The following is a 53,870-nucleotide window of genomic DNA, read 5'->3' as shown; positions in this document are numbered from 1 at the left end:
CCGGCATGGATATCGCCGACTACAGCGCCGACGACGTCGGTATCACGGTCGATCTGGATAGTGGCGCACCAGGTATTGGCGGCTTGGCGGCCGGTGATACCTACCTCGACATGGAGGGCGTGATAGGCGGCAGCGGCGACGATCTGCTGACTGGCGACGCTCAGGACAACTACCTGGATGGCGGGCTGGGCGACGACATCCTCTCCGGTGGTGGCGGTGACGACGTCCTGATCGGCGGGTTGGGTGACGACAGCATGACGGGCGGTGCGGGTCGCGACACGTTCGTCTGGCGAGCAGGCGACAATGGTAGCGATACCATCAGCGACTTCCATATCGATCCGACCGGTGCGGCCTCGGACGTGCTCGATCTGTCGGAGCTGCTGTCCGGGGTGGATGCCGACAGCGCGACGCTGGACAATTACCTGACGTTCGCCTTCGGTAACGACACGGTCATCTCGGTCAGCGTCACGCCGGGCGGTGCGCCGGTGCAGGACATTACCCTGGCCGGCGTGGATCTGGCGGATCTGTACGGCACCACCAACGAGGCGACGGTGATCGATAGCCTGCTTGCCGATAACATCCTGAAGGTCGATAACACCTGAGGGCACTCAAGCCCACCGTTCTCAGGAACGGTGGGCTTGTCTTTGCTGGAGAAACTGAATGCTCTATATCGAGCGAGGACCGGACGGGCAGCTTCGGCGGGTCGAGGCCAAGCCGTTCGACGAGATGACCGGAACGATCCCCGCGGGTTGCGATGAAGCGTTGAGCTGGTTCGCAAACAGTGAGGATGAACACATGCAGCGGGTCGGCTTGCAGGCATCCGACCTGGAAATGGTACGGGTCCTGGAAGACCTGATCGGCGTGTTGATCGATCGCGGCGTGATTCGTTTTACCGACCTGCCGGAAGCGGCCCAGCGCAAACTGCGCGCCCGTCAGCAGACCCGTGCGCGACTGGGTGGGCTGAGCGCTCTGTTGAGCGACGATGAGGAACCGCGGTTGCCTTAACCGGCGTTTCGTTTCGTTCGCTGAAACCGCAACTGACCCCGATTTTCCCTTCCCTCGTGACGCCGACTGGTCGTCGCGACCAGCCGTTCTCTTTCCTTAATGCCACGGGTGAGGCGTGCCAACCGCGTGGCCCATGACGCCATGCACGCCGAGCGCAGCCAGCGTCGTGCGTTCGCCTTCGGTCTCCACCATCTCGGCGATCAGCGGCAGATCGATGCTGTGTGTCGTGCGGTAAAGCGCCTCGATGAAGTCGCGCTTGTCGTCGTCCTGGTCGATATTGCGGATGTAGGTCCCGTCGATTTTCAGATAGACCAATGCCATTCTCAGCAAGCTGCCGAGCTTGCTGAAATCGCCGCCGAAATGCTGCAGACCGACCTGCGCGCCAGTGTCGCACAGCGCCTGGCTGCAGTGTTGCAGCGTGGCGCTCGCCGGCAGGTGGCGGGCGTCCAGTTCCAGGCAGAGCAGGCGGGTTTGCTCAGGGTGGTCACGCAGCAGTTGGATAATCGGTTCCAGACCGTCAGGGTCGCGCAGCGTGGCGCTGGAAAGGCTGACGGCCAGCGGAGTGGGGGCCTGCCGCAGCCGTTCGATGGCCAGTTCGAGCATCAGCCGGTCGAAGCGCGCCGTCCAGCCCAGCCGTTCCAGCCACGGCAGAAAGCTGCCGGCAGTGAGGACGGCGCCATCGGCGATCGGCAGGCGCGCCAGCAACTTCTGATGCACGAGCTGCTGCGGATTGTCGGCCAGCACCACCGGTTGCACGAAGACGGCCAGATCACGCCGCTCCAGCGCCTCGTCGAGCGCGCGATACCACTCGTGTTCGCTGTGCAGAAGCGCCGTCGCATGGCTGCATTCCTGCCATGCACTGTCGCTACCGAGTGCCTGCGCCAGCGCATGGTCGGCCCGCTCCAGTACCGCCGCGGGCGAATCGCCGATGTGAAAGGCGGTATAGCCGATGTGAGCCAGCGGCCCTTCGTCGTGCGTGCCGAGCGGGCGCAGCGCTTGCAGATCGGCGCTCAGTGTTTCGGCGAGACGGGCGGCATGTGCTTCGTGCAGCCCGGGTGCCAGCAGGACGAAGTCACCGCCACGGCTGCGCGCAGCCAGCCAGTGCGGCTGGCCTTGTTCGTCCGGTATGCGCCCGAGCCGTGCACCGACTGCGGCGACGAGTTGATCGGTCTGCTGGCTGCCGAGCTGCTGGTTGAGCCGGTTCAACTCGTGGATGCGGATCAGCATCAGATAGCCGCCGCCGTGATGCTCGGCCGGCGTCAGCTGGATCGCCAGGCGCTGATCCAGCAGGCGCCGGTTGGCCAGCCCGGTCAGCTCGTCGCGGAAGGCCTGCTGATGGAGCCGCTCGCTGCGCGCCGCCTCCTCGGCGAAGAGGGCTTGCAGCTTGGCGACCATCTGGTTCATCGCTTGCACCACACGCCGTAGCTCCGGCGTGCGCGGCAGCTCGGGCAGCGTGACGAATTCGCGTCGGGTGATGGCCTGCGCTTGCTCCACCATGCGATCGAGCGGGCGCAACTGGCTGCGCAGCAACCAGCCGCCGAGCAGGGCGCTGACCAGGCCGCAGCCCAGCAGCCAGTAGAGCGTGGCCACCGTGCTGTCCCAGACCTTTGCCAGGGCGAAGGCGGGGTGGCTGATTACCTCCACGCGCGCCGCCTGTTCCCAGCCGCGCATGATCAGCGCGTCGCCGCCCTGTGCCGGCAGATTCACCAGCGCGGCGAACCAGTTCGGCACCTGCTCGGTGACGATGTTGCTGGTGCGTTCGACGATCGGTTGGCCATCGGCGATCGAGACGATGCGGATGCTGCTGAAATAGCCGCTGTCGAAGATCGAATTGACCAGCAATTCGAGCATGACCGGATCATCGACATGCGGCGTCATCGACAGCGCCAGTGCGGTGGCGGCGTCCTGGGCATGGGAGCGAAGCTGGCTGATCGACTGTTCGCGCGAATGCTCGACACTGGCGAAGAAGCTCCCGGCGAACGCCACGACGAGGAACAGGCAAATGGCGAGAAACAGCTGCTTGAGTAATGACATACTTCCCTCCTGAAACTGCTCTCGACTAGCCCTCGCCGACCGTAAATCCTTCGGCGTGCATCTTTCGCAGAACGTCCTGCCAGCGTGACAGCCTTTTGCCATCTCCGCTACGTTTACCACCGCCCGCGCTGGGGAGATAGAGCCCTTCAGCGTTGAAGGCATACACCGGCAACAGGTCGCTGCGCTGCGAGGCGGGGCGGATGACGCCGTCGATGTTGTCCAGCACCAGCGGATCGGCCCCGGGCGTCGCGTAGTAGGTGAGCACCATGTGCGCCTGATTCAGCCGCAGTGCCTTGACGTAGGTGATGCGCAGCTTCTCGCTGGGCACGCCCAGGCGGCGCAGGGTGAAGTATTTGGCGAGGGCATAGTCCTCGCAGTCACCGGCACCGCGGATCAGCGATTCGACGGGGGTGGCCCAGTAATCGTCCTGCTCCCAGACCCAGATGTCGTCGCTGAACTGAATGTTTCGGTTGAAGAAGCGGTTGACCTCGGCAAGCTGCTCCCGCTCGGGCAGTGCGCCGCTGTCTCGCAGAAGGTCCTGCCAGGCTGCTATCCGTGGCAGCGCATCTTCCGCCGCCCCGTAGCGCTTTTTCAGAACGGGGTAGATGCGCTCGAAATCCCACTGCTGCCAGTTGGCCGAGCGCGCGAGATTCCATAGCGGTGCGCTGAGCAGGGCGAGCGCAAGAAGCAGCACCAGCGGGCGGCGACGGCTTGCACGACCAGACTGCAAAGACTGCATGGGCTGCTCTCCATAGCGAATCCTGCCGGTGGGCGGATTCGTGCTCACTGGCGTGGTTTGGCTTCGACCGTGTGCAGGGTTTTCTGTTTAACGATGTACAGCGTGACCAGCGCAGCGCTGAGCAGCATGGCGATGCGTGCCCAGACGAGCGGCACCAGCCAGCAGGAAATTCCGATACTCACCCACATGGTGAGGATGGTGTAGGCCTTGCCCTTGAGTGGAATGCCGTTGCCTTCCAGATAGTCGCGAAACCAGGGGCCGAGGCGCGGGTGCTCGACGAGCCAGACGTAGAAGCGCTCCGAGCTGCGCACGAAGCAGGCAGCTGCCAGCAGCATGAAGGGTGTGGTTGGCAGCACCGGCAGGAAGATACCTACCACGCCGAGCGCCACCGCGAGCCAACCGACCGTCAGCAGCGCATAGCGCACCACGGCGTTGCGCTGCTGAGGAATATCGCGGTGCGCCATGGCGGCTACCCGGTCATCAGTGGCGGCGCGGTTTGAGCAGCGCCGGCTTTTCCTCGGGGGCGTGGCAGAGCAGGTACAGCGCGGTCAGGATTTCCGGAATCTGCGCCACCATCTCGTCTACCAGCTCGGGGCTCTCGGCGATCTCGGCGAACTCCGGCTGCTCGTCGAACAGGCCCGAGCCGACCATGATCGGCAACAGCAATTCGCTGACTTCCTCCTCGGAGTCCTCGAACCAGACCTCCTCGCGCATGAACACGCCCTCCATGAAGCCGATGCACCAACCGCGCAGATCGGACTCGTCCGGTTCCTCGCCGAGGTCCAGCTCGCAGGGCAGCTCCATGTCTTCGTCGCTGGCCAGCTGACGGGCGATATGCGCCTTGAGCTGGACCAGCGTTGCCTCGATGGCGTCGCGTTCGGTGTCGTCCTTGTACTGCGGTGGCTCGGAGAACAGCGCATCAATCCATTCGCGCTCCGGTACCGCTTCGGAGCAGATGCTCAGAGCCGTCAGGTAGCCGTGGGCGGCGATGTAATCCAGCGCCTCTTCATGCAGGTCGTCGGCATCGAGGAAAACCTGCAGGCGGGTGAGTTGCTCGGCGAAAGACATCGGGAACTACCTTGGGGTGGGAAGACAAGCGGGATTCTAGACGAGGCGCGGGATGCAGGCTACTTCGATGGCCGTTGCGCCCGCGCGGCCGACCACCGCGCCTGAACTCCGGCAGGTGCTCGCGTATACTGCGCGCCTTGTTTCGGAGACCGGCATGCTCGACCAGGCACAGCGCATCCTCAAAGACGTATTCGGCTACGACGCCTTTCGCGGCAACCAGGGCGCGATCATCGAGCAGGTCGCCGGCGGCGGCGATGCGCTGGTACTGATGCCCACCGGCGGCGGCAAGTCGCTGTGCTATCAGGTGCCGGCGCTGCTGCGCGACGGGCTGGCGGTGGTGGTGTCGCCGCTGATCGCGCTGATGGACGATCAGGTCGCCACGCTCGACGAGCTGGGTGTGGCGGCAGTGGCGCTCAATTCCACGCTGAGCGCCGACGAGCAGCGCGAGATCGCCGAACGCATTCGTCGCAACGAGATCAAGCTGCTCTATCTCGCGCCGGAGCGCCTGGTGCAACCGCGAATGCTGGCGTTCCTGCAGCGGCTGCAGATCGCGCTGTTCGCCATCGACGAGGCGCATTGCGTGTCGCAGTGGGGCCACGATTTCCGTCCCGAGTATCTGCAGCTCGGCCAGCTCGCCGAGCTGTTCCCCGGCGTGCCGCGCATTGCCCTGACCGCCACGGCGGACATGCGCACCCGCGAGGAGATCGTCCAGCGCCTGCATCTGGAGCATGCCGAGCGGTTCCTCTCCAGCTTCGACCGGCCGAACATCTTCTATCGCATCGTGCCCAAGGAGCAGCCGCGCAAACAGCTGCTGGGCTTCCTCGCCGAGCGGCGGGGCGATGCCGGCATCGTCTACTGCATGTCGCGCAAGAAGGTCGACGATCTGGCGGCGTTTCTCACCGAGCAGGGTTTTCCGGCGCTGCCGTATCACGCCGGGCTGCCCAACGAACTGCGCGCCTATCACCAGAAGCGCTTCCTCAACGAAGAGGGGCTGATCATGGTGGCGACCATCGCCTTCGGCATGGGCATCGACAAGCCTAACGTGCGCTTCGTCGCTCACCTGGACCTGCCAAAGTCGCTCGAGGCCTATTACCAGGAAACCGGACGGGCAGGGCGCGACGGCCTGCCGGCCGATGCCTGGATGGCCTACGGCCTGCAGGACGTGATCTTCCTCAAGCAGATGCTCAACAACTCCGAGGGCGACGAGCGCCACAAGCGCATCGAGCAGCACAAGCTCGATGCCATGCTCGCGCTGTGCGAGGAGACGCGCTGCCGGCGCCAGGTGCTGCTGGCCTATTTCGACGAAGACCTGCCGCAGCCGTGCGGACACTGCGACAACTGCGTAGACGATGTGCAGACCTGGGATGCCACCGAGCCGGCGCGCCAGGCGCTGTCGGCGATCTACCGCAGCGGACAGCGCTACGGCGTCGGACATCTGGTGGACATCCTGCTGGGGCGCGACAACGACAAGGTGCTCGGCCTCGGCCATCAGCATCTTTCCGTGTTCGGAGTCGGCAAGAGCCTCGCCGAGGGCGACTGGCGCTCGCTGTTCCGCCAGCTGGTGGCACGCGGGCTGGTGGATGTCGATCTGGAAGGCTTCGGCGGCCTGCGCTTGAGCGACAGTTGCCGACCGTTGCTGCGTGGCGAGGTAAGCCTGGCGCTGCGCCGCGATCTCAAGCCGCAGCAGGCGGCCAAGGGGCAGAAGAGCGCTGCCAGCCAGCTGGTGCGAATCGAGGAGCGCGATACCTGGGAAGCGTTGCGCGCGCTGCGCCGGCGCCTGGCCGAGGAGCACGGCGTGCCGCCCTATGTAATCTTCCCCGACGCCACGTTGCTGGAAATGCTGCGCAGCCAGCCGGCTTCGCTGGCGGATATGGCGCGCGTCAGCGGTGTTGGCGCGCGCAAGCTGGAGCGCTACGGCGCGGCGTTCCTCGAAGTGCTGCAGGGTACGTCGGAACCCGCCAGGTCGCCGATCGATCTGCGTCACGAACTGGTCACGCTGGCGCGTGCGGGCATGACACCGGCGCAGATCGCGCGTCAGCTCGATTGCAGTGAGAAGAACGTCTACGCCCTGCTGGCCGAGGCGATCGGCCAGCAGCAGTTGAGTCTGGAGCAGGCGCTCGACCTGCCCGAAGACCTGCTCGGCGAGATTCAGGAAGCTTTCCTCGACGGCGAAGGCGAGCTGCCGCCGGTGGCCGAGATCGCCCCGCAATTCGCCACGCGGGTGCCGGAAGCGGTGCTGTACTGCGTGCGCGCGGCCTTGCAGGCCGAGTTCGAGTTGTAACCGGCTGCGTCACCGCCGCGCGCACGCCGGCGCGGCGCAATCCCGCGTCCTGGCGGGGCGGCCGAGTGTTTCCGCGTACCGAAGGAGGGTGGTGACTGGCCGTTGGTAGGCTTGCCTGCATATCGAAGCTGTGATTAGCTCGCTAATAATTGTTTTTGCAGGAATGCAAGCTTCATGTACGCCGAGCAACATCGCTTCGCCATGCAGTTGGCGCAACTCTCGCGAGGCTGGCGCGCGGAACTGGATCGGCGTCTCGCCGATCTGGGACTGTCGCAGGCCCGCTGGCTGGTGCTTCTGCACCTGGCCCGTTTCGACCATTCACCCACGCAGCGCGAGCTGGCGCAAAGCGTCGCCGTCGAAGGGCCGACGCTGGCCCGTCTGCTGGACGGCCTTGAGGCGCAGGGGTTGATTCATCGTCAAGCTTCGCTCGAGGACCGCCGCGCCAAGCTCATCCTGCTCGGCGCGCCGGCGCGTCCGCTGATCGAACGCATCGAGGCGATTTCGACGCAGGTCCGCGAGGAGCTGTTCGACGGCATTCCCGAGGAAGACCTGCGCAAGTGCCAGCAGGTGCATGCGCGCATCCTCGCCAATCTGAACAAGACCCGGGCGCTCTAGAAACTGCGGCCGAGGTTCAGATAGAGCGCCTGCTCGTCTTCGTCGTTGGCACCGTAGCCGAGGTTCAGCGGCCCCAGCGGGGTGTCGTAGCCGATGAATACGCTAGCGGCGTTGATGTAGCCACTGTCGAATTCGTTGTCGTTGTTCCAGGCGCGGCCGCGTTCCAGCGAGCCGCCAAGGTACAGCGGGAAATCCAGCGGCAGGAATCCGCGTGGCGTCATGCGTCGGTAATACACCACCCGGCCGAGGCTGATGTTCTGCCCCGACAGCGCGTCCTGGCGAAAACCTGACAATTGGCGGGCGCCGCCGAGCAGGAAGCTGGAGGTCACCACCTCGGTGTCGTCGAGCGTGCGTCCGTAGCGGCCGCCCAGCAGCCAGGTGTGCGGTCCATAGCCGAGCGCCTTGTCTAGGCGGAGGTGCCATTGCCGGTAGCGTTCATCCGAGCCCAGCCCGGGTGTGTACTGGCGCAGCGTCAGACTGATGTCCTCGCCCTCGTGCGGGAAATCCACGTCATCGAGCGTATCGAACGAGTACTGCAAGGCGTAGTAACCCTCGCTGAAACTGAAATCCGGCAGGTCGCGCTCGCCGACGCGCACATTCGCCTCGCCCCACGCCTGGCCGACGCCGAAGCGGATCTCGCCGTTGTTGGCGATCTGCCGGCCGAGGTTCAGCCCGTAGCCGTAGCGGCGCAGGCGGTATTCAGCGATCGGGTCGTGCTCCAGCGTCGCCTCGACGTTCTGTGCTTCGAGGAACGCGTTCGGCGCGACGAACCAGCGCGAACCGGCATCCAGCGGCTGGTAGAACTCGCTGAACAGCTCCTGGCGATCGCCCAGTTGCGCCCGCGTCAGCCACTCGGCGCCCAGCTCGTTGATGCCGTTCATGCGGTAGCTGGCACCGATGTTGAAGGCGCTGTCGCCCTGGAAATCGTCGGACAGGCTCAACCCGAGGCGCAGGTAGTCGGTGCCGGAGCGCTTCTCGCGCGTGCGGATCACCAGCGTGTTGCCCAGCTTGCCGTGGGCGACGCGGTATTCGACGCGGTCGAAATAGTCCAGGCCATACAGCGTGCCCATGTCCTTCTGCAGGTCGGCGAGATCGAGCGGCTCGCCGAGACGCTGGCGGATGTGGCGGCGGATTACCGCATCGCCGACTTTCGAGTCGTTTTCGATGCGCACTGCGGTGATCACCGGCGTGCGAGGATCGTTCGAGCGCGCCAGACTCAGCGCCGGGTTGCCGCCGCTGGGCGGTGCGAAGCCGGCCAGACGCCCTTCGAGCGCGCGGGTGGCGCGGTAGCCGGCGTCGATCAGCTGCGCCGCGCTGCCGAAATCGGTCGAGCCGTAGGCCGCCAGAGGCGGCTCGATCAACAGGTCTTCGGCGCGCAGGGTGGCCAGCTGCTCCTCGGAGTTGCGCCGCGTCATCATGGTGGTGGTCTGGTTGAGCACGTCGAACACGGTGAGCAGGTCTTCGCGGCGCATCAGCGGCGTGCCGATGTCGACCACGATCAGCCGGTCGACGCCCATGTCGCGCGCCACGTCCATCGGAATGTTGTCGACCATGCCGCCGTCCACCAGCAGGCGGCCGTCGAGCTCGACCGGCGCGAACACCGCCGGGATCGACATGCTGGCGCGAATGACTTGCGGCAGGTGGCCGCTGCGGAACACCACCTTCTCGTCGTTGGCGATGTCGGTCGCCACCGCGCGGAAGGGGATCGGCAGCTGGTCGAAGTCACGCGTATCGCTGGCGTGCACCAGCAGGCGTTCGAGCAGCAGGGCGAGGTTCTGCCCCTGGATCACGCCCAGCGGCAGGCCGAGGCTGCCATCGTCGCGGAAACTGAGCTTGCGTTTGACCAGGAAGTCACGATCGTCCTGCTTGCGCCGGAATGGCACGTCCTGGCGGGCCGGATCGTCGGACAGCACTTGCTGCCAGTCCAGCGTCATCGCCAGTTTCTCCAGTTCGTCGACGGTGTAGCCAGCGGCGTACAACCCACCGATCACCGCGCCCATGCTGGTGCCGGCCACCGCGTCGATGCGCACGCCTTGTTCTTCCAGCGCTTTGAGTACGCCGATATGCGCCAGCCCGCGCGCCGCGCCACCGGAAAGCACCAGCCCAGTCTTCGGCGCCGCGGTGTCGGCGAGGCCGCTCAGGGGCAGGCAGAACAACAGGACAAGCAGCAGGCGACGCATGACGGATTCCGGGTGCGAAAGAAAAGGCCGCTATTATAGGCCGCTCCCATTACCAGCCAGGGTCGCGCGCATGTCCAACGGCAAAGCGGAAATCGTCATCGTTTATTGCACCCAGTGCCAGTGGCTGCTGCGCGCGGCCTGGCTCGCCCAAGAGCTGCTGTCGACCTTCACCGACGATCTCGCCCGGGTCGCGCTGGAGCCCGGCACCGGCGGGGTGTTTCGCATCACCTGCGACGGTGAGCAGATCTGGGAGCGCACGCTCGATGGCGGCTTCCCGGAAGCCAAGGAACTCAAGCGGCGGGTACGCGACCGTATCGACCCGCAGCGTTCGCTGGGCCACAACGATCGCTGAGGTTCAGGATGCCGGCGGACTCTTCAGGCGACTGGTGATGACGCTGGCGAGAATGATCAGCGCGCCGCCGCCGATCATGCGCAGGGTCGGCTGTTCATCGAACAGCCACCAGGCGAAGGCGATGCCGTAGACCGGCTCGAGGGCGAAGATCACCGAGGTGGTGCGTGCCTTGAGCACCCGCAAACTGGCGACGAACAGGCTGTGCGCCAGGCCGGTGCAGAGTACGCCGAGCAGCGCCAGCCAGAGCCAGTCCTGCGCCGGGATGGCGGGCACACCCGCCCAGGCGAACGGCAGCAGGCCGAGCAGGATCGCCAGGTTCTGCCACAGCGCGGCCTGCACGGCATCGATGCCGCGGGTGACTGCGCGGTTGAGCAGCGACAGCAAGGCGAACAGCAGGCCCGACAGCACGCCATAGAGCAGTCCGCCGGTCGCCGCGCTGGACACGTCGAAGCTCGGCGTGACCAGCAGGAGGCCCAGGCAGACCAGCCCGACCATCGCATATTCGATCGCCCGGGTGCGTTCGCGAAACAGCAGCCCCTCCAGCAGCACGGTGAACGCCGGAAAGCTGGCGAAGCCGAGGGTGGCAATGCCGACGCCGGCAACCTTCACCGCGACGAAGAAGGTCAGCCAGTGCGCGCCCAACAGCACACCGCCGAGCATCAGGCCGCAGCGGCGATTCCAGTCGGGGCGCGCGCCGTTGCGCGGTAGCAGCATGGCCACTGCCAGCAACGCGAGGACGGCGAACAGGGCGCGGCCGAAGGTGATCATCAGCGGCTGGCTCTCGGCGAGTTTGCCGAGCACGCCAGACAGGCCGAACATCAGCGCGCCGAGGTGAATCGCCAGCAGGGCACGGCGTGGGGTCATGTGTCGATACCGCGGGTCAGCGGTGGGTACGAAGGGAGCATGCGGTTACCGCGACGGAGATGGCAGGGCGATCATGCTAGGACAGTCGCGTACGCGCGTCTGTCGCGTCAGCCGGCGGTTTTGTCGCGCAACTCTCGCGGCGTGCAGCCGTGTGCGCGAACCAGTGCCGCGGTGAAGGCGCTCTGCGAGGCGTAGCCGACCTGTGCGGCAATCTCGCCAACCGACAGTCGGGTGCCGCGCAGTAACGCCTCGCCTTGCTGCAGACGCCGCTGGCGCACGTAGTTCATGGGCGTCTGTCCGGTTTCGTCGAGAAAGCGCGCATGCAGGCGCGCCACGGACAGCCCGGCGACTCGCGCCAGGTCCGCTACCTGCAACGGATGGGCGAGGTGCCGGTCGATGTAGGTGGTGAGCGCCGCAAGCGACAGCGGCGGCCGTTTGCCGAGCGGCGCGCATCCGCTCGCCAGCGTTGCCAGCAGCAATACCGTGCCTTGTTCGGCGATCAGTGGATCGTTCAGCGGGCTGGCGGCCAGCCACTCCACCAGGCGCTGCTGCGCGGCGGTCAGGCGCAGTGAGTCGGGGCGTTCGAGCAGCCGCAGGCTGGATGCGCTATGCGGGCCGAGGCGCTCGCGAATCCAGTCCGGGTGCGCAATGTCGAGCACCAGACAGTGGCTGCCGCGCGCGCTGCCGCAGGCATGATGGGTGGACGCGGGCACGACTGCCAGGCATTGCTGGCCGATGCGACTGCCGCGCCCGGCGATCTCGAATTCCAGCTGGCCGCGCAGGCCGAAGACCAGTTGCGCATGTTCGTGGCTGTGAGCGATCTGGTCCTGGTTGTAATGCCGAAGGGTCAGCATCTGCATCGTGGCCTCGCTATGGCATCCGCTCAGAGGATGACCTTGTCGCGCAGTTTCTCCGCGGCCTCCTGGAGCGCCTGGATCACGCGTTCCTTGTCGAAGTTCTGCACGCCGTTGGTGTCCAGATACATGGAGAAGCCCGGCAGCTCGGCCTCGACGAAACTGCAGGTGGCACCGAGGTCGCGGCGGAAATCGACGACCTGGTAGATCTGCACCGGCCGGGTGAAACCCTTGACGCCGATCTGCCCCTTGTCGCGGCACATGATCACGTCCTTCACCAGCGAATAGGTTTCGTGGGAGATGAGGATCTCGCTGGTTTCGGCGGCGTTTTCCAGGCGGCTGGCGAGGTTCACCTCGCGCCCGATAATGGTGTAGTCCATCCGGGTGTCGGCGCCGAAGTTGCCCACCGTGCAATAGCCGGTGTTGATCCCCATGCGGATCTCCATCGGCCGGGTGATGCCCTGTGCGCGCCATTGCTGGCGCAGTACCTTCATGTGCTTGCGCATGGCGATGGCCATCGACACGGCGGCCACGGCGTCCTTCTTCGCGCCCTGGCTGGTCGGGTCGCCGAAGAACACCATCACGCAGTCGCCGACGAACTTGTCGATGGTGCCGCCGTACTTCAGCGCGATCTTCGACATTTCGTTCAGGTAGTTGTTGAGCAGGTCGGTCAGCGCCTCGGCTTCCAGCTCCTCGGACAGTTCGGTGAACCCCTTGATGTCGGAGAAGAACACCGAAAGCTTCTTGCGCTGGGTCTCCAGACGCACGCTGCGCTTGCCGGAGAAGATCGATTCCCACACCTGCGGCGACAGGTACTTGGCCAGATTGCGCGCCAGGCGCGCGGCCTTGGTCTGCTCGGCCTCGATGTCGCGCCGTGCCTGGGCCAGGCGCAGGCCCTGCAGGTGCACGAAGTAGGCCGTGGCGCAGATGTACAGCGAAGCGAACAGGATGCTCACCAGCGAGACCAGCTGTGGCGTGGTGCCGCGCAGCTCGAGCGGTACCAGCACGCTGCCCAGGCCGATGCCGCCGGCTACGCCGAGCACCGCCAGCAGCAGGTACTGCAGGCTGCCGGTGACCAGCGCGGTAAAACACAGTGTCAGCAGGAACATCAGGCTGGGCACGATGGGTGCGCCCAGCAGGATGATGGCGATGCCGGTGTTGAGTGCATCCAGGCACAGCAATACTTGCGAGGTGCGCTGCGGATGATCGCGCTTGAAGCGATAACCGAGGTGATAGGCCAGATGCGGATAGAGCAGCGCATAAGGCACCATCCACAACAGGTCGATGGAAAAGAACTGCGTATAGGTTCCGGCTGCGAGCGTGGCGGCGCCGGCCAGGTAGGCGAACACACGGGAGTAATACTCGCGCAGCGTGCGATTGGCGAGACCGTTGCGGCGCTCTGCCGTGGCGGAAGTCATGTACTTACGTTCCCTTGTAAAATCGACGCCTTTTCCAAGCGCCTTGCTGACTGAAGCGCCCTGCGCCGAACGCTTGGAAGGGGCCTTGCCGGTGGCGGTGCATTGCGCTGTTCTGCCGTGGCGCACGCCGAGCCGATGGATCATAACCAAGCCGCGTCGCGCAGCCAAACGCAGTCGACAAAAGCCATGCGGTGTTGGGGCGCGGCCAATGGCAGGTACGGCCTCGGCGGAACCCGCCGAGACGAAAGCGCCCTAAACTACAGCGGCGCCGCGCGCGCCTCTTTCTTCCCTCTACGAACAGGATTTCCCTTTGGCTACCAGCTTGCTTGCCTTGCTCGACGATATTGCGACAGTTCTGGATGACGTATCCGTGATGACCAAGGTCGCTGCCAAGAAAACCGCCGGCGTACTGGGCGACGACCTGGCGCTCAATGCCCAGCAGGTCAGTGGCGTCAAGGCCGACCGTGAGTTGCCGGTGGTCTGGGCGGTCTGCCGGGGTTCGCTGAAGAACAAGCTGATTCTGGTGCCGGCGGCGCTGCTGATCAGCGCCTTCGCGCCTTGGGCGATCACGCCGCTGCTGATGCTCGGCGGCGCGTTTCTTTGCTACGAGGGGTTCGAGAAACTGGCGCATCGCTTCCTGCATGACGATACCGTCGAGCACGCCGAAACCGCCAAGGCGCTGGCCGATCCGGCAGTCGATATGGTGGCTTTCGAGAAGGACAAGATTCGCGGCGCGATCCGCACCGACTTCATCCTGTCCGCCGAGATCATCGCCATCACCCTGGGCACGGTGGCCAATGCCAGTTTCACCCAGCAGGTCATGGTGCTGGCCGGCATCGCCGTGGTGATGACCATCGGCGTCTACGGGCTGGTTGCCGGTATCGTCAAGCTCGACGACCTGGGCCTGGCGTTGAGCAAGGCGGCGAGCGGAGCGGTGCAAGCCGTTGGTCGCGGCATCCTGTGGCTGGCGCCCTGGCTGATGAAAACGCTGTCGGTCGTCGGCACCGCGGCGATGTTCATGGTCGGTGGCGGCATCCTCACCCACGGCATCGGCGTGGTGCATCACTGGATCGCCAACAGCGCCGAGCAGACGCAGCACCTGCCGTACATCGGCGCGGTGCTCGGCGGGCTGCTGCCGACGCTGCTTGACGCCGCGTTCGGTATCGTCGCCGGCGGCGTGATCCTGGCCGTGCTGACGCTGGGTAGCCGCCTGTTCGGCAAGCGCGACGCGGCGTCCTGATCAGTGGCGCCAGAACGCGGGGGTCAGCACCACCAGCACGGTGATGATCTCTAGCCGACCCAGCAGCATGCCGAGCGCCAGCAGCCATTTGGCCGCATCCGGCAGCGGGCCGAAGTTGCCGGCCGGGCCGATGATGGCGCCGAGCCCCGGTCCGACGTTGCACACCGCCGACGCTGCGCCGGTCAGCGCGGTGATCAGATCCAGCCCGAGCAGCGCCAGGCATAGCGCGAGCGCGCCGATGGTGATGGTGATGAAGAAGGAAAAGGTCAGGATCGACCGGACGATATCCTCATCCAGGGTGTGACCGTTGTACTGCTGGCGAATGACTGCGCGCGGATGGATCAGCTGCTTGAGGTTGGCCCGCAGCAGCGCATAGGCGACCTGGAAACGGAAGATCTTCAAACCGCCGGTCGTGGAGCCGGAGCAGCCGCCGATGAAGGTCAGGTAGAAGAACACCATCATCGCGAAGCCACCCCACTGGGTGTAGTCGCCCGAGGCGTAGCCGGTGGTGGTGACCACCGAAACCACGTTGAAGGTCACGATGCGCAGCGCGTACAGCCAGTCGGCATCGTGGGTGAGCCAGTACCAGCCGCTGAACAGCACGCTGCTGACCACCAGCAGGACCAGAAAGCCGCGTACCTGCTGATCGCGGATCAGCGCCTTGCGGTGGCCGCGCAGCGTGGCGACGTACAGGGTGAAGGGCAGACTGCCGAGCACCATGAAGAACACCGCCACCCAGTGCGCCGACGGGCTGAACTTGCCCATCGAGGCGTCGGAGGTGGAAAAGCCGCCGGTGGATACCGTGGACATCGCATGGTTGATCGCATCGAACAGGCTCATGTCCGCCAGCCAGAAGGCCGCGACGGCCGCCAGCGTCATTCCCACGTAGATGGCGATCAGGTATTGCCCTGCGATGTGCGAGCGCGGCACTACCTTTTCCGACCAGTCCGACGATTCCGTCTGGAACAGGCGCATACCACCGATTCGCAACAGCGGCAGGATCGCCACGGCCATGCCGATGAAGCCGATGCCGCCCAGCCAGTGCAGCATCGAGCGCCACATCAGCAGGCCGGGCGAGGCGTCGTCGAGGCCGGTGAGGATGGTGGAGCCGGTGGTGGTGATGCCCGACATGGTTTCGAAGAACGCGTCGGTGTAGCTGATGTGCCGGCTCAGCATCATCGGCAGCGCGGCGAAGCAGCAGACCACCAGCCAGCTGGCGGTCGTCAGGAAGTACATGTCGCGCGGCCGCAGCTTGGCGTTGGCCGGACGCCCCGGCGCGACCAGGGCGACACCGCAGCCGCCGGTGATTGCGCTGGCCCAGATGAATGCCTGCAGGTCGTCGGTACGCTCGAACGCCAGCAGCGTCAGCATCGGTACGACCATGCCGATCGCTAGGGTGATGAGGAAAATGCCGAGGAGAAAACCGATGATGCGCAGCGTCGGTAAGGCCATTGGGTGCAACTCGGCGCCAGAAATGAGGGCCGCCATTCTACCTGTGTCGGCCCGCCAGTAAACCGCCTGCAGCTTGCCGACAGGCGTGTGCCTGGGGCCTCTTCCCAAGCGCATGGCGATGCATAGAATAGCGGCCCGGCGCCGGCCGGTTCCGGCATCTGCGCGTGTTACCTCCATGTCCGTCGACAATCCCTGTCTCACCTGCGGCGCCTGCTGCGCCTATTTCCGCGTGTCCTTCTTCTGGGGCGAATGCACGTCGTCCGGCGGTACCGTGCCCGATCAGCTGGTGGTGCAGGTCAGCCCCTACCACGTAGCGATGCAGGGCACCGAGGCCAAGCCGGCCCGCTGCGTCGGCCTGCTGGGTGAAGTCGGTTGCGGCGTGCGCTGCACGCTGTACGAGCAGCGCTCGAGCACCTGCCGCGAGTTCGAGGCCGCGTGGAGCAATGGCGAGCCCAATCCGCATTGCGATGCGGCGCGCGCGGCGCATGGCTTGCCACCGCTGGTGCCGCCGCTGCAGCCGCATCTGTCGCCCGATCGCGTCGCCTGAGACCCACGCCAGCGCAAGACTTGCCCTGGCGCCGCCATCGGCCTCTAGAATGTCCGCTTCGCTCTGGAGGTAATGGATGGACGCTCTCGACCTGTTGCTCAACCGTGTTTCGGTCACCCGGCTGTGCGATCCGGCCCCCGATGCCGCGCAGCTCGACCTGCTGTTTCGCGCCGCGCTGCGCGCGCCGGATCATGCCCAGCTGCGGCCGTGGCGTTTTCTGACCATCGCCGGGCCAGCCCGCGACCAGTTGGGCGAGCTGTTCGCCACGGCATTGCAGGCACGCGACCCGCACTGCGCGCAAGAGGCCCTGCACAAGGCACGCAGCATGCCGTTGCGCGCGCCGCTGCTGGTGGTGGTGATTGCGCACCTGCAGGCGCATCCGAAGGTGCCCGAAGGCGAGCAGCTGCTCGCCGCCGGCTGCGCGGCGCACGGATTGCTGCTCGCCGCTCACGCTCAGGGCATTGGTGCGGTGTGGCGTACCGGTGATTTCGCCTATGACGCGCAGGTCGCCGCCGGCCTCGGTCTGGCGGCGAACGAACGCGTGCTGGGTTTCCTCTATCTGGGCGCGCCGGAAGGGCGGGTACGTGCGGCGCCGGTGCTCGATCCGGCCGATTTCGTCAGCGCCTGGCCGTCGCGCTGATTAAGCGAGCGGCAGACGCAGGCTGGCGATGAACCCGCCGGCCGGGTGGTTGCTCAGTTGCAGCTGACCGCCGTGGCGCTCCGCCGCGCGACGGGCGATGGCCAGGCCCAGGCCATGCCCGGCGGCAGTCTGCCCCGGCGCGCGGAAGAACGGCTCGCTCAGCTGCGACAGATGCGCGGCATCCACGCCCGGACCGTGGTCGCGCACGCTGAGCGTCAGCCAATCGCCATCCAGGTGCGCCTGCAGTTCGATGGGCTGGTCGGCCGGGTTGAACCGCAAGGCGTTACGCAGCAGGTTGTCGAGGGCGCGTTCGAGCATGTCCGGCCAACCGCGCAGCGTGCTGCCGGGGTCGATGTGGCTGTCGATGCGCTGATCCGGCGCGACGATGCGCGCGTTGTCCTGCAGTTGCTCGAAGAGCATCGGCAGGTCGATGCTCTGCGCCGCGCCGGGCTCGGCATCCATCCGGGCCAGTTCCAGCACCTCGCCGATCAGCGCTTCCAGGCGATCGCACTCCTTGGTCAGGCGCGGCCAGAGCGCCTCGCGTTCGGCCGGCGTGGCGCGCTCGGCCAGCGCCAGGGCGATGCGCAGGCGCGCCAGCGGCGAGCGCAGTTCATGGGACACGTCGCGCAGCAGTTGGCGCTGGCTGCCGATCAGCGTCTGCAGGCGGGCGCCCATGCGGTTGAAGTCGCCGGCCAGCACGCCCAGTTCATCGCGTCGCCTGGCCAGGCGCGCCAGCGAGTTCTGCTGATAGGTGGTCTGGCCAAGATCGTGGACGGCGCTGCGCAGGCGATCGAGCGGCCGCGTGATGGACAGCGTCAGCAGCAGGCTGAAGCCGCTCAGCACCACTAGCGCGATCGCTAGCGCGCTGAGCGGCCAGAACAGACTGCCGCGGTGCCAGGCCCGTAGCTCGGGATGCGGAATACGGTAGATGAACAGGTAGGTATCGCCGCTGGCTGGGCTGGTGTAGTCCTCGGTCAGCCGGCGCCAGGGCAGCGAGTGATCGCGGTCGCGTTGACGTGCCTCGAACGCTGCGGCGCGTGGCGGGAAGGTGCCGCGAATGACCGGCTGGCCGTTCTCGCCCAGCACTTGCACGTCGATGTGCGCGCGATGCCGGTGCTGCTCCAGCAGGCGCTGGGCCGCAACTGCACCCTGTTGCTCGTAGACCCGGGTCCAGGTCTCCGCGAGGCCGCTGACAGCGGGGTGGCGGCTGAGAATCCAGGCATCCTGGTTCAGCGCATGCCCGAGCAGCAGTGCCAGGCCGGCGACCAGTGCAATGGCGAGCCAGAAGGTTGCGAGAATGCGCCAGAACAGTGATCGCACGGCTGTCTCCACGGCGAAGCCCGGCCGGAGCGTGCGCACCGGCCGGGCGGTTGGTAAGTGCGACGATCAGTTCTGCTGATCGCGCTCGGCTTTCCACTTGAGGAACTCGGCGCGTTCGGCGCGCCTCTCTGCCATCTTCTTCAGGCTTTCGTCGAAGGCCTTCTGCTGCTCGGGCTTGAGCAGCGCGCGCATCTGCTTGTGAATGTCATCGCGGCTCATTTGGATCTCGTCCTGCATGGCCTTGCGTTCGGCTTCCGGCAGCTTGTCCAGGTAGCGCTGGGTGACGGCTCGACGCTGTTGCATCTGCTCGCCCATCAGCTTGTGCATTTCGCGTTGCTGTTCGCGGGTCAGGTCCAGTTCCTGAAACATCCGCGGGCCCTGTTTGCCGCCCATTGGGCACTGGCCGCCGTCCCGCATGGCGCCGGGCATGGCCATGACGGCAGTGGGAATAGCGGTGACGAACAGCAGGGCGATGAGGGATTTGCGCATCTTGGTTACTCCTGTGATGAAAGCCGGTTCGCGGACTCTGCGCCGGGTTTTTCGGGCGGCGGCTGGTCTGTGACCGGATGAGTTCAGTCTAGGGAGGGCAAGGTCAAGCGCGGTCAGCGTCGGGTAAAGGCTCGGTAAAGACGCTCAGCCGGCGTACAGGTAGCCGCGTCCGCGCAGCGCGACGATGCGCGGGCTGCCGTCGGCATGCGGACCGAGCTTGCGCCGCAGGTTGCTGACATGCATGTCGAGGCTGCGGTCGTAGAGGGTCAGTTTGCGTCCCAGGGCATGCTGGGCGAGGGCCTGCTTGTCCAGCGGTTCGCCGGGCTGGGCGAGCAGCGCTTCGAGGATGCGGCCTTCGGAGAGCGTCAGGCTGACGTCGTGTCCGCCGATGCTGGCGACGCCGCGCGCCGGGCTGTAGCACAGGTCGCCACGTTCCAGCTGGCTGGGCGTGGCCGGCGGCAGGCTGCGGCGCAGCACGGCACGCAGGCGCGCCGTGAGTTCGCGTGGGTCGCAGGGCTTGGCCAGGTAGTCGTCGGCACCAAGCTCCAGACCGAGGATGCGGTCCAGCGGTTCGCCGCGTCCGGAGAGCATCAGTACCGGCAGACCGGGATGTTCGCTGCGCAGCTGCTTGAGCAGCTCCAGGCCGCTGCCGTCGGGCAGCATCACGTCGAGTACCACGGCGGCCGGCTGGAATTCGGCCAGCGCGGCGCGGGCGCTCTGACCGTCGTGACAGGCGTGGGCGACGAAGCCTTCCTGCGCCAGCCAGCTGATCAGCAGCTCGCACAGTTCGTGGTCGTCATCGATCAGCAGCAGTTCGTTCATGAATGATTCAGTTCAGCCATTGGCGACGCCGGCGCCCGCGGGTCACCAGCAGGCCGAGCAGGAAGCTCGCGACGCCGACGCTGCCGCCGACGGCGAACCATTTCTGTTCCTCGCTGAGCAAGGGCAGCGGGGCCTGGCTCTGCGCTTCCTGCAGCTGCAGGCGTAGGCGCTGGTTCTCCTGCCGCAGGCGCTGCAGGGCCAAAGTGTCGATTGCCGGCGCATTATCGGTCGCTGCCGGGGCGGCGTCTTCGCTCGTCTGCTCCTCCACATCCGCTGCGGGGGCTTCCTGGGCGTGAACGGTCGGTGCGAGCAGGCTCACGGCCAGCAGCAGGGGAAACAGGGCACGATGCATCTGACTACCTTCTCCTTGGTGCTGGCCACGGTGAATCCGCAGCCAGGCTGATCCTTGTGTTTCGGTCAGGGCAGCACTTTCTTGAACGGCTTGACCAGCACATCGCTGTAGACGCCGGCGGCCTTGTAGGGATCGGCTTCGGCCCATTCCTGCGCGGCTTGCAGCGAGTCGAACTCGGCCACCACCAGGCTGCCGGTGAAGCCGGCCGCGCCCGGATCGTTGCTGTCGATTGCCGGATGCGGTCCGGCGAGTACCAGTCGGCCTGCTTCCTTGAGCGCTTCCAGGCGGGCGAGATGGGCCGGGCGGGTGGCAAGGCGTTCCTGCAGGGAGTTCGGGGCGTCGGTGGCGATGATGGCGTACAGCATGGTTACTCCTTGGACGGTGCGGGAGTCGTCTGCATGTGGCGGACGAGGTAGAAACTCTGGCCGATCATGAACAGCAGGGTCAGGCCCAGGCTGCCGAAGACCTTGAAATCGACCCAGATGGCCGGGAAGGTGAACGCGACGAAGAGGTTGGCGCCGCCGCAGACGAGAAAGAAGGCGACCCAGGCGGCGTTCAGCCGGGCCCATTGCGCGGCGGATAGCTCGACCACATGGCCCATCAGGCGCTGAACCAACGGCTTGTCGCCGAACAGCTGACTGCCGGCGAAAGCCAGCGCGAACAGCGCGTTGACCACCGGCGCCTTCCACTTGAGCACGGTTTCGCTGTGAAACGCCAGGGTCAATCCGCCGAACACCAGGCAGGCGGCGAGGGTGATCAACTGGCTCTTGTCCAGGCGCCGTTGCTTGACCAGGAGCGCGCCGTAGACGAGCAACGAGCTGAGGATCAGCACTGCCGTTGCGCTGAAAATGCCGCCGAGGGCGAACTTGTGCCCGGCGATTTCGACGATCCGTGGCTCGAGCTTGTAGACCGCGAAGAACAGCAGCAACGGGATGAAATCGATGAATTGTTTCACGATGCGGGCCGGCAACCTTGAGTGGGCGGCATAATAGCAAACCGGATTGTCGGCGGAACGCATGTGCCGAATGCGCAGCACCAAGCGTTTGCCGGGCGGTCTCAACGACAACGGCTGGCCGGCGGGCGCGCCAGACGCCCTTCATGCAGCGTACACTGACGCGCTGTTCTTTCCGCCGTTGCGCCAGCGCGCGGCAACCTGCATTTCCGATCCGCCTCTTGAGTAACGAGCCCCCTGATGATTGTCGACCTGCATTGCCACAGCACCGCTTCCGATGGCGTTCTTGCGCCGTCGCTGGTAGTGGAGCGCGCGCACGGGCGCGGCATCGAGCTGCTGGCGCTGACCGACCACGACACGCTCGAAGGGCTCGACGAGGCGCATGCCGCCGCCAGCGCGTTGGGGATACGGCTGATCAATGGCATCGAGCTTTCCTGCCAGTGGAACGGGGCTACCATTCATGTGCTGGGGTACGGTTTTTCCCGCACGGCGCCAGCGCTGCTGAGCGCCATTGCCGCGCTGCACGATGGCCGCTGGCGGCGCGCCGAACTGATTGCCGAGCGCCTGGCGGCCAAGGGCATGCCCGCTGCGCTGGACGGCGCGCGGGCGGTGCAGCAGGAGCTGGGCGACAGCGGCAATGCGCCGGCCCGACCGCATTTTGCCGAGTTCCTGGTGCGCGCTGGGCATGTGCGCGACCGCGCCGAGGCGTTCCGCAAGTGGCTGGGTGCCGGCAAGCTGGGCGATGTGAAGCAGCATTGGCCGAGCCTCGAACAGACCGTGAGCACGCTGCGTGAAGCCGATGCCTGGATCAGCCTGGCGCATCCCTGGCAGTACGCCTTTACGCGCAGCAAACGGCGCCGACTGGTGGCCGATTTCGTCCAGGCGGGCGGCCATGCGCTGGAAGTGGTCAACGGCATGCAACCGCTCGAACAGGTGGGCGGGCTGACGATCCTGGCGCGCGAGTTTGGCCTGAAGGCCAGTGCCGGCAGCGACTTTCACGCGCCGGGCGATTGGTCCGAGCTGGGGTTGTACCGCCCCCTGCCGGAGGATTTGTCGCCGTTATGGAGATGTTTCGATCATGAGTGCCGCAGATCTGCTGCCAGCTGAACAGGGAGTCGCCATGAGTCAGTTTTTCCAGATTCATCCAGATAATCCGCAACCGCGGCTGATCAAGCAGGCCGTGGAGATCATCCGCCAGGGCGGCGTGGTGGTCTATCCGACCGATTCGAGTTATGCCGTGGGCTGCTCGATAGGCAATAAATCCGGTATCGAGCGCATCCGCCGGCTGCGCCAGCTGGACGACAAGCACAACTTCACCCTGGCCTGCCGCGACCTGTCGCAGCTCGGCATGTTTGCCAAGGTCGATACCGCAGCCTTCCGCTTGCTCAAGACGCACCTCCCGGGGCCGTACACCATCATTCTTTCGGCCACCCGCGAGGTGCCGCGTATGCTCCTGCACCCCAAGCGTCGCACCATCGGCCTGCGCGTGCCGGCGCAGCCGATCGCCCAGGCGCTGCTGGCGGAGCTGGGCGAACCGCTGATGAGCGTCAGCCTGATCCTGCCGGGCGACGAGCTGCCAATGAGTGATCCGTACGAGATGCGCGACGCCCTCGAACATCAGGTGGACCTGATCATCGACGGCGGTTACGGTGGCGTCGAAGCCTCCACCGTGGTCAGTCTGGTGGATGACCAGCCGCAGGTGCTGCGGGTCGGCTGCGGCGATCCCGCGCCGTTCATGGCCTGAGCCCGTTGCGTTCTCTCCATCCGACAAGGACCGCCTTTTGAGTTCCATCGATTCGCAGCGGCGCGTGGTATCCGGCATGCGCCCCAGCGGCCGTCTGCATCTGGGCCACTACCACGGCGTGCTGAAGAGCTGGACCCGCCTGCAGCACGAATACGAATGCTACTTCTGCATCGTCGACTGGCACGCGTTGACCACCGACTACGAAGCCAGCGGCGCGATTGCCCAGCACGTGATGGACATGGCGGTGGACTGGCTGGCTGCCGGCGTCAGCCCGAGTTCGGCGACCCTGTTCATCCAGTCTCATGTGCCCGAGCACGCCGAGCTGCACCTGCTGTTGTCGATGATCTGCCCGCTGGGCTGGCTGGAGCGGGTGCCGTCCTACAAGGAGCTGCAACAGCATCTGCAGCACAAGGAGCTCGATACCTACGGTTTCCTCGGCTATCCGCTGCTGCAGGCCGCGGACATCCTGCTGTACAGAGCTGGGTTGGTGCCGGTGGGCGCCGACCAGCTGCCGCATATCGAGTTCGCCCGTGACGTGGCCCGACGCTTCAATCACCTGTACGGGCGCGAGGCAGATTTCGAGGACAAGGCCGAGGCGGCCATCCGCAGGCTCGGCAAGAAGACCGCCAAGCTCTATACCAGCCTGCGCAAGAGCTATCAGGAGCAGGGCGACGTGGAGGCGCTGGGCACCGCGCGCGCCATCATCAAGGAGCAGCAAACCATTACCCTCAGTGATCAGGAGCGGTTGTACGGTTACCTCGAAGGCTGTGGCAAGCTGCTGCTGCCCGAGCCGCAGGCTCTGCTGAGCGATGCGCCGAAGATATCCGGCCTCGACGGCGGCAAGATGGCCAAGTCCAACAGCAACGCGATCTTCCTGCGCGACACGTCCGAGGAGGTCGCCGAGAAAATCCGCCGCATGCCCACCGATCCGGCACGCGGACATCGCCAGGACCCGGGCGAACCGACGCGCTGCCCGGTGTGGCAGATGCATGTCACGCATTCGGACGAGGCGGTGCGCCAGTGGGCCGAGCAGGGTTGCCGCAGTGCCGGTATCGGCTGCCTGGAATGCAAGGCGCCGCTGATCGACGCCATTCGCGCCGAGCTGGCGCCGCTGCAGGAGCGCGCGCTGGACTACGAGCAGAACACCGATCTGGTGCGCAGTATCCTTGCCGACGGTGCCGAGCGTGCCCGCGACGAGGCGCGCGAGACGCTGGTCGAGGTCCGCCAGGCAATGGGCCTCGGCTATCGCTGAGCCGCGCGCGGAGACTTCCATGCAAAAAACCGAGACGCCTGACGTCGAATCGAGCCAGCCCGGCGAGCAGCTGCGCCTGGCGCTGGTGTACGGCGAGGCCGTCACCGAGCTGCCGCTGGACCTGTACATTCCGCCGGATGCGCTGGAGGTGTTCCTCGAAGCCTTCGAGGGGCCGCTCGACCTGCTGCTGTACCTGATCCGCAAGCAGAACATCGACATCCTCGATATTCCGGTGGCGGAAATCACCCGCCAGTACATGGGCTACGTCGAGCTGATGAAGAGCGTGCGCCTGGAGCTGGCCGCCGAATACCTGGTGATGGCCGCCATGCTCGCCGAGATCAAGTCGCGTATGTTGCTGCCGCGCTCGGCCGAAGCCGCCGAGGAGGAAGACGATCCTCGCGCCGAGCTGATCCGCCGTCTGCAGGAATACGAACGCTTCAAGGCAGCCGCCGAAGATCTGGATGAGCTGCCGCGCGTCGGTCGCGAACTGCACGTGCCGCGCTTGGATGCCCCCGAGGCGCGTGCGCGCAAGCTGTTGCCGGATGTCAGCCTGGAAGAATTGCTGGTGTCGATGGCCGAGGTGCTGCGTCGCGCCGACATGTTCGAGAGCCATCAGGTGACGCGCGAGGCGCTCTCGACCCGCGAACGCATGAGCGAAGTGCTGGAACGGCTCAAGGGTGGCGCTTTCGTGCCGTTCGTCGCGCTGTTTCGTGTCGAGGAAGGGCGCCTCGGCGTCGTCGTGACCTTCATGGCGGTGCTCGAACTCATCAAGGAATCGCTGGTCGAGCTGGTGCAGAATGAGCCCTTCGCGCCGATCCACGTGCGCAGCCGTACCGAATAGCTCAAGTCAGGAGTCATCCGTGGACCTGTCCGATCCCAAGGACCTCGCTTCGCTGCTCGAAGCCTTTCTGCTCGCCTCGGGCAAGCCGCAGTCGCTGGAACGCCTCGCCGAGCTGTTCGAGGAGGCCGAGCGGCCATCTTCGGCGCAGCTGAAGAAAGCGCTGGACGTGCTGGAAAAGTCCTGCAAGGGCCGCGCCTTCGAGCTGAAGGAGGTTGCCAGTGGCTACCGCCTGCAGGTGCGCGAACGCTTCGCGCCGTGGGTCGGCCGCTTGTGGGAGGAGCGCCCGCAGCGTTATTCGCGCGCACTGCTGGAAACCCTGGCGCTGATCGCCTATCGCCAGCCGATCACCCGTGGCGAGATCGAGGACATCCGCGGCGTGGCGGTCAACAGCCAGATCGTCAAGACGCTGCTGGAGCGCGAGTGGATCCGCGTGGTCGGTCATCGCGACGTCCCGGGGCGGCCGGCGATGTTCGCCACCACGCGCCAGTTCCTCGATCACTTCAACCTGAAGAATCTCGACGAACTACCGCCGCTGGCAGTGCTGCGCGAAATGGAGCCGGAACTGCGGCCGGTGGTGGATGAGGAAGACGCGGCCGTGCCGGCCGATCTGCAGGCACGGGCCGATCTGGCTGCCGAGGAACCACAGGACGAGCCGCGCGAGCAGACCAGCTTTCGCAGCCTGCTCGCCGAGCTGGACGGCATGGAGCAGGGACTCAAGACCGATTTCGACGATCTGCTGGAACCTGCAGTCCCCGACGCGGACGACGAATCCGCGCCGTAACCGCTTACCGCGCAGGGCGAAACGCTCAATGCGGGCGGCTGACGGTCCGCGCACGCGCGGCCGTTGCAATGCTGTCCAGCCTCTCCTTATAGTCCTGCCCGCATCGGGTCGTCTCGACGAACGGGGCGGACCTTCCAGCAGGGTGAGAGCCAGGAACAGACCCTCATGATCGAATTAAGAAGTCTGACGAAACGATTCGCCCAGCACACGGCGGTGGATGCCTTGTCGTTCAGCGTCCAGCCGGGCGAGGTGCTGGGCTTTCTCGGCCCGAACGGCGCCGGCAAGTCCACCACCATGAAGATGCTGACCGGTTTTCTCGCGCCGACCTCCGGCAGCGCCAGCATCTTCGGCCACGATATCCAGACGCAGACGATGCAGGCCCAGCGCCAGATCGGCTATCTGCCCGAAGGCGCGCCCTGTTACGGCGACATGAGCGTGCGCGGCTTCCTCGAGTTCATCGCCGAGGTGCGCGGCTTCCGCGGCGCAGCCAAGCGCCAGCGGGTCGAGGCGGCGGTCGCGCAGGTGGAGCTGGAAAAGGTGCTCGGCCAGTCCATCGAGACGCTTTCCAAGGGCTTCAAGCGCCGGGTCGGACTGGCACAGGCGATCCTCCACGATCCGCGCGTGCTGATCCTCGACGAGCCCACCGATGGCCTCGACCCGAACCAGAAGCATCAGGTGCGCGAGCTGATCCAGGGGCTGGCGCATGACAAGATCGTGATCATCTCCACGCACATTCTCGAAGAGGTCAGTGCCGTGTGCACCCGCGCGCTGGTGATCGCCGGCGGCCGACTAGTGGCTGACGGTACGCCGCTGGAGCTGGAAGGACGCTCGAAATACCACCAGGCGGTAACGCTGGTCGGCGACGGCGCGCTGGATGCCGATGCGCTGGCGGCGCTGCCGGGTGTCGCCGGGGTGGAGACCAACCGCAGCGACGCCAGCCTGACCGTGCTGGCGCAGCCGGGGCAGGTGATCTTCCCGCAGGTCAATGCGCTGATCAGCCAGTGTGGCTGGGCGGTGAAGGAGCTGGACGTCGAGCGCGGCCGGCTGGATGAGGTGTTCCGTACTCTGACCCGCGGGGAGGCGCAATGAGCCAGTTGCCGATTATCTTCAAGCGCGAGTTGGCCAGCTATTTCGCCACGCCGCTCGCCTACGTGTTCATCCTGATCTTTCTGGTGCTGTCGGGCGTGTTCACCTTCTACCTGGGCGGCTTCTACGAGCGCGGCCAGGCCGATCTCACGCCGTTCTTCAGCTTCCATACCTGGCTGTACCTGTTCCTGATTCCGGCCGTCGCCATGCGCCTGTGGGCGGAGGAGCGCAAATCCGGCTCCATCGAGCTGCTGATGACGCTGCCGATCACCCGTTTCGAGGCGGTGACCGGCAAGTTCCTCGCCGCCTGGGTGTTCGCCGGTATCGCGTTGCTGCTGACCTTTCCGATGGTCATCACCGTCAACTACCTGGGCGAGCCAGACAACGGCGCGATCCTCGCCGGTTATGTCGGCAGCTGGCTGCTGGCCGGCGCCTTCCTGGCCATCGGCTCGTGCATGTCGGCGCTGGCGAAGAACCAGGTGATCGCCTTCATCCTCGCGGTTGCGGTGTGTTTCCTGTTCATCGTCAGCGGCCTGCCGATGGTGCTCGATGCCTTCGCCTGGGCACCGCAGTGGCTGGTCGATGCGGTCGCCTCGCTGAGCTTCCTGGTGCGCTTCGACTCCATCAGCAAGGGTGTGATCGACCTGCGCGACCTGCTGTATTTCGTCACGCTGATCGTCGCCTGGCTGGCTGCCACCGCCGTGGTCGTCGATCTGAAGAAAGCCGCCTGAGGAACCGCCATGAAACGAGTCATCTATTCCGGTGCCGGGCTGCTGCTGATCGCGCTGGCATTCCTGGTGTTCAACGGGCTGTCCGGCGTGCTGTTCACCCATGCGCGGCTGGACCTGACCGAGCAGAAGCTCTACACCATCTCCGAGGGCACCGAGCGCATTCTCGACAGCCTGCAGGAGCCGATCGAGCTGCACTTCTTCTATTCCGACGAAACCGCCAAGGAGCTGGTGCAGCTGCGCAACTACGCGCGGCGCGTCGAGGAAATGCTGCGTGCCTACGAGCGCGCCTCGGGCGGCAAGCTGAAGCTGCAGGTGATCGATCCGCAGCCGTTCTCCGAGGACGAGGACCGCGCCGCCGAGTTCGGCCTGCAGGCGGTGCCGCTGAACCAGGGTGGCGACAAGGTTTACTTCGGCCTTGCCGGGCGTAACGCCGAGGGCATGACGCAGGTCATCCCGTTCTTCCCGCTGGACCAGGAGGAGTTCCTCGAATACGAGATCAGCCGTCTGGTGCAGAGCCTGGCGAAGGCCGAGCTGCCGGTGGTCGGCGTGCTTTCCGACCTGCAGATCAACGGTGGCTTCGACATGCGCACCCAGCAGGCGACGCCGCCGTGGATGGTGCTGGAGGAAGTGCGCCAGCTGTTCCATATCGAGAGCCTCAAGCGCGACATCGACATGATTCCGGCAAACGTCTCGGTGCTGCTGCTGATCCATCCCAAGCAGCTGCCGGAGCAGACGCTGTACGCCATCGATCAGTTCGTGCTGCGTGGCGGCAAGCTGCTGGCATTTGTCGATCCGTTCAGCGAAGCCGATCCGGGCATGAGCTTCGGCCCGGGCGAGCCCGCCGAGGATCGCGCCTCCGATCTGGAACCGCTGCTCAAGGCCTGGGGCGCGCGGCTGCTGCCAGGGCAGGTGATTGCCGATGCCTCCTACGCGATGTCCGTGGGCGTGGGCGCCGAACGTCGGCCGGTGCGCCATCCGGGCTGGCTGAGCCTGCCACACGCGGCGGTCGACGCGCAGGACGTCACCACCGCCTCGCTGGAAAACCTGACGCTGGCCAGCGCCGGTATCCTCGAACCGCTGGAGGGCGCCGGGACGACCTTCACGCCGCTGCTGCACAGCTCGACCTACGCCATGCCGGTGGAGGCGCAGCGCTTCGTCACGCTGGACAACCCGGAAACCCTGCTGCGCGGCCTGGACCCGAGCGGTCAGCGTTACACGCTCGGTGCGCGCATCCAGGGGCCGGCGAAGACGGCATTCCCCAACGGCATCGAGGGGCGCAAGGACGGCCTTGCCGAGAGCGAGCGCATCAACGTGATCGTGATCGCCGATACCGATCTGCTCAGCGATCGCATGTGGGTGCAGGTGCAGGACTTCTTCGGCCAGCGCGTGCCGCAGCCGTGGGCCGATAATGGCGCCTTCGTGATCAATGCGCTGGACAACCTGTCGGGCACCGACGCGCTGATCAGCGTGCGTTCGCGCGGTCGCTTCACGCGGCCGTTCGTGGTGGTCGAGGAGCTGCAGCGTCAGGCGGAGAACCGCTTCCGCGAGCAGGAAGAGGTGCTCCAGCAACGGCTGGCCGCCACCGAGCAGAAACTGGCTGAGCTGCAGAGCAGCGATCCGGAGCAGGCGCTGGAACTGACTGCCGAGCAGGAAAGCGCGCTGCAGCAGTTCCTGCAGGAAAAGCTGCGTATTCGCAAGGAGCTGCGTGAGGTGCGCTACCAGCTCAACGCCGATATCGAGGCGCTTGGGCGGACGCTCAAGTTCGCCAATATCGTGCTGGTGCCGCTGCTGCTGACGCTGGCGGCGCTGGCCCTGTGGCTCTGGCGCCGGCGCCGGGCCTGAGCCGGGCGGCTTGGCTACCGCCCGATATCGGGAGGAAAGGGGGGCTGACAGCCACGGGCGTTGTTTTATACTCCGGCGACGGTGGCTGCCGGCCTAAGTAGCCTCTAAGGCCGCAGCACCGATAAGCCCCTCGTCAGAGGAATAACAAAAAGCGAGTTGGAGTGTGGGTAATGGCTGAACGCGAGACCGGAACCGTCAAGTGGTTCAACGATGCAAAAGGCTATGGATTCATTCAGCGGGGTAACGGTGCCGACGTGTTCGTGCATTACCGCGCGATTCGTGGCGACGGCCACCGCTCGCTGGCCGAGGGTCAGCAGGTGGAATTCTCGGTGATCCAGGGCCAGAAGGGCCTGCAGGCCGAGGACGTTGCCGGCGTCTGAGCTTCGCTCGCGCAAACACAAAGCCCGTCTAGATGACGGGCTTTGTGTTTTTCAGGGGTATCGGCGCCAGCCGCGGATCAGCCCGTGCGCCAGACGATTTCTTCTTCGCCGTCGGTACTGACGCGAATCCAGCGGTCAGCTTCTTCGATGGCTTCCTCTTCCTGCCAGCTACCCGGCGCACAGCGAATTTCCACGCCGAGCGCCTGATACGCCGCGCGCGCGCAGGCGAGGTCGTCTTCCCACGGCGTGGCATCGCTTTCCAGCAACAGGCAGTGCCACTTGCCGACCGCCTTGGGCAGCCAGGTCACCGGAATGCCGGCGGCGCTGCACTTGAAGGTCTGGCCTTTCTGCTGCCAGGGCGTGCAGGCGCCGATGGCCTGCTCCAGCCACGCGCCGACAGCCTCCTGGCTGGCGTCCCTGAGGTAGATCTCGATGTCCGGTTGACGCATGTCGGTGGCCTTGTATGGGTCGCTTGTTGGGTCGTAGCTCAGTGGCGCTGGATCAGGTCGTAGCGTATCGCAACCCGCACGCTCAGCGTTGTATCGATCACCGCGGCGCGGCGCTCGGCGCTGGCGCGCCAGCCGTGCGGCGTCATCGCCAGCAGGTCGGCACGCGCCTGTGCATCGCTCAGCTGAAGCTCGTAGCTGAGCGTCTCGCTATGCGCCAGGTGCATGCCGTCCGGGATCAGCGACAGGTGCTTTTCGTCATCGTAGTCGCGCACTTCGTCATACAGCCGTGCGCGCAGTTCCCACAGGTGCTCGCGCGTCGGTCCCATGCGCAGCAGGCAGCCGCCTGGGGCGAGCAGGCGCCGGGCTTCGTTCCAGTCGAGCGGGCTGAATACGCTGGCGGCAAGATCGCAGCTGGCGTCGGCCAGCGGCACGCGCGCCATGCTCGCCACCAGCCACTCGAGCTGCGGCGCCCGCTTGCAGGCGCGCTTGATCGCTTCGCGGGAAATATCCAGTGCATAGCCTTCGGCCTGCGGCAGCGCCGCGGCGAGCTGGGCGGTGTAGTAGCCCTCGCCGCAGCCGATGTCCAGCCAGCGCCGCGGTGCGCGTTCGGCCGCGAGTTCGGCCAGACGCCGGGCCAGCGGCGCGTAGTGGCCGCCGTCGAGGAAGCGTCGGCGCGCCTCGACCATCGCCTGGTTGTCGCCCGGATCGCGGCTGTTCTTGTGTTGCACCGGCAGCAGATTCAGATAGCCCTGGCGCGCACGGTCGAAACGGTGATTGGCCGGACAGGCGACGCCATTTTCGACCGCACTCAGCGGCGCCTGGCAGATCGGGCAGATCAGCATGCGAGCAGGTTCACCAGGGTCTGGTAGTAGATTTCGGTCAGCAGATCGAGGTCGCTGGCGAGGATGTGCTCGTCGACCTGATGAATCGTCGCATTGACCGGTCCCAGCTCGACCACCTGGGTGCCGAGGGTGGCGATGAAGCGCCCGTCCGAGGTGCCGCCGCTGGTGGACGGCGTGGTCTCGCGGCCGGTGACGCTGCGGATCGCCTTGGCCACGCCGTCGAGCAGCGCGCCCGGTTCGGTGAGGAAGGGCAGGCCCGACAGCGCCCAGTCGATGCTCCAGTCCAGGCCGTGCTTGTCGAGAATGGCAGCGGTGCGCTGCTGCAGCTGCTCGACGGTGGATTCGGTGGAGAAACGGAAGTTGAACACCGCTTCCAGCGTGCCGGGGATGACATTGGTCGCGCCGGTGCCGGCGTTGAGGTTGGAAATCTGGAAGCTGGTCGGTGGGAAGAACGCGTTGCCATCGTCCCAGTGCTCGGCGGCGAGTTCCGCGAGCGCCGGCGCGGCCAGGTGGATCGGGTTCTTCGCCAGGTGCGGATAGGCGACATGGCCCTGCTGGCCGCGCACGGTCAGCGTGCCGCCGAGCGAGCCGCGGCGGCCGTTCTTCACCACATCGCCGACCAGCGCGGTGCTCGACGGCTCGCCGACGATGCACCAGTCCAGCCGCTGGCCGCGCTCGCGCAGGCGTTCGACCACCGCCTTGGTGCCGTGGTGCGCCGGGCCTTCCTCGTCGCTGGTGATGAGAAAGGCGATCTGCCCCTGGTGCTGCGGATAGTCAGCGGTGAAGCGCTCCACCGCGACGATCATCGCCGCCAGGCTGCCCTTCATGTCCGCGGCGCCGCGCCCGTGGAGCATGCCCGCTTCGTCGATGCGCGCGCTGAACGGCGGATTCTGCCAGGCCTGCAGCGGGCCGGTCGGCACCACGTCGGTGTGGCCGGCGAAGCACAGCACCGGGCCTTCGTTGCCACGAATCGCCCAGAAATTCTCCACGTCCTCGATGTGCATCGGCTCTATGGCGAAGCCGCAGGCCGCCAGACGCTGGCTCATCAGCTGCTGACAGCCTTCGTCCAACGGCGTGACGGACGGACGATTGATCAGCTCGCAGGCGAGTTCGAGCGTCGGGGAGAGGGCGGGGGCGGTCATCACGGCTCCGGTACGGCGGGGAAAGGGCGCCATATTAAAGCAAAGCCGTGGCGGCGGTGACGCTCGGCTGCGGTGGTTGTGGCGCGGCGAGGTCTTATAATCGGCGGGTCTTTTTCCGGGGAGTCGGCATGTCTATCGATGAACAGCGTTTCGGCGGCATCGCCCGCTTGTATGGCCGCATCGGTCTCGAGCGGCTGGCGGCTGCTCACGTCGCGGTGATCGGCATCGGTGGAGTCGGCTCCTGGGTGGCCGAGGCGCTGGCGCGCAGCGGTGTCGGCGAGATCAGCCTGTTCGATCTGGACGACGTCTGCATCACCAACACCAACCGGCAGATCCAGGCCGTCGAGGGGGCCGTGGGCAAGCCCAAGGTGGACGAAATGGCTGCGCGCATTCATGCCATCAATCCGTCTTGCCGCGTGCATGCGGTGGCGGACTTCGTCACCCGCGAGACGATGGCCGAGTACATCACCGAAAACCTGGATTGCGTCATCGACTGCATCGACAGCGTGCCGGCCAAGGCGGCGCTGATCGCCTGGTGCAAGCGGCGCAAGATCCAGATCGTCGCCACCGGTGGTGCGGGCGGGCAGGTGGACCCGACGCAGATCCAGGTCGCCGACCTGAACAAGACCTTCAACGACCCGCTGGCGGCCAAGGTGCGCGCCCTGCTGCGTCGCGAATACAACTTCTCGCGCACGCCGGGACGCAGCTACAGCGTGCCCTGCGTGTTCTCCACCGAGCAGCTGCGTTACCCCAAGCGCGATGGCGGCGTGTGCCAGAGCAAGAGCTTCGTTGGCGAAGGCGTCAAGCTCGACTGTGCCGGTGGTTTCGGTGCGGTGATGATGGTCACCGCCAGCTTCGGTATGGCGGCGGCGGCCAAGGCAATCGACAAGCTGGTGGCCGGCGCACGGCGGCCGGCCGAGCGAAAGTCTGCGGACTGATGGCGCCGCTGCGGCGCCTCAAGAGGGCTGCCGACCCTGCCGGGATGCTCTGGAATGCGCCTCGCAGGAAAGTTCCGGTGTCATAAAACCTTTATCTAACAGCCACTTGGCTGCAATAAGTCGTCGCCAAGATTCCCCCCAACACAAAGAGCCCATCTCGTGTGTTTCCGACGCTAAACATAAAGGGGAATTTTGGATGATCCGTAAGCACTTCGCCGGTTTCGCCGCCAGCGCTCTGGCTCTGGCCGTTTCCGCCCAGGCTTTCGCCGGTACCGTCACCACCGATGGCGCCGATATCGTTATCAAGACCAAGGGTGGCCTGGAAGTAGCCACAGCGGACAAGGAATTCAGCTTCAAGCTCGGCGGTCGCCTGCAGGCCGACTACAGCCAGTTCGACGGCTTCTACACCGAAGATGGCGGCAGTCAGGATGCCTCCTATTTCCGCCGTGCGTTCATCGAAGTTTCGGGCGTCGCCTACAAGGACTGGAAATACCTGCTCAGCTATGACCTGGCGCACAACGCCGGCAGCAGCGACGACGGTTACTTCGACGAAGCGTCGATCACCTACACCGGCTTCAAGCCGGTCGAAATCCGCTTCGGCCGCTTCGACCCCATCTTCGGTCTGGAGAAGGCCACCAGCTCCAAGTGGGTCACCGCGCCGGAGCGCAACTCGGTTTATGACCTGATGGAGTGGGTCAACGGTCACCAGAACGGCATGGGTATCGAAGTGGCCGCCACTGCTGGCGACTCGCTGTTCGGTGCCGCAACCCTGAGTGCCAAGGACAACGGCGATGACAACGGCCAGAGCACCAAGCAGCTCAACCTGCGCGGTGTCTTCGCCCCGCTGCACGAAGCCGGCAACGTCCTGCATCTGGGTCTGAACTTCGCCCAGCGCAACGCCGACGACGATGGCTACGATGCACGCTTCCGCAGCCGCATGGGCATGCGCGGTGTGGATACCGAAGGCGGCACCGAAGCCAACAGCGGCAACCGTGGCGCGTTCGGTGGCTACAACAACTCCGATGCCGGCGATTGGGACAAGGACACCGCCTGGGGTGCTGAACTGGCCTGGGCAACCGGCCCGCTGTCCCTGCAGGGCGAGTACATGAAGCGCACCCTGGAAGCCGATAACGCGGCAGAAGACATCGAAGCCGATGGTTTCTACGTACAGGCTGCCTACACCCTGACCGGCGAGGCCCGCGGCTATAAGCTCGGCAAGTTCGACGCGATCAAGCCGGAGAACAAGCAGATCGGCGCATGGGAAGTGTTCTACCGCTATGACGATTTCAGCGTTGAAGACGACAACGGCGTCGGCGCCGTGGCCGGTGTGGTCGATTACGGCACCGGTCTGCGCGATGTCGGCGAAGTCGACGGCAAGACGCACAACCTGGGCGTCAACTGGTACGTCAACGAAGCGGTGAAGCTGAGCGCCACCTACGTGAAGGCCAAGACCGATGGCATCACCAACTACGAAGGCGACGACGACGGCGACGGCTTCGTGATCCGCGGCCAGTACGTGTTCTAAACATCACTTCATCCGTGATGCTCCCTTGAGCCCCGCCCCAGGCGGGGCTTTTTTTCGTCTGCGCGACGGGCCAGACTGCCCGGCATGCCTATCCAGACCCTTTCCCGACTCGCCGACCTCAACCCAGCCAGCTGGGACGCCTTGCTGCCCTCGGCGCAGCCATTCGTGCGCCATGCCTTCCTCTCGGCGCTGGAGGATAGCGGCAGCGTCGGTGCCGGTACCGGCTGGCAGCCGGAGCATCGGCTGCTGCGCGATGCGCGTGGCGAACTGCTGGCAGCGCTGCCGCTGTACCGCAAGCGCCATTCCTACGGCGAATACGTGTTCGACTGGGCCTGGGCCGATGCCTGTCAGCGTGCCGGCATCGCCTACTATCCCAAGCTGCTCTGCGCGGTGCCCTTCAGCCCGGTGCATGGCGCGCGCCTGCTGGGTGATCTGTCGGCGCACGGCGCGATGCTCGACGAACTGACGGAAACACTGCCCGGCCTGGGCATTTCCGGGCTGCATCTGAACTTCACCGATGCGGCGGCCGATGCGGTGCTGAGCGGACGCGCCGGCTGGCTGGAGCGGATCGGCTGCCAGTTTCACTGGCACAACCGGGGTTATCGCGATTTCCAGGATTTCCTCGACGCGCTCGCCTCGCGCAAACGCAAGCAGCTGCGCAAGGAGCGTGAGCAGGTGGCGCTTCAGGGCGTCGAATTCGACTGGCTGGGCGGCGACCAGCTCAGCGAGGCGCAGTGGGATTTCGTCTACGCGTGTTACGCCAACACCTACCAGGTGCGCGGGCAGGCGCCGTACCTGACACGGACATTCTTCAGCCTGCTGGCCGAACGCATGCCGCAGGCCATTCGCGTGGTGCTGGCGCGCCAGCATGGGCGGCCGGTCGCGATGGCCTTCAGTCTCACCGATGGCGAGGTGTTATACGGCCGTTACTGGGGCTGTCTGGGGGAGTTCGATCGGCTGCATTTCGAGACCTGTTTCTACCAGGGCATCGAGCAGGCGATTGCGGCCGGCTGGCAGCGTTTCGATGCCGGCGCGCAGGGCGAGCACAAGCTGATTCGCGGCTTCGAGCCGCTGATCACGCGTTCCTGGCATTATCTGGCGCATCCCGGCTTGCGTGCCGCGGTGGCCGAATTCCTCACTCAGGAACGCGCGGGTGTACAGGCCTATGCCGAGGCGGCGCGCCAGGCGTTGCCGTATCGGCAGGCTGACTGACGGCGCCCAGAAGGCACGCAGCGATACGCGCGACGAAAAATCAGTGTGACGCGGCGCTGTTCTCTTCGTGAATACGCAGCATCTGCTCCAGTTCGCTACGCAGCAGCGGGTCGTCGCAGCCGGGCAGGTATTCACGCAGCTTGCGGATCACCCACTGCTGGCCGCGATCGACGAAGGGCAGGCGCTCGTCCAGCGATTCGATTGCCATCGCCTTGCCGTAGAAGGCGCCGGTGTCCCGGTTCGGCTCCAGACCCAGGTGCTTGAGGCAATTGAGCAGCAGCTTGCAACTGTCGATCTCGCCCTGGCGAATCTGCTCCAGCAGCTCGCGCTGCTGCGGATCGGTGGCTTGTTGCAGCGACTCCCCGGCGACCTTGGCACCGGCACGCTCGGCGCTGAGCAGGTCCTGCAGCAGCTGGGCCTGGCCTTCGGGGGTATTGAGGGGGCTTTGTGGGGCACTCATTACGCGATCTCCTGTAGCAGAGCATTGCGCGGATGGGCGCAGCGGCTCGGCCGCCGCGTCGTTGCCGCAAGCGAGATGACCGGCGGCGAGGCCGGTCATCGGAGGGGTCAGAGCTTCTTGGCGCTGACGATCTTCACCGGGGTCAGCGGCACGTTCTGCATCATGCTGCGATTGCCGGTCGGTACCTGGGCGATCTGATCGACCACGTCCATGCCACGCACCACCTTGCCGAACACGGCATAGCCGAAATCGCGCGCGCCGTTGTCGAGGAAGTCATTGTCGCGGTGGTTGATGAAGAACTGGCTGGTCGCCGAGTTGACGTTCTGCGTACGCGCCATCGCGATGGTGCCACGCACGTTGTGCAGGCCGTTGTCGGCCTCGTTCTTGATCGGCTCGCGGGTAGGCTTCTGGTTCAGCCCGTCGCCGAAGCCGCCGCCCTGGATCATGAAGCCCGGGATCACACGGTGGAATACCGTGTCGTCGTAGAAACCGCTTTCCACGTAGCCGAGGAAGTTCTCGACGCTGATGGGCGCTTTCTCGGCGTCGAGTTCCAGCTCGATTTCACCCAGGCTCGTGGTGAGTAGGACGTGCGGATTGTCGGCGGCCAGCAGCTGGCCGGCGAGCAGCATGGAACAGGCGGCGAGGGCGAGGCGTTTGAGCATGGTGGTTTTCCTGATGGTGGCAATGACGGTCAGCCGCTGACGGCGGATTGCTCGCCATCGTACGTCCTGAACAGCTCGATGAGAATCCGTGTGGCGGGGCCGAGCGGCTTGTCGGGGTTGGTGTAGAGATAGAACAGCGGACGGCGGATGCCGCCCTGAATCAGCGGCAACGGCACCAGCACACCCTCGGCCAGCTCGCGCAGGATCATGTGCCGCGGCAACCAGGCGAAGCCCAGGCCGCTGCTGACAAACGCCACGGAGGTCGCCAGGCTGCCGACCGTCCAGCGCTGCTCGGCGCCCAGCCAGCCACTGTCGCGCGGCTGGCGTGCGCCGGTGTCGCGCACCACCACCTGCATCTGGCTCTGCAGATCCTGCACACTGAGTTTGCGGCCCAGTTGATGCAGCGGGTGTTGGGCGTGCGCTACGGCAATGAACTCGACGGTGCTCAGTTCCGCGCCCAGGTAGCCGGTGATATCGAGCGCGCTGATCGCCAGATCGGCGGAGCCGTCCTTGAGCACGTCCTCGACGCCGGACAGCACTTCCTCGCGCAGACGCACCCGGCAGCCGCGGCTCTTGGGCATGAATTCGGTGAGCGTGTGGATCAGCTTGGCGTTGGGATAGGCGGCGTCAACCACCAGCCGTACCTCGGCCTCCCAGCCCTGCTCCATGTGGTGGGCGAGTTCTTCCAGCTGACTGGCCTGGGTCACCAGTTGTCGCGAGCGACGCAGCAGCACTTCGCCGGCTTCGGTGAGCGCTGCCTTGCGGCCTTCGATGCGCAGCAGAGGCACGCCGAGCTGTTCCTGCATGCGCGCGACGGTATAGCTGACGGACGATTGCGAACGGTGCAGCACTTCCGCCGCCTGGGCAAAGCCGCCGTGGTCGATCACCGCCTGCAGGGTGCGCCATTGCTCCAGTGTCACGCGAGGCCCTTTCATTCCCTGGTCTTCCTGTGCCGTAGGTCTGTTACGCTGGCCGCCCCCTGTTGGAGACAGCCGAAATGAAACGACGTTGCTACCTGTTGCTGGCCTGGCTGCCGCTCACCGCGCTGGCGGCGACCTATCCGGTCGACCTCGATCAGCAGCTCAACGGGGCCGAGGTCATGGCCTCCGCCGAAACCATCGACCGCGACATGGCCGGCCTGCAGCTGCATAACCACGGGCAGACCGTCGCGCGCTGCACCGTGGTGTTCCGCAATGGGCCGGAGGCGCCGCGAACCCGCCGCACCGAGATCCAGCCCGGCGAGCAGAAGATCCTGACCGCCAAGTTCAAGCGCGAGATTCTCCGCCTGCGCATCCAGCTCACCTGCGAGCCGCGCTGAGCGGCGCCGCTGCCTCAGTCGAAGACGTTGTCCAGAATCTCGTAGACGATGCCGGTGGCGATGGCGACCAGCACCACATCACGGCCGACCTGACGCCACTCGTAGCCCGGGTAGTAAGGCATGTGGCTCAGCAGGCGGCCGTCCATCTTCCTGGCGATGCCCGGTGGCAGCGGCTTGCCGCGCGCCAGGTTCTTCTCGATGCCCGGCGGCAGAGCACCGACCGGCGCCAGCAGATCCCGGTGGCTGCGCAGGGTGATGCGTACATCGCCGAGATCGACCGAGGGGCCGTGGCGGCGATAGTCCTGATCATAACGCGGCGCATGATTGTTGCCCTTTTCGCCCCGGCCTGGTTTGCCGTCGTGCGGCGGCTGAGCCTGGACCGCCGGGATTGCACCGAGCAGGGCGGTCAGAGCGACCGCAACGCCGATACGCGTGTGCTTGAGCATGTTCGGTCCTCATGGAATTAAGCCGTGTGCTCAGCTTAGCGTCAGTTGCGCTTGCAGAATATGCCGCCGTTACGTAATCGCGCCTTTGCCAGGCAGACGGGTTAACCTATGCCACCGTTTTTATCCGACTTTTCCGAGGTAGCACCCTTGTTCGACCAATTCGCCCTGCACGAACGCCTGCTCAAGGCAGTCGCCGAACTCAAATTCGTCGAGCCGACCGCCGTGCAGGTCGCCGCCATCCCCCCGGCGCTGGAGGGCAAGGACCTGCGCGTGACGGCGCAGACCGGCAGTGGCAAGACCGCTGCCTTCGTGCTGCCGATGCTCAACCGGCTGATCGGCGATGCACAGCCGCGCGTCGATGTGCGGGCGCTGATCCTGCTGCCGACGCGTGAACTGGCGCAGCAGACGCTGAAGGAAGTCGAGCGCTTTTCGCAGTTCACCTTCATCAAGTCCGGGCTGATCACCGGCGGCGAGGATTTCAAGGTGCAGGCCGCCATGCTGCGCAAGGTGCCGGACGTGCTGATCGGTACGCCCGGACGGCTGATCGAGCACCTGAATGCCGGCACGCTGATCCTCAAGGACGTGGAAATCCTCATCCTCGACGAAGCCGATCGCATGCTGGACATGGGCTTCGCCGAAGACGTGCAGCGATTGGTCGGCGAGTGCGCCAAGCGCCAGCAGACCCTGCTGTTCTCCGCCACCAGCGGCGGTGCGAGCCTGCGCGAGATGGCCGCGCAAGTACTGCGCGAGCCGCTGCACCTGCAGCTCAACCGTGTCAGCGAGCTGAACGAGGGCACGCGTCAGCAGATCATCACCGCCGACGACATTGCGCATAAAGAAAAGCTGGTGCATTGGCTACTGGCCAACGAGACCTACCAGAAGGCCGTGGTGTTCACCAACACCCGCGCCCAGGCCGACCGCCTCTACGGGCACCTGGTTGCCGCCGGCACCAAGGTCTTCGTACTGCACGGAGAGAAGGACCAGAAGGAGCGCAAGCTCGCCATCGAGCGCCTCAAGCAGGGCGGCGTCAAGGTGCTGGTCGCCACCGATGTGGCGGCGCGCGGGCTGGATATCGAAGGCATGGACCTGGTCATCAACTTCGACATGCCGCGCTCCGGCGACGAGTACGTCCACCGCATCGGCCGTACCGGGCGGGCCGGCGGCGAAGGTCTGGCCATCTCGCTGATCTGCCACAACGACTGGAACCTGATGTCCAGCATCGAGCGCTACCTCAAGCAGCGTTTCGAGCGCCGGGTGATCAAGGGGCTCAAAGGCACCTATCAAGGGCCGAAGAACCTCAAGGCCTCGGGCAAGGCCGCCGGCAGCAAGAAAAAGAAGCTCGAGAAGAAGAAAGGCAGCGCCGACAAAAAGGCCAAGCCGGCCGCCAAGCGGCCGAAGAACTCGCCGCGTCCGGCGCCGTCGCCGGTGGTCAGCCAGGACGGGCTGGCGCCGCTCAAGCGCAAGAAGCCGGCTGCGGAGTGACAGCCGGCGATCGTGCTCACTCCTTGGTCTGCACCTTCGATTCCGCCTGCTCGATCTGCTGCAGGCGCTTGTCGTAGGCCTGGCATTCGTCGCCCAGTTGGTCGGCGGTGCGCTTGGCCTGCATCTCGCGGATTTCCTCGTTGATCTCCTTGGCGCGCTGCGGGTCGCTGCGCGCCAGCTGGTTGACGCGCTCGGCCAGCTGCTCGGCTTTGGCTGTGACCTCATCCGGTGTGCAGGTGGCGTAGGCGCCCGGGCTGGCGAGCAGGGCGACGGCGAGTGGAACGATCAGATGGCGCATGGCGGTTCTCCTCGGTTCGGCGTTCTGCAACGGTGGATCGCCACGTACACGCTTTAGTTCAGCGCCTGGCGCGCGGCGAACCCTCGTCGCGCCGACTAGTCCCAACTGCAGGCGCCTCGTTTTCCGCGGGGCGATGACCAGCCACGGGAGACGAGCCATGAGCTACAACTGGGACCTGCTGCTGCGCCTGCTGCACGAAGTCCGGCAGTCCGCCAACGACAGCTTCAAGCCGCGCCGCTACGCCGAGGACTACGCCGCCGAGCTGGAGAGCGCCGGGCGGCCGCTGCCCAACCTCGACAGCCTGCGCGCCGAGGCGGCGGACTACGAGCGTCTGCTGTTCGAGGGCGGCTTCATCGCCTCGCGGCCCGAGGAGGCTGGTGGCAACGGCGAAAACTTCGTGCTGACCGAACGCGGCTCGCGCCTGCTGGCGATTCTCGAAGGCCAGGAGCCGGGCAGCGATACGCTGCGCCAGCGCCTCAGCGAACAGGGCGAGGGTGCGCTGGTGCCCGAGCTGTTCGACCGTCTGGCCGCCGGCGGCCAATAACCTCAGCGACGGTGCCGCAGGCTGTCGGCGGCGAGCTCCAGTGCCTTGCGCATGTCCAGCCGGGCCGAGCGACCGACGTCGCGGTTGTCCAGCTGGTAGTTGCGCTCGGACGGCAGGATCGGTGCGGTCAGGTCGTCCGCTTCGGCGGCCTCGAAGTCCGCGCCGATGGTCATCGCGCTGCGGCGTAACAGCTCGCGCAACTGCTCGGGTTGCAGGCGCGGGTTGATCGACAGCATGGCCGCCACCGCGCCGGCCACCAGCGGCGTGGCGTAGGAGGTGCCGCAATGCACCTCGCCCGGCTCGCCGTCGTACGTCGCGGCGCGAATGCAGGCGGCGGCGGTGATGTCGACGCGCATGTCGACATTGGACGACTGGCGTTTTTCCACCGAGCGCGGGTCCTCGACCGGCAGGCCGCGTCGCTTGCTGAGCTGATGGCCGCCGACCACCAGCAGCTGCTCGGTGATGAACGAGGAGGGCAGGCGGTAATCGTCGTGCCCGGAGCGGGCCGAGCCGTTGCCCGCCGAATTGATGACCACCACGTCAGGATGCTCGCGGCGCAGCCAGAGGAAGAACTCCTCCAGCAATTCCTCGTAACCGCTCATGGCGATACCCGAGCGCAGCAATGAGTCCACCGGCTCGCCTTCGACGTTCAGCGTGCCGATGCGATGGATGCCCCAGCTCCAGTTGAGAATGCGCGCGCCGTCCTGCACCAGATTCACCGAGGCGGCGATGTTGGCGGTGATGCCGGCGTCGGAGTTGCGCTCGACGATCACCTCGAAGCCGGGCCCGGCTTCATCCAGCGCACTGAGATAACCGCTGTCGTGCGTCTTGCCACGCGCCGCGAGAATGCCGGCGACGCTGCTGCCATGGCCGTCGGGCTGGCGGGCGTCACGGGCGTAGAGGCAGGTGCGGCCCGCCGTCGGGTCGCACGGTTGCAGGTAATCGGCGAAGCCCGGCGCATCGAAATCCACGTTGCGCTCGATCACGCCGATGCGGATCGGCTCGCCTTCGCCGGGTGTCGCACGCGGCGGAAGATGCCGGCGATAGAAGTCCACCGCATCGAGGAAACGGTTGGCCGCCCACTCGGGGTTCTGTCGGCGCGCGCGGCCCGGCTCCGCTTCGCCGCTCTCGGCGCCGGATTCCTCGATCACCACGGCATCGACGCCGACCTCGCTGCCCAGGCGCAGCAGCATGGCATCGCGCTCGGTCAGATTCGTCACCGGCAGACGCAGCTGGTAGGTGTTGAGCGGCGCGATGGCGCCGACGACCTTCGCGCCGTACTTCTCCGCCAAGCGTTGCGCGGTGGCGAGCCCGTCCAGGTCTTCCTCGATGATCAGGCTCGCCAGATCGACGTAGGTGGTCAGCCCGTCCATGTTCTCGGCGACTTCCTCGTTGCTGGCAGCGAGCACCTGGCTGCGCCCGCGCGACAGCCACACCGGATTGCTGCGCCGACCCTCGCGTTCCAGCCATAGCGGCGCGCTGGGCTGCCCGGCCGGAAGGGTCAGGCGCAGGCGCGCACCCTCGTGTTCGAGCTGCTCGGCGCGCAGCGGCTGGCCGGCGAGCAGCACCCGCACATCCTCGTCGAGCGGGCCGCTGGCCTGCAGACACCAGCTCGACGGGCCTTCGGCAAGCAGATCGCCGCAGCGCTGCAACTGGGTGATGCGCAGCTCCGGCTGCGCGGCGGGCAGCGTCGCGCTGGCGCAGACGCCAAGCAGACCGAGGCAGAGGCCGCGGAGGCGGGGCGCGGACCGCATGTTCACCGGCGCTGCAGGTAGTGCACGCTGAACAGCTCGCGCGGGTCGGTCCACTGCGCGCGGCAGTCGAAGCCGGCGCCATCGGCCAGCGCAGCGAAGGAGTGCAGCGTGTATTTGTAGGAGTTTTCCGTATGCAGGCTTTCGCCGGCGTCGAAATGGAAGCACCGGCCCTCGACGGTCACATCCTGCGCCTGGCGGCTGACCAGATGCATCTCGATGCGCGACTCGGCCTCGTTGAAGAAGGCGTGGTGGGCGAAGCGCGACGGGTCGATATCGCTGTCCAGCTCATTGCCGATGCGCTGCAGCAGATTCAGATTGAAGGCAGCGGTGACTTGCGCGCGGTCGTTGTAGGCCGCTTCCAGCACCGCGCGCGGCTTGACCAGATCGACGCCGATGAGCAGTCCGCCACCGACCGGCAGCACGTCATGCAGATGGCGCAGCAAGGCCGCGGCTTCCTCCGGGGTGAAGTTGCCGATGCTCGAGCCGGGAAAGAACACCAGCGGATGCTCGCTGGCAAAGTCCTCGGGTAGCGCCAGTTCGTGGGAGAAATCGGTGCAGGCGGCGTGCACCTCCAGCCACGGGTAATCGGCGGCGAGGCGCTGAGTGCTGCTGCGCAGGAAGTCCTCGCTGATGTCGATGCCCAGATAACTGGCCGGATGCAGCGCTTCGAGCAGCAGGCGCACCTTGCGGCTGGCGCCGCTGCCCAGCTCGATCAGATCGCTGCGCGGACCGGCGATCTCGCGGATATCGCCCGCCGCGTCGGCCAGGATGCGCTCCTCGGTACGGGTGAGGTAGTACTCCGGCTGCTGGCAGATCTGCTCGAACAGCTCGGAGCCGCGCCGATCGTAGAAGAACTTGGGCGACACCTGTTTCGGCGTGGCGGCGAACCCGCGCAGGGTTTCCTCGCGCAGCGAGGCCGCATGCGGTTGTTGCAGTCGGTCATGGAAATGAATGGCCAGCGCCATCTTCAGAGCCCCCTGGCCAGGCGCAGCCCGGCGAACTGCCAGCGCATCGCCGGCTGGAAGAAATTGCGGTAGGTGATCCGCAGGTGCGATTGCGGCGTCGCGCAGCAGCCGCCACGCAACACCATCTGGCCGGACATGAACTTGCCGTTGTACTCGCCGAGGCTGCCGGGCAGCGGGCGAAAGCCCGGATAGGGCAGGTAGGCGCTGGCCGTCCATTCCCAGACGTCACCGAACAGCTGCTGCGGGCCGTCATGGCTGCTGGATGCAGCGACCGGCTGCAGGTGGTCGCTCTCGAGAAAGTTGCCCGTCAGCGGCTGGTCGGCCGCAGCGACTTCCCACTCCGCCTCGCTCGGCAGCCGGGCGCCGGCCCAGCGGGCATAGGCGTCGGCCTCGTAATAGCTGACATGGCAGACCGGCGCGTGCGGGTCCAGCGGGCGCAGGCCGCCGAGGGTCATCTCCAGCCAGGCGTCCTCGGCGCGCAGCCAGTACAGCGGCGCGTGCCAGCCGGCCTGCTGGATCAGGTCCCAGCCATCGGATAGCCACAGTTCCGGGCGCGCATAGCCGCCGTCGGCGATAAATGACAGGTACTCGGCGTTGCTCACCGGCCGTTCGGCGAGCTGGAAGTCCTCGACGAACTGGCGATGCCGTGGCGTTTCGCAATCGAAGGCGAAGCCGCCGCCGGCGTGGCCGATGTGCTGCACGCCGCCGGCATGCTCGTGCCAGCGCGGCCGTTGCGGCGGGGTGCTGGGTGGCGGTTGCAGGTCGTCGCGATAGACCGGGTGCAGCGGGTTCTGCGCGAGGATGTGCTTGATGTCCATCAGCAGCAGCTCCTGGTGCTGCTGCTCGTGCTGCAGGCCGAGTTCGACGCGCCGGGCGATCTCGCCGGCCTGCGCGGGCGGCAGGGCAATCAGCAGCTCGCCCATCGCCTGGTCGACATGCCGACGGTAGCGGTAGATCTCGTCCACGCCCGGGCGCGACAGCACGCCGCGCAAGGCGCGCGGAAATGGCGTGCCGTGGGTCTGGTAGTAGGAGTTGAACAGGTAGTCGTAGGCGTCGTTCAGGCGCCGATAGCCGGGCAGGTAGGGCAGCAGCAGGAAGGTCTCGAAGAACCAGCTGACATGCGCCAGATGCCATTTCGGCGGGCTGACGGCAGGCATGCTCTGGATCACGTAATCCTCGACCTGCAGCGGCGCGCAGAGTGCCTCGCTGGTGGCGCGCACCTGCCGGTAGCGGTCGAGCAGACCGCCTGGCTGCGGCGCTGCCGGATGCGCCCGCGCCGGTCCTGCCAGATTGATCATGAGCGTTCCCCCTGCCGTTCGAGCGGTCGCGGCCGCCTCCAGATAGCGACTCGAAGCGCAGCGCAAAAGTTCGCGCGCAGGCCGCCCCGTTTGAGAAAAGCAGCAGATCGCCCGTTGCGAAAGCCGGGTCAGTAGTTCGGCGTGGTTTCCGGGATGGCGCTGTCATCGGTGATGAAGGGCATTGTCCAGGGCTCCAGCGTGCAGCCCTTGGCGAGCAGTTCCTGGCGGGTCTGCTCGATCACCTGCGCCATGCGTAGCGGATCGGCGTAGTCGCGCACCTGCGCCACGCGCGCCAGCTCCGCGCCGCTGCCACTCATCACGGTGAAGCCGAAGCTGTCGTCAGCGGGGTTGGCGCTGGTCACACAGCCGCAGGGCAGGAAGGCTTCGGCGGCCAGTTGCATGGCGTTGTCGAGGCTGAGCGGGGTGGTGGTCATGGCGGGCTCCGTGGCGTGGCGATGTCAGAAGGTTGACCGCCATATCGCGATGCCGTTTCCGCGCCGCCGACCGGCTGTCGCTTGTGCCGCATCCTGTGCGGCAGCATATTCGAGCGCATGAATACCTCGCGCACCGATCTGCTGAGCCTTTTCCATCCCGCCGTGGCGGGCTGGTTCGCCCGCAACTTTCCGGCACCGACGCCGGCCCAGGCCGTGGCCTGGCCGTTGATCCGCGCGGGACGCTCGACGCTGGTGGCTGCGCCGACCGGCTCGGGCAAGACGCTGACCGCATTTCTCGCTGCCATCGACGCACTGGTGCGCCAGGGCCTGGCCGACGACGGGCTGGCCGATGGCACGCAGGTGCTCTACGTCTCGCCGCTCAAGGCGCTGTCCAACGACATCCGGCTCAACCTGGAGCTACCGCTGGCCGGCATCGCCGCCGAGCTGGAGCGCCTCGGCCTGCCGCCGGTGGCCATTCGCGCTGCGGTGCGCACCGGCGACACGCCGCAGGCCGAGCGCGCGGCGCTGCGCAAGCGGGTGCCGCACATTCTGGTCACCACGCCGGAATCGCTCTACGTGCTGCTGGGTTCGGAGTCCGGGCGGCAGATGCTGCGCGATGTGCGCAGCGTTATCGTCGACGAGATCCATGCGATTGCCGGCAACAAGCGCGGCAGCCACCTGGCGCTGTCGCTGGAGCGCCTGGAGGCGCTGAGCGGGCGACCGCTGGTGCGCGTCGGGCTGTCGGCGACGCAGAAGCCGATCGAGGCCGTGGCGCGCTTTCTGGCCGGCACCGGTCGGCCGTGCGAAATCGTCGATATCGGCCACGGCCGCGCGCGCGACCTGGCGCTGGAAGTGCCGCCGGTACCGCTGGAAGCGGTGATGAGCAATGACGCCTGGGCGCTGGTCTATGACCGCCTCGCGGCGCTGGCCGGCGAGCATCGCACCACGCTGGTGTTCGTCAACACGCGACGCATGGCCGAGCGCACTACCCGGCATCTGGCCGAGCGGCTGGGCAGCGCCGTGGTGGCCGCGCACCACGGCAGTCTGGCGCGCGAGCAGCGATTGACGGCCGAGCAGAAGCTCAAGCGCGGCGACCTGCGGGTGCTGGTCGCCACCGCCTCGCTGGAGCTGGGTATCGATATCGGCGACGTGGAACTGGTCTGCCAGCTCGGTTCGCCACGCTCTATCTCGGCCTTCCTGCAGCGGGTCGGACGGGCTGGCCACCAAGTGGCTGGTGTGTCCAAGGGGCGGCTGTTCCCCAGCTCGCGCGATGACCTGATCGAATGTGCCGCGCTGCTCGATGCCGTGCGCCGCCGCGAGCTGGACGTGCTGCGCATTCCGCAGGCGCCGCTGGATGTGCTGGCCCAGCAGATCGTCGCCGAAGTGGCCTGTGGCGAATGGCCGGAGGCGGCGCTGCTGGCGCTGATCCGCCGCGCCATGCCCTATGCCGCGCTGGACGAGACCAGCTACCAGGCGTTGCTGACGATGCTCGCCGAGGGCTACACGACCCGCCACGGCGCCCGCGGCGCCTATCTGCATCGCGACCTGGCGACGCACAGTCTGCGCGCCCGGCGCGGCGGCCGGCTGACCGCGCTGACCTCCGGCGGCACCATCGCCGACAACGCCGACTACGCGGTGCTGCTCGAACCCCAGGGGCTGAACATCGGCACGGTGAACGAGGATTTCGCCGTGGAGAGCCTGGCTGGCGACGTGTTTCAGCTGGGCAACACCTCCTATCGCATCCTCAAGATCGAGCCGGGGCGGGTGCGCGTCGAGGATGCCCAGGGCACACCGCCGAACATCCCGTTCTGGCTCGGCGAGGCGCCGGGCCGCAGCGACGAGCTGTCCTTCGCCGTGGCGCGTCTGCGCGAGGAGATCGACCAGCGCCTGGCCGCCGCCGAGCACGCCGGCGACACGCGCCTGGAGCCGGCCATCGCCTGGCTGCTGGATGTGCTCGGGCTCGCCGAGCCGGCGGCGCGGCAGATCGTCGAATACCTGGCCCGCGCGCGCTCGGCGCTGGGTGCGCTGCCGACCCAGCGGCGGCTGATCATGGAGCGCTTTTTCGACGAGTCCGGCGGCACCCAGCTGGTCATCCATTCGCCCTACGGCAGCCGCATCAACCGTGCCTGGGGCCTGGCGCTGCGCAAGCGCTTCTGTCGCACCTTCAACTTCGAGCTGCAGGCGGCGGCCACCGAGGATGCAATCATCCTGTCGCTGTCGACCAGCCACAGCTTCGCGCTGGACGAGGTCTGGCGTTACCTGCATTCGGCCAGCGCCGAGCAGGTGCTGATCCAGGCGCTGCTCGACGCGCCGCTGTTTGGCGTGCGCTGGCGCTGGATCGCCACCACCGCACTGGCGCTGCCGCGCATGGCCGGCGGGCGCAAGGTGGCGCCGCAGCTGCAGCGGATGAAAAGCGAAGACCTGCTGGCCACGGTCTTCCCCGATCAGGTGGCCTGCCTGGAGAACATCGTCGGCGAGCGCGAGATTCCCGATCACCCGCTGGTGCGCCAGACCCTCGACGACTGCCTGCACGAGGCGATGGACAGCGAAGGCTGGCTGGCCTTGCTGCGGCGCATGGAAAGCGGCGAGGTGGAGCTGCTGGAGCGCGACCTACCGGCGCCGTCGCCGCTGGCGATGGAGGTGCTTGGCGCGCGTCCCTACGCCTTTCTCGATGACGCCCCGCTGGAGGAGCGCCGCACCCAGGCGGTGCTCGCTCGGCGCTGGAGCGACCCGCAATCGGCCGATGACCTCGGCGCGTTGGACCCGCTGGCGATTGCCGCCGTCAGCGAGGAAGCCTGGCCCGAGGCGCGCTCGGCCGACGAGATGCACGAGGCGCTGATGGCGCTGGGCTGCATCGCCGAAACCGAGGCCGCCACGCAAGCGCAATGGCCCGACTGGCTCGCCGAGCTGGCGCGTGGCGGCCGGGCGGCGCGCCTGCAGGTCGCCCATGATCGCGCGCTATGGGTCGCGCTGGAGCGGCTGACATGGTTGCGCGCGATCTACCCGCAGGCGCCGTGCGAGCCCAAGCTGCAGCTGCCGGCCGGGTACGATCGCGAGCTGGCGGAAGAGGATGCGCTGGTGGAGCTGATCCGCGCCCGGCTGAGCGGCTTCGGCCCGCTGCCGGTGCCGCTGATCGCCCGGCCGCTGGCCTTGCCGGCCTCGGCCGTGGCGCAGGCGCTGACCCGCCTGGAAGCCCAGGGCTACGTGCTGCGCGGCCGCTTCACCCCGGCGGCGAGCGAGGATGAGTGGTGCGAGCGGCATCTGCTGGCGCGCATCCATCGCTATACGGTCAAGCGTCTGCGTCGTGAGATCGAGCCGGTGGAGCGCGCCGATTTCATGCGTTTTCTCGCCGACTGGCAGCACCTGTCCGCCGCCACGCGTATGCAGGGGCGTGAGGCTCTGGACACCCTGGTCGAGCAGCTCGAAGGCTTCCAGGCGGCTGCGGGCGCATGGGAGAGCGATCTGCTGCCGGCGCGCCTGCAGGACTACGGTGGCAACTGGCTGGACGAGCTGTGCCGCTCCGGGCGCATCGTCTGGACGCGGCTGGCCGGGCGTCCGAAGGCCGGCGGCGGGCCGGTGCGCGGCACGCCCATCGTGCTGCTGCCGCGGCGCCAGCTCGCGGTCTGGCAGGCGCTGGCCAGCGGCGCGCCGCTGGCGCAGTTGTCGTCGCGGGCGCAGCGGGTGCTCGATTGTTTGCAGGCGCACGGTGCGTTGTTCTTCGACGAGCTGCAGCACGAGGCACACCTGCTGCGCAGCGAACTGGAGGATGCGCTCGGCGAACTGGTGGCGGCGGGGCAGGTGAACGCCGACAGCTTCGCCGGCCTGCGCGCGTTGCTGACGCCGGCCAACAAGCGTGCGCGCACCACGCGGCGCAGCCGCGGCGGTGCCTTCATCGGCGGCATGGCGGATGCCGGTCGCTGGGCGCTGGTGCGCAGGCCAGTGGCAGCCGAGGCGCTATCGGCCAGCCGATCCGCTGTCGATGGCGAGGCACTAGAGCATATCGCCCGGGTGCTGCTGCGCCGCTACGGCGTGGTGTTCTGGCGACTGCTGGCGCGCGAGGCGGACTGGCTGCCGCCCTGGCGTGAGCTGTTGCGGGTGTATCACCGGCTGGAAGCGCGTGGCGAGATTCGCGGTGGGCGCTTCGTTGCGGGCGTGGCCGGCGAGCAGTTCGCGTTGCCGGACGCGCTCGGGCTGCTGCGGGAGGTGCGCAAGCGCCCACCCTCCGGCGAGCTGCTGGCGGTATCGGCGGTCGATCCGTTGAACCAGCTGGGCACGCTGCTGCCTGGCAACAAGGTGCCGGCGTTGTCGGGCAACCGCATTCTCTACCGCGACGGCGTGCCGCTGGCGGCGCTGGTGGCAGGCGAGCCGCAGTGGCTGGTCGAGCTGCAAGCGCCGGAGCAGGAGCTGGTCAGGCGCGCGCTGGCGCGGCGCTAGCCGGTAAGCATTCCAGGCCGGCGAGGTCCTGGCGCATCTGCTGCAAGCGCTGGACAAGGTGTTCGCGCTGGCGCGCGTCGGCCATGCCGTGCAGATCGGCCAGCAGGACCAGGGCGGCGCGTTCGGCGTGCTGCAATGCGGCACGGTCGGCGTCACCGAGCAGCGCTTCGCGATCCTGCAGCAGTCGTGCGATGCGCGCTGCGAAATCGGCCTGATCGCGCTGGCGCACAGTGTCGAGCAGCTCGCGCTGCCATTGTTCGCGGTTGCTCAGCCAGCGTGCATTCTGCTCGCCCAGGCTGTGCGACCAGGCCAGCACGCGCTGGCGTTGCGCCGCATCGAGCGGGCCGAGCCAGTGTTCGAGGCGTTCGCCCATGCGCTCGGCACGTTCGCGAATCTGCTGGGGCAACGGCGGCGCCAGGTATTGTTCGCGGTGTTCGCGTTGATCCGCCTCCAGCGCCTGCGCCAGTTCACGCACCTGCGCGTCGTCCAGGGCGCGTAGCAGTTCGGTGGCGGTGGGGGTGATCTCTACCGCGATGGCCTGGATCGCCTGGCGGATGTCCCGGTAGTACGGCTGCAGCTGGTCACCGTCCAGCCTGCGGTGGCTGCTGTCGTGTTGCAGGCGCTGCAGGTCGTCGAGCAGGTCCGGAAGCTGGCTGCGGCAATGCCAGGCCAGATGCGTCCTGATCCGCTCACGGAGTCGGTCCTGCTGCGCGCGGTTCAGGTCGAGGTAGTCGTTGAGCGACCACGGTACCAGCACGTCGAGGTTGCGATAGACCAGCGTCGCGCGGCTGCAGCCGGCCAGCACAACGCTGCAGAACAGTAGCGACAACAGTACCCGGCAGGTGCAGCGCATCGTCGGTCCTCGTCTGCTCGTCATCCGCGCGCCTGGGCAGGGGTTTCGTCGGGCGACAGGTGAGAACCCACCGCGCACGCGGTCATTTCTAGCGTAGGCCGCGCCCCGGCGCGGTGCGATTCATTCAATCAACGCGGGAGAAATATCATGACCATGCGCGCACAGATCAAGCACCTGAGCGGTGAGGATGTTCCCAAGGCCTGGCGCCCGACCTGGGCGGTGTGCTGGGTCGTGGAACTGGATGGCGCGGTGATCGGCGGGCCTTACGCCAGCGAGGCGCAGGCCCGTGCGGTGGCCGATGGCGACGAGGAGCCGCGCCTGTCGCAGACGCCAGCGCCCTGAGCGGCGTTCAGCGCGGCTGTTGCGCCTGCTCCAGACAATACTGCGGGCAGGGCGCGCGATACTCGGCGGCTGGCGGCGGCGGTTCGACCAGTTGCGACACCAGGGCCAAGGCCTTCTCGAAGGACGGGTAGCCGCTCTGGGCGACGTCGAGCTGCGCGTAGGCTTCGCGATAGGCGTCCGCCTTGGCGATGTCGCGCTCGTCGACCAGGTAGGGCTCCATGTAAATCTTGTAGAGCAGGGCGACCGCGTGCGGATGGCCCTTGTCCTTGGCCTTCTCCAGCAGGTGCAGCACCTCGGACGGCTCCGGGCCGAGGCGGATCATCAACAGCGCCTGGTAGAACTCGGTTTCACCGCGCCGATCCTGCGGCGCGCTGCGGTCGAGCAGTGCATCGGCCAGCTCGTAGCCTTCCTCGTCTCCAGACGCGATCAGGATCTTCGCCTGCAGCAGGTCGTTCTGGTACAGCAGGCGTTCCGCCCGGCAGCGGCTGTCGCTCCAGGGCTGGTCGCACGATTGTGAAGCGCAGCCGCCGAGCAACATCAGCAGCGCAATCGCCAGCGCATGTCTCATTGTGAACTCGCTCTCCTTTTGAGGTTCGCCAGTATGGGCCGTGCGCACCGCGCTTCGCCAGAGTCGTTTGCGCTCAGTAGGTGGTGCAGGGGGCGTTCATCCGCTGCAGTCCATAGCGGCGCAACAGGCCCTGCCAGCGGGCGCTGTGCGGCAGATCGGTGATCAGCTGCTGGATGAACTGGGTCGCGGCCGGGTTGAGGCTGGAGGTGATGAGGATGTGGCGCTGGAAGGTGTAGAGCGGTACGTCCGACACGTGCAGACGTGCTGGCGGTATCTCGGTGGTTTCGTAGAAGTAGCGCGCCGAGCGCGGCAGCAGCGCAACGTCGATGCGCCCGGAGAGCAGCTTGTGCAGGTTCTGCAGATCCGAATGCACGTCCTCGCGACGAATCCGACCCTTGTCGATGTCGTCCTGCAGGGTCTGGTAGTAGTGTCCGAGCACGCCGCCGAGGCGTTGTCCATATAGCGATGCGGGGCCTTCGTAATCGAAGGGATGGCTCGCTGGCGAAACGAAGTCCTGGGTGTCGCAGAGCAGTGGCGACGTCCATCGCGCGCGGGCCACCAGCTTGGGCGGGAAGAATGTTGGCGTTGCCCACAGCAGCACACCGGGACGGTTTTCGGCGAGCCGGGCATCGAGCCGCCGGCGTGGCAGCTGGCTCAGCACAAAAAAATAGCGGGCGTGGTTGGACGGGTGCTCGTTGAGCAGCGCTACCAGCGCTTCCGAGAGGCCCGTACTCTGCTCGTTGGCGAACGGCGGTGACGTGTGATAGGTCCAGACCTCGATCCGCTCGGTCGCCTGGGCACTCAACGAACAGAGAATCAGCAGCGCAAGCAGTCTGAACATCGATGATCCGCCGGAGGGAAACGAATCCGCCGCGACGGATTCGGTGGCAATGCTGTCGTCGGACAGCGCTCCGCTTGGTCTGGTTCAGCCGGCGGATGCTGCAAGCGAGCGTACGGGTTGCCAGCGCTTCTGGTAAAGCCAGCCGCCGAACGGTGGGCTCAGAAGCGCTCGTGTTCGCCGAGAAAGCGCCACTGGCCCAGCGGCAGCTTGGCCATCGACAGCCGGCCGATGCGAATGCGCTTGTAGCCGAGCACGCGCAGGCCGATGGCTTCGCAGAGCATGCGCAACTCGCCGGGTTGCGGTTGTTTGACGGCCACGCGCAGGTGGGTTTCGTTCTGCCAGCTGGCCTTGGCTTTGGGCAGAATCCGGCCGCGATGGCCGATGCCGTTGCCGAGCAGTGCCAGGCCGTCCGCTTCCGGTTCGCCGCTGACCTCGACGATGAATTCCTGCTCCAGCTTGCTGCGCGCATCGCTCAGCAGGCGGATCACTTCGCGTTGCTGGCTGAACACCAGCAGTCCGCTGGCTTCGTCCTCGAGCGGCAGCAGCACGTTCTGGCGCAGCAGGTGGCGTTGCAGCGGGGCGGTGGTGCTCGGGTCCTCGGCCCAGTGGCCGACGGCCGAGAGCAATTGCAGGGCGGCCGCGGCATCGGTCGGCACGGACGCGCCGGCCGGCTTGTGCAGCAGCAGTGTGACCGGTGCAATCTCGTTTGCGGTGGCGCCCGGCAACAGGGTCAGTCGCTGCGCTGGCTGGACCTTGAAGAACGGCGCCTGCACCACCTGGTCGTCCACCGTCACCCAGCCGCCCTCGATATACAGCTCGGCTTCGCGCCGGGAGCAGCCGAGCTGGTCGGCGAGGCGTTTGGACAGGCGTACGGGGTCGGTCATGATGGGCTCGGAAGGGGGTAAAAAAACGCGGCGAGCCGTTGCGCGGATGGCAGGGCTCGCCGAGGGGCGTTTCAGCGGGAGGAGTCGATCACTTCTTGCTGATGGTGATCTGACGCGACGGCCCTTGGGTCTGGCCGCTGACTCCGTTGGGAATCTGCTGGATTTCACCGCCGGCCTTGAGGAAGGCGGCCATCTGGTCGGCCAGGGACTGGCTGGTTTCGAAAGCGGGTTCGGGCTTGCGCTTGGCAGCGGCTTTGGTGGCCATGATCACTTTTCCGTATATCAGTCGAACCGGGCA

At 66.5% G+C, this 53,870-nt stretch carries 58 protein-coding genes (1 of these 58 running past the window's edge); 26 read left to right on the top strand and 32 right to left on the bottom strand.

Features of this window, described 5'->3' with window-relative positions; translation table 11 throughout:
* Both NAV27_RS19170 and NAV27_RS17605 read left to right on the top strand, forming a co-directional pair.
* The coding region annotated (locus NAV27_RS19170; RefSeq protein ID WP_305128825.1) for a type I secretion C-terminal target domain-containing protein crosses the window boundary (this coding region is incomplete at its 5' end): on the top strand, positions 1 to 602 show 602 of its 2,265 nt. Its footprint begins 1,663 nt before the window's first position.
* Positions 603 to 660: 58 nt separating this feature from the next.
* The gene (locus NAV27_RS17605) at positions 661 to 1,005 is read left to right on the top strand and encodes a hypothetical protein (RefSeq protein ID WP_008570128.1); all 345 of its coding nucleotides are present in this window, start codon (positions 661 to 663) and stop codon (positions 1,003 to 1,005) included.
* 96 nt (positions 1,006 to 1,101) lie between these two features.
* Here NAV27_RS17605 and NAV27_RS17600 read toward each other — a convergent pair whose 3' ends face one another.
* From NAV27_RS17600 to NAV27_RS17585, 4 genes are read right to left on the bottom strand one after another with little or no spacing between them, the layout of a single operon-like run.
* Positions 1,102 to 3,039, bottom strand: a complete 1,938-nt coding sequence (locus tag NAV27_RS17600; RefSeq protein WP_102829377.1) for a bifunctional diguanylate cyclase/phosphodiesterase — start codon at positions 3,037 to 3,039, stop codon at positions 1,102 to 1,104.
* Positions 3,040 to 3,064: 25 nt separating this feature from the next.
* Positions 3,065 to 3,778 carry a cysteine protease LapG gene (gene lapG / locus NAV27_RS17595; RefSeq protein ID WP_008570126.1) on the bottom strand — a complete coding sequence of 238 codons (714 nt, stop codon included), beginning with the start codon at positions 3,776 to 3,778 and terminating at the stop codon, positions 3,065 to 3,067.
* Positions 3,779 to 3,822: 44 nt separating this feature from the next.
* Positions 3,823 to 4,242, bottom strand: coding sequence for a YbaN family protein (locus NAV27_RS17590; RefSeq protein WP_008570124.1), 420 nt, complete (start codon positions 4,240 to 4,242; stop codon positions 3,823 to 3,825).
* A gap of 16 nt (positions 4,243 to 4,258) precedes the next feature.
* The gene (locus NAV27_RS17585; RefSeq protein ID WP_102829378.1) at positions 4,259 to 4,846 is read right to left on the bottom strand and encodes a UPF0149 family protein; all 588 of its coding nucleotides are present in this window, start codon (positions 4,844 to 4,846) and stop codon (positions 4,259 to 4,261) included.
* A gap of 154 nt (positions 4,847 to 5,000) precedes the next feature.
* Between NAV27_RS17585 and recQ the strand changes: the two genes are divergently transcribed.
* Together recQ and NAV27_RS17575 are read left to right on the top strand one after the other, a co-directional pair.
* Positions 5,001 to 7,127 carry a DNA helicase RecQ gene (gene recQ, locus NAV27_RS17580; RefSeq protein WP_102829491.1) on the top strand — a complete coding sequence of 709 codons (2,127 nt, stop codon included), beginning with the start codon at positions 5,001 to 5,003 and terminating at the stop codon, positions 7,125 to 7,127.
* Between the two features lie 174 nt (positions 7,128 to 7,301).
* Positions 7,302 to 7,742 (top strand): MarR family transcriptional regulator, encoded by a 441-nt coding sequence (locus NAV27_RS17575; RefSeq protein WP_043296698.1) that lies wholly within the window; start codon positions 7,302 to 7,304, stop codon positions 7,740 to 7,742.
* Here the strand turns inward: NAV27_RS17575 and NAV27_RS17570 are convergent.
* Positions 7,739 to 9,922: a patatin-like phospholipase family protein gene (locus tag NAV27_RS17570; RefSeq protein ID WP_102829379.1), complete on the bottom strand. Its 2,184-nt coding sequence runs from the start codon at positions 9,920 to 9,922 to the stop codon at positions 7,739 to 7,741. The genes NAV27_RS17575 and NAV27_RS17570 overlap by 4 nt on opposite strands.
* 70 nt (positions 9,923 to 9,992) lie before the next feature.
* On the opposite strand from NAV27_RS17570, the gene NAV27_RS17565 reads away from it, so the two are divergent.
* Positions 9,993 to 10,274 carry an Rdx family protein gene (locus tag NAV27_RS17565; RefSeq protein ID WP_008570119.1) on the top strand — a complete coding sequence of 94 codons (282 nt, stop codon included), beginning with the start codon at positions 9,993 to 9,995 and terminating at the stop codon, positions 10,272 to 10,274.
* 3 nt (positions 10,275 to 10,277) lie between these two features.
* Here NAV27_RS17565 and NAV27_RS17560 read toward each other — a convergent pair whose 3' ends face one another.
* The 3 genes from NAV27_RS17560 to NAV27_RS17550 form a co-directional block, all read right to left on the bottom strand.
* Entirely contained in the window at positions 10,278 to 11,138 is an 861-nt protein-coding gene (locus NAV27_RS17560) for a DMT family transporter (RefSeq protein WP_102829380.1), read from the bottom strand.
* A gap of 107 nt (positions 11,139 to 11,245) precedes the next feature.
* Positions 11,246 to 11,992 carry a helix-turn-helix transcriptional regulator gene (locus NAV27_RS17555; protein WP_102829492.1) on the bottom strand — a complete coding sequence of 249 codons (747 nt, stop codon included), beginning with the start codon at positions 11,990 to 11,992 and terminating at the stop codon, positions 11,246 to 11,248.
* A gap of 29 nt (positions 11,993 to 12,021) precedes the next feature.
* Complete coding sequence (locus tag NAV27_RS17550; RefSeq protein ID WP_102829381.1) at positions 12,022 to 13,410, bottom strand: adenylate/guanylate cyclase domain-containing protein; 1,389 nt, start codon at positions 13,408 to 13,410, stop codon at positions 12,022 to 12,024.
* Positions 13,411 to 13,720: 310 nt separating this feature from the next.
* Between NAV27_RS17550 and NAV27_RS17545 the strand changes: the two genes are divergently transcribed.
* The gene (locus NAV27_RS17545) at positions 13,721 to 14,650 is read left to right on the top strand and encodes a DUF808 domain-containing protein (protein WP_102829382.1); all 930 of its coding nucleotides are present in this window, start codon (positions 13,721 to 13,723) and stop codon (positions 14,648 to 14,650) included.
* Here NAV27_RS17545 and NAV27_RS17540 read toward each other — a convergent pair whose 3' ends face one another.
* The gene (locus tag NAV27_RS17540) at positions 14,651 to 16,102 is read right to left on the bottom strand and encodes a TrkH family potassium uptake protein (protein ID WP_102829383.1); all 1,452 of its coding nucleotides are present in this window, start codon (positions 16,100 to 16,102) and stop codon (positions 14,651 to 14,653) included.
* 175 nt (positions 16,103 to 16,277) lie between these two features.
* Here NAV27_RS17540 and NAV27_RS17535 point away from each other — a divergent pair, with 175 nt between their 5' ends.
* Together NAV27_RS17535 and NAV27_RS17530 are read left to right on the top strand one after the other, a co-directional pair.
* Positions 16,278 to 16,649, top strand: coding sequence for a YkgJ family cysteine cluster protein (locus NAV27_RS17535; RefSeq protein WP_102829384.1), 372 nt, complete (start codon positions 16,278 to 16,280; stop codon positions 16,647 to 16,649).
* 76 nt (positions 16,650 to 16,725) lie between these two features.
* Positions 16,726 to 17,289: a nitroreductase family protein gene (locus NAV27_RS17530; protein ID WP_102829385.1), complete on the top strand. Its 564-nt coding sequence runs from the start codon at positions 16,726 to 16,728 to the stop codon at positions 17,287 to 17,289.
* On the opposite strand, the gene NAV27_RS17525 is transcribed toward NAV27_RS17530, so the two are convergent.
* From NAV27_RS17525 to ispZ, 6 genes are all read right to left on the bottom strand, one after another.
* Positions 17,290 to 18,609 (bottom strand): sensor histidine kinase, encoded by a 1,320-nt coding sequence (locus NAV27_RS17525; protein WP_102829386.1) that lies wholly within the window; start codon positions 18,607 to 18,609, stop codon positions 17,290 to 17,292.
* Between the two features lie 66 nt (positions 18,610 to 18,675).
* Positions 18,676 to 19,098 carry a Spy/CpxP family protein refolding chaperone gene (locus NAV27_RS17520; protein ID WP_102829387.1) on the bottom strand — a complete coding sequence of 141 codons (423 nt, stop codon included), beginning with the start codon at positions 19,096 to 19,098 and terminating at the stop codon, positions 18,676 to 18,678.
* Positions 19,099 to 19,242: 144 nt separating this feature from the next.
* Positions 19,243 to 19,920 (bottom strand): response regulator transcription factor, encoded by a 678-nt coding sequence (locus tag NAV27_RS17515; protein WP_077683892.1) that lies wholly within the window; start codon positions 19,918 to 19,920, stop codon positions 19,243 to 19,245.
* Positions 19,921 to 19,927: 7 nt separating this feature from the next.
* Positions 19,928 to 20,272: an SH3 domain-containing protein gene (locus tag NAV27_RS17510; RefSeq protein ID WP_054095200.1), complete on the bottom strand. Its 345-nt coding sequence runs from the start codon at positions 20,270 to 20,272 to the stop codon at positions 19,928 to 19,930.
* A 65-nt stretch (positions 20,273 to 20,337) separates the two neighbouring features.
* Positions 20,338 to 20,637 carry a YciI family protein gene (locus NAV27_RS17505; protein ID WP_043296687.1) on the bottom strand — a complete coding sequence of 100 codons (300 nt, stop codon included), beginning with the start codon at positions 20,635 to 20,637 and terminating at the stop codon, positions 20,338 to 20,340.
* Positions 20,638 to 20,639: 2 nt separating this feature from the next.
* The gene (gene ispZ / locus NAV27_RS17500; protein ID WP_102829493.1) at positions 20,640 to 21,227 is read right to left on the bottom strand and encodes a septation protein IspZ; all 588 of its coding nucleotides are present in this window, start codon (positions 21,225 to 21,227) and stop codon (positions 20,640 to 20,642) included.
* Positions 21,228 to 21,297: 70 nt separating this feature from the next.
* Between ispZ and NAV27_RS17495 the strand changes: the two genes are divergently transcribed.
* From NAV27_RS17495 to NAV27_RS17450, 10 genes are all read left to right on the top strand, one after another.
* Entirely contained in the window at positions 21,298 to 21,453 is a 156-nt protein-coding gene (locus NAV27_RS17495; protein WP_180981456.1) for a hypothetical protein, read from the top strand.
* Between the two features lie 11 nt (positions 21,454 to 21,464).
* A complete protein-coding gene (locus NAV27_RS17490) occupies positions 21,465 to 22,331 on the top strand; it encodes a PHP domain-containing protein (RefSeq protein ID WP_077683893.1) in 867 nt (288 codons plus the stop codon).
* 13 nt (positions 22,332 to 22,344) lie between these two features.
* Complete coding sequence (locus tag NAV27_RS17485) at positions 22,345 to 22,968, top strand: L-threonylcarbamoyladenylate synthase (protein ID WP_003289450.1); 624 nt, start codon at positions 22,345 to 22,347, stop codon at positions 22,966 to 22,968.
* Between the two features lie 37 nt (positions 22,969 to 23,005).
* Positions 23,006 to 24,220, top strand: a complete 1,215-nt coding sequence (locus NAV27_RS17480) for a tryptophan--tRNA ligase (protein ID WP_054095202.1) — start codon at positions 23,006 to 23,008, stop codon at positions 24,218 to 24,220.
* A gap of 19 nt (positions 24,221 to 24,239) precedes the next feature.
* The gene (locus tag NAV27_RS17475; RefSeq protein WP_054095203.1) at positions 24,240 to 25,061 is read left to right on the top strand and encodes a segregation and condensation protein A; all 822 of its coding nucleotides are present in this window, start codon (positions 24,240 to 24,242) and stop codon (positions 25,059 to 25,061) included.
* A gap of 19 nt (positions 25,062 to 25,080) precedes the next feature.
* Positions 25,081 to 25,842 (top strand): SMC-Scp complex subunit ScpB, encoded by a 762-nt coding sequence (scpB, locus tag NAV27_RS17470; RefSeq protein WP_003289453.1) that lies wholly within the window; start codon positions 25,081 to 25,083, stop codon positions 25,840 to 25,842.
* Between the two features lie 165 nt (positions 25,843 to 26,007).
* Positions 26,008 to 26,931 (top strand): ABC transporter ATP-binding protein, encoded by a 924-nt coding sequence (locus NAV27_RS17465; protein WP_102829388.1) that lies wholly within the window; start codon positions 26,008 to 26,010, stop codon positions 26,929 to 26,931.
* On the top strand, positions 26,928 to 27,659 hold the full coding sequence (locus tag NAV27_RS17460) for an ABC transporter permease subunit (RefSeq protein ID WP_102829389.1): 732 nt from the start codon (positions 26,928 to 26,930) through the stop codon (positions 27,657 to 27,659). The genes NAV27_RS17465 and NAV27_RS17460 overlap by 4 nt, the downstream gene beginning before the upstream one ends.
* A gap of 9 nt (positions 27,660 to 27,668) precedes the next feature.
* Complete coding sequence (locus tag NAV27_RS17455) at positions 27,669 to 29,501, top strand: GldG family protein (RefSeq protein WP_102829390.1); 1,833 nt, start codon at positions 27,669 to 27,671, stop codon at positions 29,499 to 29,501.
* Between the two features lie 170 nt (positions 29,502 to 29,671).
* The gene (locus NAV27_RS17450; protein ID WP_008570095.1) at positions 29,672 to 29,881 is read left to right on the top strand and encodes a cold-shock protein; all 210 of its coding nucleotides are present in this window, start codon (positions 29,672 to 29,674) and stop codon (positions 29,879 to 29,881) included.
* Between the two features lie 77 nt (positions 29,882 to 29,958).
* Here NAV27_RS17450 and NAV27_RS17445 read toward each other — a convergent pair whose 3' ends face one another.
* The 3 genes from NAV27_RS17445 to dapE are packed head-to-tail and all read right to left on the bottom strand — an operon-like array spanning position 29,959 to position 32,314.
* A complete protein-coding gene (locus tag NAV27_RS17445; protein WP_003289459.1) occupies positions 29,959 to 30,330 on the bottom strand; it encodes a hypothetical protein in 372 nt (123 codons plus the stop codon).
* A 38-nt stretch (positions 30,331 to 30,368) separates the two neighbouring features.
* Positions 30,369 to 31,172, bottom strand: coding sequence for a putative RNA methyltransferase (locus NAV27_RS17440; RefSeq protein WP_102829391.1), 804 nt, complete (start codon positions 31,170 to 31,172; stop codon positions 30,369 to 30,371).
* Positions 31,166 to 32,314 carry a succinyl-diaminopimelate desuccinylase gene (dapE, locus tag NAV27_RS17435; protein ID WP_077683902.1) on the bottom strand — a complete coding sequence of 383 codons (1,149 nt, stop codon included), beginning with the start codon at positions 32,312 to 32,314 and terminating at the stop codon, positions 31,166 to 31,168. Before dapE ends, NAV27_RS17440 begins: the two co-directional genes overlap by 7 nt.
* A 128-nt stretch (positions 32,315 to 32,442) precedes the next feature.
* Here dapE and tcdA point away from each other — a divergent pair, with 128 nt between their 5' ends.
* From tcdA to NAV27_RS17420, 3 genes are all read left to right on the top strand, one after another.
* Positions 32,443 to 33,252: a tRNA cyclic N6-threonylcarbamoyladenosine(37) synthase TcdA gene (tcdA, locus tag NAV27_RS17430; RefSeq protein ID WP_102829392.1), complete on the top strand. Its 810-nt coding sequence runs from the start codon at positions 32,443 to 32,445 to the stop codon at positions 33,250 to 33,252.
* A gap of 196 nt (positions 33,253 to 33,448) precedes the next feature.
* Positions 33,449 to 34,777 carry an OprO/OprP family phosphate-selective porin gene (locus NAV27_RS17425; protein WP_008570089.1) on the top strand — a complete coding sequence of 443 codons (1,329 nt, stop codon included), beginning with the start codon at positions 33,449 to 33,451 and terminating at the stop codon, positions 34,775 to 34,777.
* An 84-nt stretch (positions 34,778 to 34,861) separates the two neighbouring features.
* Positions 34,862 to 35,989 carry a GNAT family N-acetyltransferase gene (locus tag NAV27_RS17420; protein ID WP_102829393.1) on the top strand — a complete coding sequence of 376 codons (1,128 nt, stop codon included), beginning with the start codon at positions 34,862 to 34,864 and terminating at the stop codon, positions 35,987 to 35,989.
* Between the two features lie 40 nt (positions 35,990 to 36,029).
* On the opposite strand, the gene NAV27_RS17415 is transcribed toward NAV27_RS17420, so the two are convergent.
* The 3 genes from NAV27_RS17415 to NAV27_RS17405 form a co-directional block, all read right to left on the bottom strand.
* A complete protein-coding gene (locus NAV27_RS17415) occupies positions 36,030 to 36,449 on the bottom strand; it encodes a DUF6306 domain-containing protein (protein WP_003289468.1) in 420 nt (139 codons plus the stop codon).
* 107 nt (positions 36,450 to 36,556) lie between these two features.
* Positions 36,557 to 37,111, bottom strand: a complete 555-nt coding sequence (locus tag NAV27_RS17410) for a peptidylprolyl isomerase (RefSeq protein ID WP_102829394.1) — start codon at positions 37,109 to 37,111, stop codon at positions 36,557 to 36,559.
* Positions 37,112 to 37,140: 29 nt separating this feature from the next.
* A complete protein-coding gene (locus NAV27_RS17405; RefSeq protein ID WP_008570087.1) occupies positions 37,141 to 38,046 on the bottom strand; it encodes a LysR family transcriptional regulator in 906 nt (301 codons plus the stop codon).
* Between the two features lie 62 nt (positions 38,047 to 38,108).
* On the opposite strand from NAV27_RS17405, the gene NAV27_RS17400 reads away from it, so the two are divergent.
* Positions 38,109 to 38,429: a hypothetical protein gene (locus tag NAV27_RS17400; RefSeq protein WP_054095215.1), complete on the top strand. Its 321-nt coding sequence runs from the start codon at positions 38,109 to 38,111 to the stop codon at positions 38,427 to 38,429.
* 14 nt (positions 38,430 to 38,443) lie between these two features.
* Here the strand turns inward: NAV27_RS17400 and NAV27_RS17395 are convergent, their stop codons facing one another.
* Positions 38,444 to 38,875 carry an anti-virulence regulator CigR family protein gene (locus tag NAV27_RS17395; RefSeq protein WP_102829395.1) on the bottom strand — a complete coding sequence of 144 codons (432 nt, stop codon included), beginning with the start codon at positions 38,873 to 38,875 and terminating at the stop codon, positions 38,444 to 38,446.
* A gap of 147 nt (positions 38,876 to 39,022) precedes the next feature.
* On the opposite strand from NAV27_RS17395, the gene NAV27_RS17390 reads away from it, so the two are divergent.
* On the top strand, positions 39,023 to 40,357 hold the full coding sequence (locus NAV27_RS17390) for a DEAD/DEAH box helicase (protein WP_008570083.1): 1,335 nt from the start codon (positions 39,023 to 39,025) through the stop codon (positions 40,355 to 40,357).
* A gap of 16 nt (positions 40,358 to 40,373) precedes the next feature.
* Here NAV27_RS17390 and NAV27_RS17385 read toward each other — a convergent pair whose 3' ends face one another.
* Positions 40,374 to 40,655, bottom strand: coding sequence for a hypothetical protein (locus NAV27_RS17385; RefSeq protein ID WP_043296672.1), 282 nt, complete (start codon positions 40,653 to 40,655; stop codon positions 40,374 to 40,376).
* A 157-nt stretch (positions 40,656 to 40,812) separates the two neighbouring features.
* On the opposite strand from NAV27_RS17385, the gene NAV27_RS17380 reads away from it, so the two are divergent.
* Positions 40,813 to 41,199 (top strand): hypothetical protein, encoded by a 387-nt coding sequence (locus NAV27_RS17380; protein ID WP_043296671.1) that lies wholly within the window; start codon positions 40,813 to 40,815, stop codon positions 41,197 to 41,199.
* A 2-nt stretch (positions 41,200 to 41,201) separates the two neighbouring features.
* Here NAV27_RS17380 and NAV27_RS17375 read toward each other — a convergent pair whose 3' ends face one another.
* From NAV27_RS17375 to NAV27_RS17360, 4 genes are all read right to left on the bottom strand, one after another.
* Positions 41,202 to 42,953, bottom strand: a complete 1,752-nt coding sequence (locus NAV27_RS17375) for a S8/S53 family peptidase (protein WP_102829396.1) — start codon at positions 42,951 to 42,953, stop codon at positions 41,202 to 41,204.
* Between the two features lie 2 nt (positions 42,954 to 42,955).
* Entirely contained in the window at positions 42,956 to 43,918 is a 963-nt protein-coding gene (gene egtD, locus NAV27_RS17370) for an L-histidine N(alpha)-methyltransferase (RefSeq protein WP_102829397.1), read from the bottom strand.
* 2 nt (positions 43,919 to 43,920) lie between these two features.
* Positions 43,921 to 45,216, bottom strand: a complete 1,296-nt coding sequence (egtB, locus tag NAV27_RS17365) for an ergothioneine biosynthesis protein EgtB (RefSeq protein WP_102829398.1) — start codon at positions 45,214 to 45,216, stop codon at positions 43,921 to 43,923.
* A gap of 128 nt (positions 45,217 to 45,344) precedes the next feature.
* A complete protein-coding gene (locus NAV27_RS17360) occupies positions 45,345 to 45,650 on the bottom strand; it encodes a hypothetical protein (protein ID WP_003289481.1) in 306 nt (101 codons plus the stop codon).
* 117 nt (positions 45,651 to 45,767) lie between these two features.
* On the opposite strand from NAV27_RS17360, the gene NAV27_RS17355 reads away from it, so the two are divergent.
* The gene (locus NAV27_RS17355; protein WP_102829399.1) at positions 45,768 to 50,084 is read left to right on the top strand and encodes a DEAD/DEAH box helicase; all 4,317 of its coding nucleotides are present in this window, start codon (positions 45,768 to 45,770) and stop codon (positions 50,082 to 50,084) included.
* Here the strand turns inward: NAV27_RS17355 and NAV27_RS17350 are convergent.
* The gene (locus NAV27_RS17350) at positions 50,059 to 50,937 is read right to left on the bottom strand and encodes a DUF6279 family lipoprotein (RefSeq protein ID WP_102829400.1); all 879 of its coding nucleotides are present in this window, start codon (positions 50,935 to 50,937) and stop codon (positions 50,059 to 50,061) included. The genes NAV27_RS17355 and NAV27_RS17350 overlap by 26 nt on opposite strands.
* A gap of 153 nt (positions 50,938 to 51,090) precedes the next feature.
* On the opposite strand from NAV27_RS17350, the gene NAV27_RS17345 reads away from it, so the two are divergent.
* Positions 51,091 to 51,279, top strand: a complete 189-nt coding sequence (locus tag NAV27_RS17345; RefSeq protein WP_037020703.1) for a hypothetical protein — start codon at positions 51,091 to 51,093, stop codon at positions 51,277 to 51,279.
* A 7-nt stretch (positions 51,280 to 51,286) separates the two neighbouring features.
* On the opposite strand, the gene NAV27_RS17340 is transcribed toward NAV27_RS17345, so the two are convergent.
* The 4 genes from NAV27_RS17340 to NAV27_RS17325 form a co-directional block, all read right to left on the bottom strand.
* Entirely contained in the window at positions 51,287 to 51,847 is a 561-nt protein-coding gene (locus NAV27_RS17340) for a hypothetical protein (RefSeq protein ID WP_043296666.1), read from the bottom strand.
* Between the two features lie 73 nt (positions 51,848 to 51,920).
* Entirely contained in the window at positions 51,921 to 52,688 is a 768-nt protein-coding gene (locus NAV27_RS17335; protein WP_043296665.1) for a transporter substrate-binding domain-containing protein, read from the bottom strand.
* A gap of 158 nt (positions 52,689 to 52,846) precedes the next feature.
* On the bottom strand, positions 52,847 to 53,572 hold the full coding sequence (locus tag NAV27_RS17330) for an RNA pseudouridine synthase (RefSeq protein ID WP_102829401.1): 726 nt from the start codon (positions 53,570 to 53,572) through the stop codon (positions 52,847 to 52,849).
* A gap of 88 nt (positions 53,573 to 53,660) precedes the next feature.
* A complete protein-coding gene (locus NAV27_RS17325) occupies positions 53,661 to 53,837 on the bottom strand; it encodes a PFL_1563 family small protein (protein WP_008570070.1) in 177 nt (58 codons plus the stop codon).
* Positions 53,838 to 53,870 lie beyond the last annotated feature (33 nt).

The sequence above is a fragment of the Stutzerimonas degradans genome (assembly GCF_024448505.1).
GTDB lineage: Bacteria > Pseudomonadota > Gammaproteobacteria > Pseudomonadales > Pseudomonadaceae > Stutzerimonas > Stutzerimonas degradans.
Note: the sequence above shows the minus strand (reverse complement) of the source record. Positions and strands in the feature narration are given on the sequence as shown.

Bases quoted from the DNA above. Each gene is read 5' to 3' on its own strand.
- NAV27_RS17375 (WP_102829396.1), bottom strand. From the start codon at position 42,953: ATGCGGTCCGCGCCCCGCCTCCGCGGCCTCTGCCTCGGTCTGCTTGGC.
- dapE (WP_077683902.1), bottom strand. From the start codon at position 32,314: ATGACCGCCCCCGCCCTCTCCCCGACGCTCGAACTCGCCTGCGAGCTG.
- NAV27_RS17475 (WP_054095203.1), top strand. From the start codon at position 24,240: ATGCAAAAAACCGAGACGCCTGACGTCGAATCGAGCCAGCCCGGCGAG.
- lapG (WP_008570126.1), bottom strand. From the start codon at position 3,778: ATGCAGTCTTTGCAGTCTGGTCGTGCAAGCCGTCGCCGCCCGCTGGTG.
- NAV27_RS17360 (WP_003289481.1), bottom strand. From the start codon at position 45,650: ATGACCACCACCCCGCTCAGCCTCGACAACGCCATGCAACTGGCCGCC.
- NAV27_RS17455 (WP_102829390.1), top strand. From the start codon at position 27,669: ATGAAACGAGTCATCTATTCCGGTGCCGGGCTGCTGCTGATCGCGCTG.
- NAV27_RS17335 (WP_043296665.1), bottom strand. From the start codon at position 52,688: ATGTTCAGACTGCTTGCGCTGCTGATTCTCTGTTCGTTGAGTGCCCAG.
- NAV27_RS17570 (WP_102829379.1), bottom strand. From the start codon at position 9,922: ATGCGTCGCCTGCTGCTTGTCCTGTTGTTCTGCCTGCCCCTGAGCGGC.
- NAV27_RS17350 (WP_102829400.1), bottom strand. From the start codon at position 50,937: ATGCGCTGCACCTGCCGGGTACTGTTGTCGCTACTGTTCTGCAGCGTT.
- NAV27_RS17515 (WP_077683892.1), bottom strand. From the start codon at position 19,920: ATGAACGAACTGCTGCTGATCGATGACGACCACGAACTGTGCGAGCTG.
- NAV27_RS17565 (WP_008570119.1), top strand. From the start codon at position 9,993: ATGTCCAACGGCAAAGCGGAAATCGTCATCGTTTATTGCACCCAGTGC.
- NAV27_RS17530 (WP_102829385.1), top strand. From the start codon at position 16,726: ATGGACGCTCTCGACCTGTTGCTCAACCGTGTTTCGGTCACCCGGCTG.
- NAV27_RS17550 (WP_102829381.1), bottom strand. From the start codon at position 13,410: ATGACTTCCGCCACGGCAGAGCGCCGCAACGGTCTCGCCAATCGCACG.
- NAV27_RS17445 (WP_003289459.1), bottom strand. From the start codon at position 30,330: ATGCGTCAACCGGACATCGAGATCTACCTCAGGGACGCCAGCCAGGAG.
- NAV27_RS17415 (WP_003289468.1), bottom strand. From the start codon at position 36,449: ATGAGTGCCCCACAAAGCCCCCTCAATACCCCCGAAGGCCAGGCCCAG.
- NAV27_RS17590 (WP_008570124.1), bottom strand. From the start codon at position 4,242: ATGGCGCACCGCGATATTCCTCAGCAGCGCAACGCCGTGGTGCGCTAT.
- egtD (WP_102829397.1), bottom strand. From the start codon at position 43,918: ATGGCGCTGGCCATTCATTTCCATGACCGACTGCAACAACCGCATGCG.
- NAV27_RS17400 (WP_054095215.1), top strand. From the start codon at position 38,109: ATGAAACGACGTTGCTACCTGTTGCTGGCCTGGCTGCCGCTCACCGCG.
- NAV27_RS17405 (WP_008570087.1), bottom strand. From the start codon at position 38,046: ATGAAAGGGCCTCGCGTGACACTGGAGCAATGGCGCACCCTGCAGGCG.
- NAV27_RS17540 (WP_102829383.1), bottom strand. From the start codon at position 16,102: ATGGCCTTACCGACGCTGCGCATCATCGGTTTTCTCCTCGGCATTTTC.
- NAV27_RS17555 (WP_102829492.1), bottom strand. From the start codon at position 11,992: ATGCTGACCCTTCGGCATTACAACCAGGACCAGATCGCTCACAGCCAC.
- NAV27_RS17505 (WP_043296687.1), bottom strand. From the start codon at position 20,637: ATGCTGTACGCCATCATCGCCACCGACGCCCCGAACTCCCTGCAGGAA.
- NAV27_RS17325 (WP_008570070.1), bottom strand. From the start codon at position 53,837: ATGGCCACCAAAGCCGCTGCCAAGCGCAAGCCCGAACCCGCTTTCGAA.
- NAV27_RS17440 (WP_102829391.1), bottom strand. From the start codon at position 31,172: ATGCTGATCTGCCCGATCTGCCAGGCGCCGCTGAGTGCGGTCGAAAAT.
- NAV27_RS17465 (WP_102829388.1), top strand. From the start codon at position 26,008: ATGATCGAATTAAGAAGTCTGACGAAACGATTCGCCCAGCACACGGCG.
- NAV27_RS17385 (WP_043296672.1), bottom strand. From the start codon at position 40,655: ATGCGCCATCTGATCGTTCCACTCGCCGTCGCCCTGCTCGCCAGCCCG.
- NAV27_RS17585 (WP_102829378.1), bottom strand. From the start codon at position 4,846: ATGTCTTTCGCCGAGCAACTCACCCGCCTGCAGGTTTTCCTCGATGCC.
- NAV27_RS17420 (WP_102829393.1), top strand. From the start codon at position 34,862: ATGCCTATCCAGACCCTTTCCCGACTCGCCGACCTCAACCCAGCCAGC.
- NAV27_RS17520 (WP_102829387.1), bottom strand. From the start codon at position 19,098: ATGCGCAAATCCCTCATCGCCCTGCTGTTCGTCACCGCTATTCCCACT.
- egtB (WP_102829398.1), bottom strand. From the start codon at position 45,216: ATGATCAATCTGGCAGGACCGGCGCGGGCGCATCCGGCAGCGCCGCAG.
- NAV27_RS17410 (WP_102829394.1), bottom strand. From the start codon at position 37,111: ATGCTCAAACGCCTCGCCCTCGCCGCCTGTTCCATGCTGCTCGCCGGC.
- NAV27_RS17355 (WP_102829399.1), top strand. From the start codon at position 45,768: ATGAATACCTCGCGCACCGATCTGCTGAGCCTTTTCCATCCCGCCGTG.
- NAV27_RS17600 (WP_102829377.1), bottom strand. From the start codon at position 3,039: ATGTCATTACTCAAGCAGCTGTTTCTCGCCATTTGCCTGTTCCTCGTC.
- NAV27_RS17575 (WP_043296698.1), top strand. From the start codon at position 7,302: ATGTACGCCGAGCAACATCGCTTCGCCATGCAGTTGGCGCAACTCTCG.
- NAV27_RS17340 (WP_043296666.1), bottom strand. From the start codon at position 51,847: ATGAGACATGCGCTGGCGATTGCGCTGCTGATGTTGCTCGGCGGCTGC.
- NAV27_RS17450 (WP_008570095.1), top strand. From the start codon at position 29,672: ATGGCTGAACGCGAGACCGGAACCGTCAAGTGGTTCAACGATGCAAAA.
- NAV27_RS17330 (WP_102829401.1), bottom strand. From the start codon at position 53,572: ATGACCGACCCCGTACGCCTGTCCAAACGCCTCGCCGACCAGCTCGGC.
- NAV27_RS17605 (WP_008570128.1), top strand. From the start codon at position 661: ATGCTCTATATCGAGCGAGGACCGGACGGGCAGCTTCGGCGGGTCGAG.
- NAV27_RS17490 (WP_077683893.1), top strand. From the start codon at position 21,465: ATGATTGTCGACCTGCATTGCCACAGCACCGCTTCCGATGGCGTTCTT.
- NAV27_RS17425 (WP_008570089.1), top strand. From the start codon at position 33,449: ATGATCCGTAAGCACTTCGCCGGTTTCGCCGCCAGCGCTCTGGCTCTG.
- NAV27_RS17345 (WP_037020703.1), top strand. From the start codon at position 51,091: ATGCGCGCACAGATCAAGCACCTGAGCGGTGAGGATGTTCCCAAGGCC.
- NAV27_RS17510 (WP_054095200.1), bottom strand. From the start codon at position 20,272: ATGCATCGTGCCCTGTTTCCCCTGCTGCTGGCCGTGAGCCTGCTCGCA.
- NAV27_RS17485 (WP_003289450.1), top strand. From the start codon at position 22,345: ATGAGTCAGTTTTTCCAGATTCATCCAGATAATCCGCAACCGCGGCTG.
- recQ (WP_102829491.1), top strand. From the start codon at position 5,001: ATGCTCGACCAGGCACAGCGCATCCTCAAAGACGTATTCGGCTACGAC.
- NAV27_RS17395 (WP_102829395.1), bottom strand. From the start codon at position 38,875: ATGCTCAAGCACACGCGTATCGGCGTTGCGGTCGCTCTGACCGCCCTG.
- NAV27_RS17380 (WP_043296671.1), top strand. From the start codon at position 40,813: ATGAGCTACAACTGGGACCTGCTGCTGCGCCTGCTGCACGAAGTCCGG.
- tcdA (WP_102829392.1), top strand. From the start codon at position 32,443: ATGTCTATCGATGAACAGCGTTTCGGCGGCATCGCCCGCTTGTATGGC.
- NAV27_RS17495 (WP_180981456.1), top strand. From the start codon at position 21,298: ATGCGCAGCACCAAGCGTTTGCCGGGCGGTCTCAACGACAACGGCTGG.
- NAV27_RS17535 (WP_102829384.1), top strand. From the start codon at position 16,278: ATGTCCGTCGACAATCCCTGTCTCACCTGCGGCGCCTGCTGCGCCTAT.
- NAV27_RS17460 (WP_102829389.1), top strand. From the start codon at position 26,928: ATGAGCCAGTTGCCGATTATCTTCAAGCGCGAGTTGGCCAGCTATTTC.
- NAV27_RS17560 (WP_102829380.1), bottom strand. From the start codon at position 11,138: ATGACCCCACGCCGTGCCCTGCTGGCGATTCACCTCGGCGCGCTGATG.